Source organism: Flaviflexus equikiangi, from assembly GCF_014069875.1.
GTDB classification, from domain to species: Bacteria; Actinomycetota; Actinomycetes; order Actinomycetales; family Actinomycetaceae; genus Flaviflexus; species Flaviflexus equikiangi.
In genome coordinates, this window is the sequence record NZ_CP059676.1 from 1,488,701 (window position 1) to 1,546,371 (window position 57,671).

50 protein-coding genes and 1 other RNA gene (2 of these 51 running past the window's edge) are annotated in these 57,671 nt (G+C 62.9%); 19 read left to right on the top strand and 32 right to left on the bottom strand.

All coding sequences use genetic code 11. The annotated features are described in order from the left end of the window. Nucleotides 1–19, top strand: partial view of a VOC family protein gene (locus tag H2O75_RS07020; RefSeq protein ID WP_182170123.1) — the 3' end only. Its footprint begins 383 nt before the window's first position; the window shows 19 of its 402 coding nt (coding positions 384–402); its start codon lies beyond the left edge, outside the window; it ends in the stop codon at nt 17–19. 59 nt (nt 20–78) lie between these two features. Here the strand turns inward: H2O75_RS07020 and H2O75_RS07025 are convergent, their stop codons facing one another. Further along, on the bottom strand, nt 79–2,325 hold the full coding sequence (locus tag H2O75_RS07025) for an MMPL family transporter (RefSeq protein WP_259365219.1): 2,247 nt from the start codon (nt 2,323–2,325) through the stop codon (nt 79–81). 81 nt (nt 2,326–2,406) lie between these two features. On the opposite strand from H2O75_RS07025, the gene H2O75_RS07030 reads away from it, so the two are divergent. Genes H2O75_RS07030 through H2O75_RS07055 form a run of 6 tightly spaced genes read left to right on the top strand, consistent with a single transcriptional unit; the run spans nt 2,407 to nt 7,435 of the window. After that, complete coding sequence (locus tag H2O75_RS07030; protein ID WP_182170126.1) at nt 2,407–2,982, top strand: MarR family winged helix-turn-helix transcriptional regulator; 576 nt, start codon at nt 2,407–2,409, stop codon at nt 2,980–2,982. Beyond that, the gene (locus H2O75_RS07035; protein ID WP_220462710.1) at nt 2,975–4,804 is read left to right on the top strand and encodes an AMP-dependent synthetase/ligase; all 1,830 of its coding nucleotides are present in this window, start codon (nt 2,975–2,977) and stop codon (nt 4,802–4,804) included. The genes H2O75_RS07030 and H2O75_RS07035 overlap by 8 nt, the downstream gene beginning before the upstream one ends. Nucleotides 4,805–4,806: 2 nt before the next feature. Beyond that, a complete protein-coding gene (locus H2O75_RS07040; protein ID WP_220462711.1) occupies nt 4,807–5,220 on the top strand; it encodes a DUF2177 family protein in 414 nt (137 codons plus the stop codon). Then, on the top strand, nt 5,217–6,092 hold the full coding sequence (locus H2O75_RS07045; protein WP_182170132.1) for a DUF1295 domain-containing protein: 876 nt from the start codon (nt 5,217–5,219) through the stop codon (nt 6,090–6,092). Before H2O75_RS07040 ends, H2O75_RS07045 begins: the two co-directional genes overlap by 4 nt. A 48-nt stretch (nt 6,093–6,140) precedes the next feature. Further along, the gene (locus tag H2O75_RS07050; protein ID WP_182170135.1) at nt 6,141–6,584 is read left to right on the top strand and encodes a pyrimidine dimer DNA glycosylase/endonuclease V; all 444 of its coding nucleotides are present in this window, start codon (nt 6,141–6,143) and stop codon (nt 6,582–6,584) included. Nucleotides 6,585–6,619: 35 nt separating this feature from the next. Next, the gene (locus tag H2O75_RS07055; RefSeq protein WP_182170138.1) at nt 6,620–7,435 is read left to right on the top strand and encodes a DUF1206 domain-containing protein; all 816 of its coding nucleotides are present in this window, start codon (nt 6,620–6,622) and stop codon (nt 7,433–7,435) included. Nucleotides 7,436–8,006: 571 nt separating this feature from the next. Here H2O75_RS07055 and ssrA read toward each other — a convergent pair. The 6 genes from ssrA to prfB all read right to left on the bottom strand — a co-directional run bounded on the left by ssrA (nt 8,007) and on the right by prfB (nt 13,257). Continuing rightward, nucleotides 8,007–8,376: a transfer-messenger RNA gene (gene ssrA / locus H2O75_RS07060) on the bottom strand. A gap of 73 nt (nt 8,377–8,449) precedes the next feature. Beyond that, nucleotides 8,450–8,965, bottom strand: coding sequence for an SsrA-binding protein SmpB (smpB, locus tag H2O75_RS07065; protein WP_182175047.1), 516 nt, complete (start codon nt 8,963–8,965; stop codon nt 8,450–8,452). A 65-nt stretch (nt 8,966–9,030) separates the two neighbouring features. Further along, nucleotides 9,031–10,431, bottom strand: coding sequence for a peptidoglycan DD-metalloendopeptidase family protein (locus H2O75_RS07070; protein WP_182170141.1), 1,401 nt, complete (start codon nt 10,429–10,431; stop codon nt 9,031–9,033). A 3-nt stretch (nt 10,432–10,434) separates the two neighbouring features. Next, entirely contained in the window at nt 10,435–11,352 is a 918-nt protein-coding gene (gene ftsX, locus H2O75_RS07075; RefSeq protein WP_182170144.1) for a permease-like cell division protein FtsX, read from the bottom strand. Further along, entirely contained in the window at nt 11,349–12,044 is a 696-nt protein-coding gene (gene ftsE / locus H2O75_RS07080; RefSeq protein WP_182170147.1) for a cell division ATP-binding protein FtsE, read from the bottom strand. The genes ftsX and ftsE overlap by 4 nt, the downstream gene beginning before the upstream one ends. 79 nt (nt 12,045–12,123) lie before the next feature. Further along, nucleotides 12,124–13,257, bottom strand: a complete 1,134-nt coding sequence (gene prfB / locus H2O75_RS07085; RefSeq protein WP_182170150.1) for a peptide chain release factor 2 — start codon at nt 13,255–13,257, stop codon at nt 12,124–12,126. A gap of 94 nt (nt 13,258–13,351) precedes the next feature. Between prfB and H2O75_RS07090 the strand changes: the two genes are divergently transcribed. Beyond that, nucleotides 13,352–14,335 (top strand): phosphotransferase, encoded by a 984-nt coding sequence (locus H2O75_RS07090; RefSeq protein ID WP_182170153.1) that lies wholly within the window; start codon nt 13,352–13,354, stop codon nt 14,333–14,335. On the opposite strand, the gene H2O75_RS07095 is transcribed toward H2O75_RS07090, so the two are convergent. Both H2O75_RS07095 and H2O75_RS07100 read right to left on the bottom strand, forming a co-directional pair. Continuing rightward, nucleotides 14,332–17,613: an ATP-dependent helicase gene (locus tag H2O75_RS07095; protein WP_182170157.1), complete on the bottom strand. Its 3,282-nt coding sequence runs from the start codon at nt 17,611–17,613 to the stop codon at nt 14,332–14,334. The two genes, H2O75_RS07090 and H2O75_RS07095, sit on opposite strands and share 4 nt — an antisense overlap. Further along, on the bottom strand, nt 17,610–20,744 hold the full coding sequence (locus H2O75_RS07100; RefSeq protein ID WP_182170160.1) for a UrvD/REP family ATP-dependent DNA helicase: 3,135 nt from the start codon (nt 20,742–20,744) through the stop codon (nt 17,610–17,612). The genes H2O75_RS07095 and H2O75_RS07100 overlap by 4 nt, the downstream gene beginning before the upstream one ends. On the opposite strand from H2O75_RS07100, the gene H2O75_RS07105 reads away from it, so the two are divergent. Further along, nucleotides 20,743–20,967 carry a DUF3107 domain-containing protein gene (locus H2O75_RS07105; RefSeq protein WP_182170163.1) on the top strand — a complete coding sequence of 75 codons (225 nt, stop codon included), beginning with the start codon at nt 20,743–20,745 and terminating at the stop codon, nt 20,965–20,967. The two genes, H2O75_RS07100 and H2O75_RS07105, sit on opposite strands and share 2 nt — an antisense overlap. A 166-nt stretch (nt 20,968–21,133) precedes the next feature. Then, nucleotides 21,134–22,660 carry a DEAD/DEAH box helicase gene (locus H2O75_RS07110; protein WP_182170166.1) on the top strand — a complete coding sequence of 509 codons (1,527 nt, stop codon included), beginning with the start codon at nt 21,134–21,136 and terminating at the stop codon, nt 22,658–22,660. A 64-nt stretch (nt 22,661–22,724) separates the two neighbouring features. Here the strand turns inward: H2O75_RS07110 and H2O75_RS07115 are convergent, their stop codons facing one another. Together H2O75_RS07115 and H2O75_RS07120 are read right to left on the bottom strand one after the other, a co-directional pair. After that, nucleotides 22,725–23,333, bottom strand: a complete 609-nt coding sequence (locus tag H2O75_RS07115) for a MarC family protein (RefSeq protein ID WP_182175050.1) — start codon at nt 23,331–23,333, stop codon at nt 22,725–22,727. A gap of 8 nt (nt 23,334–23,341) precedes the next feature. After that, nucleotides 23,342–24,178, bottom strand: a complete 837-nt coding sequence (locus tag H2O75_RS07120) for a PHP domain-containing protein (protein WP_182170169.1) — start codon at nt 24,176–24,178, stop codon at nt 23,342–23,344. A gap of 75 nt (nt 24,179–24,253) precedes the next feature. Between H2O75_RS07120 and H2O75_RS07125 the strand changes: the two genes are divergently transcribed. The 3 genes from H2O75_RS07125 to H2O75_RS07135 are packed head-to-tail and all read left to right on the top strand — an operon-like array spanning nt 24,254 to nt 27,568. Further along, on the top strand, nt 24,254–25,744 hold the full coding sequence (locus H2O75_RS07125; RefSeq protein ID WP_182170172.1) for an aminopeptidase P family protein: 1,491 nt from the start codon (nt 24,254–24,256) through the stop codon (nt 25,742–25,744). A gap of 2 nt (nt 25,745–25,746) precedes the next feature. After that, a complete protein-coding gene (locus H2O75_RS07130) occupies nt 25,747–27,012 on the top strand; it encodes a magnesium transporter MgtE N-terminal domain-containing protein (RefSeq protein ID WP_182170175.1) in 1,266 nt (421 codons plus the stop codon). After that, a complete protein-coding gene (locus H2O75_RS07135) occupies nt 27,005–27,568 on the top strand; it encodes a DUF1003 domain-containing protein (RefSeq protein WP_182170178.1) in 564 nt (187 codons plus the stop codon). Before H2O75_RS07130 ends, H2O75_RS07135 begins: the two co-directional genes overlap by 8 nt. Here H2O75_RS07135 and H2O75_RS07140 read toward each other — a convergent pair. Next, complete coding sequence (locus H2O75_RS07140) at nt 27,546–29,453, bottom strand: acyltransferase family protein (protein WP_182170181.1); 1,908 nt, start codon at nt 29,451–29,453, stop codon at nt 27,546–27,548. The genes H2O75_RS07135 and H2O75_RS07140 overlap by 23 nt on opposite strands. Nucleotides 29,454–29,593: 140 nt before the next feature. Here H2O75_RS07140 and H2O75_RS07145 point away from each other — a divergent pair, with 140 nt between their 5' ends. Continuing rightward, nucleotides 29,594–30,724 carry an Mrp/NBP35 family ATP-binding protein gene (locus H2O75_RS07145; RefSeq protein ID WP_182170184.1) on the top strand — a complete coding sequence of 377 codons (1,131 nt, stop codon included), beginning with the start codon at nt 29,594–29,596 and terminating at the stop codon, nt 30,722–30,724. 51 nt (nt 30,725–30,775) lie between these two features. Here H2O75_RS07145 and H2O75_RS07150 read toward each other — a convergent pair whose 3' ends face one another. Continuing rightward, nucleotides 30,776–31,177 carry a twin-arginine translocase TatA/TatE family subunit gene (locus H2O75_RS07150; RefSeq protein WP_182170188.1) on the bottom strand — a complete coding sequence of 134 codons (402 nt, stop codon included), beginning with the start codon at nt 31,175–31,177 and terminating at the stop codon, nt 30,776–30,778. A 166-nt stretch (nt 31,178–31,343) separates the two neighbouring features. Here H2O75_RS07150 and H2O75_RS07155 point away from each other — a divergent pair, with 166 nt between their 5' ends. Continuing rightward, nucleotides 31,344–31,979: an O-methyltransferase gene (locus H2O75_RS07155; RefSeq protein ID WP_182170191.1), complete on the top strand. Its 636-nt coding sequence runs from the start codon at nt 31,344–31,346 to the stop codon at nt 31,977–31,979. Between the two features lie 51 nt (nt 31,980–32,030). Here H2O75_RS07155 and H2O75_RS07160 read toward each other — a convergent pair whose 3' ends face one another. From H2O75_RS07160 to H2O75_RS07170, 3 genes are all read right to left on the bottom strand, one after another. Continuing rightward, nucleotides 32,031–32,198, bottom strand: coding sequence for a DUF3117 domain-containing protein (locus tag H2O75_RS07160; protein ID WP_182170194.1), 168 nt, complete (start codon nt 32,196–32,198; stop codon nt 32,031–32,033). A gap of 67 nt (nt 32,199–32,265) precedes the next feature. Beyond that, on the bottom strand, nt 32,266–33,018 hold the full coding sequence (locus H2O75_RS07165) for an LOG family protein (RefSeq protein WP_182170197.1): 753 nt from the start codon (nt 33,016–33,018) through the stop codon (nt 32,266–32,268). A 41-nt stretch (nt 33,019–33,059) separates the two neighbouring features. Continuing rightward, nucleotides 33,060–34,577 (bottom strand): NAD(P)H-quinone dehydrogenase, encoded by a 1,518-nt coding sequence (locus tag H2O75_RS07170; protein WP_259365220.1) that lies wholly within the window; start codon nt 34,575–34,577, stop codon nt 33,060–33,062. An 85-nt stretch (nt 34,578–34,662) separates the two neighbouring features. Between H2O75_RS07170 and H2O75_RS07175 the strand changes: the two genes are divergently transcribed. Next, nucleotides 34,663–35,472, top strand: coding sequence for a purine-nucleoside phosphorylase (locus H2O75_RS07175; RefSeq protein WP_182170200.1), 810 nt, complete (start codon nt 34,663–34,665; stop codon nt 35,470–35,472). Then, on the top strand, nt 35,469–37,142 hold the full coding sequence (locus H2O75_RS07180; protein WP_182170202.1) for a phospho-sugar mutase: 1,674 nt from the start codon (nt 35,469–35,471) through the stop codon (nt 37,140–37,142). Before H2O75_RS07175 ends, H2O75_RS07180 begins: the two co-directional genes overlap by 4 nt. 51 nt (nt 37,143–37,193) lie before the next feature. Here the strand turns inward: H2O75_RS07180 and H2O75_RS07185 are convergent, their stop codons facing one another. The 12 genes from H2O75_RS07185 to glyA all read right to left on the bottom strand — a co-directional run bounded on the left by H2O75_RS07185 (nt 37,194) and on the right by glyA (nt 50,328). Further along, nucleotides 37,194–37,883 (bottom strand): hypothetical protein, encoded by a 690-nt coding sequence (locus tag H2O75_RS07185; protein ID WP_182170205.1) that lies wholly within the window; start codon nt 37,881–37,883, stop codon nt 37,194–37,196. A 2-nt stretch (nt 37,884–37,885) separates the two neighbouring features. Continuing rightward, the gene (locus H2O75_RS07190; protein WP_182170207.1) at nt 37,886–39,166 is read right to left on the bottom strand and encodes a thymidine phosphorylase; all 1,281 of its coding nucleotides are present in this window, start codon (nt 39,164–39,166) and stop codon (nt 37,886–37,888) included. Then, nucleotides 39,159–39,566, bottom strand: a complete 408-nt coding sequence (locus tag H2O75_RS07195; RefSeq protein WP_182170208.1) for a cytidine deaminase — start codon at nt 39,564–39,566, stop codon at nt 39,159–39,161. Before H2O75_RS07195 ends, H2O75_RS07190 begins: the two co-directional genes overlap by 8 nt. Next, the gene (locus H2O75_RS07200) at nt 39,563–40,849 is read right to left on the bottom strand and encodes an ABC transporter permease (protein ID WP_182170210.1); all 1,287 of its coding nucleotides are present in this window, start codon (nt 40,847–40,849) and stop codon (nt 39,563–39,565) included. Before H2O75_RS07200 ends, H2O75_RS07195 begins: the two co-directional genes overlap by 4 nt. Continuing rightward, on the bottom strand, nt 40,846–42,015 hold the full coding sequence (locus H2O75_RS07205) for an ABC transporter permease (RefSeq protein ID WP_182170213.1): 1,170 nt from the start codon (nt 42,013–42,015) through the stop codon (nt 40,846–40,848). Before H2O75_RS07205 ends, H2O75_RS07200 begins: the two co-directional genes overlap by 4 nt. Continuing rightward, on the bottom strand, nt 42,012–43,541 hold the full coding sequence (locus H2O75_RS07210) for an ABC transporter ATP-binding protein (protein ID WP_182170215.1): 1,530 nt from the start codon (nt 43,539–43,541) through the stop codon (nt 42,012–42,014). Before H2O75_RS07210 ends, H2O75_RS07205 begins: the two co-directional genes overlap by 4 nt. 122 nt (nt 43,542–43,663) lie before the next feature. Next, entirely contained in the window at nt 43,664–44,830 is a 1,167-nt protein-coding gene (locus H2O75_RS07215) for a BMP family lipoprotein (protein ID WP_259365221.1), read from the bottom strand. 164 nt (nt 44,831–44,994) lie between these two features. Then, the gene (locus H2O75_RS07220) at nt 44,995–46,068 is read right to left on the bottom strand and encodes a mannose-1-phosphate guanylyltransferase (RefSeq protein WP_182170217.1); all 1,074 of its coding nucleotides are present in this window, start codon (nt 46,066–46,068) and stop codon (nt 44,995–44,997) included. Continuing rightward, a complete protein-coding gene (locus tag H2O75_RS07225) occupies nt 46,065–47,264 on the bottom strand; it encodes a YihY/virulence factor BrkB family protein (protein WP_182170220.1) in 1,200 nt (399 codons plus the stop codon). Before H2O75_RS07225 ends, H2O75_RS07220 begins: the two co-directional genes overlap by 4 nt. Before the next feature lie 130 nt (nt 47,265–47,394). Then, nucleotides 47,395–48,183 (bottom strand): exodeoxyribonuclease III, encoded by a 789-nt coding sequence (locus tag H2O75_RS07230; RefSeq protein WP_182170223.1) that lies wholly within the window; start codon nt 48,181–48,183, stop codon nt 47,395–47,397. Continuing rightward, nucleotides 48,180–49,055: a bifunctional methylenetetrahydrofolate dehydrogenase/methenyltetrahydrofolate cyclohydrolase gene (locus H2O75_RS07235; RefSeq protein WP_182170226.1), complete on the bottom strand. Its 876-nt coding sequence runs from the start codon at nt 49,053–49,055 to the stop codon at nt 48,180–48,182. Before H2O75_RS07235 ends, H2O75_RS07230 begins: the two co-directional genes overlap by 4 nt. Before the next feature lies 1 nt (nt 49,056). Continuing rightward, entirely contained in the window at nt 49,057–50,328 is a 1,272-nt protein-coding gene (glyA, locus tag H2O75_RS07240) for a serine hydroxymethyltransferase (RefSeq protein WP_182170229.1), read from the bottom strand. 118 nt (nt 50,329–50,446) lie between these two features. On the opposite strand from glyA, the gene purU reads away from it, so the two are divergent. Then, nucleotides 50,447–51,289 carry a formyltetrahydrofolate deformylase gene (gene purU / locus H2O75_RS07245; RefSeq protein ID WP_182170232.1) on the top strand — a complete coding sequence of 281 codons (843 nt, stop codon included), beginning with the start codon at nt 50,447–50,449 and terminating at the stop codon, nt 51,287–51,289. Between the two features lie 60 nt (nt 51,290–51,349). Here the strand turns inward: purU and H2O75_RS07250 are convergent, their stop codons facing one another. Then, nucleotides 51,350–52,336 carry a malate dehydrogenase gene (locus H2O75_RS07250; protein ID WP_182170235.1) on the bottom strand — a complete coding sequence of 329 codons (987 nt, stop codon included), beginning with the start codon at nt 52,334–52,336 and terminating at the stop codon, nt 51,350–51,352. 64 nt (nt 52,337–52,400) lie between these two features. Further along, a complete protein-coding gene (gene pgi, locus H2O75_RS07255) occupies nt 52,401–54,074 on the bottom strand; it encodes a glucose-6-phosphate isomerase (protein ID WP_182170238.1) in 1,674 nt (557 codons plus the stop codon). Between the two features lie 353 nt (nt 54,075–54,427). Between pgi and H2O75_RS07260 the strand changes: the two genes are divergently transcribed. Next, entirely contained in the window at nt 54,428–56,671 is a 2,244-nt protein-coding gene (locus H2O75_RS07260; RefSeq protein ID WP_182170241.1) for a 6-phosphofructokinase, read from the top strand. 8 nt (nt 56,672–56,679) lie between these two features. On the opposite strand, the gene H2O75_RS07265 is transcribed toward H2O75_RS07260, so the two are convergent. Together H2O75_RS07265 and H2O75_RS07270 are read right to left on the bottom strand one after the other, a co-directional pair. Beyond that, entirely contained in the window at nt 56,680–57,330 is a 651-nt protein-coding gene (locus H2O75_RS07265; RefSeq protein WP_259365222.1) for a response regulator, read from the bottom strand. Then, nucleotides 57,327–57,671 carry the final stretch of an ATP-binding protein gene (locus H2O75_RS07270; protein WP_182170244.1) on the bottom strand. It continues 798 nt past the right edge of the window, so only the last 345 of its 1,143 coding nucleotides appear in the window; the start codon falls outside the window, past its right edge — the gene reads right to left on this strand; it ends in the stop codon at nt 57,327–57,329. The genes H2O75_RS07265 and H2O75_RS07270 overlap by 4 nt, the downstream gene beginning before the upstream one ends.

The window sequence follows — 57,671 nt, forward strand, 5'->3', positions numbered from 1 at the left end:
GGTCGCAACCAGAGACTAGGCTGCGCACGAGATGCAGGTAGGGGCCCGACCTCACGGTCGGGCCCCTACCTGCTGTCGTCAGCGAGTTCCGACGAGTTCTCGTTCTTCCGCTCCGGCAGCATCCGCGCGCGAGGAATCATCCTTCGCGAGCTTGGACGGCCACCAGATCGCCTTGCCGATGTCGAGGCTGAGTGCCGGCACCAGGAGCGTGCGGACGATAAAGGTATCGAGCAGCACGCCGAAGGCGACGATGAAGGCAAGCTGGAAGAGGAAGAGGATCGGGATGACGGCCAGAGCCGCGAAGGTGGCTGCGAGGACCACACCGGCCGAGGTGATGACTGTTCCGGTGATGGCGAGGCCGCGGACGACCCCTTCGTGGGTGCCGTACTTGATCGTCTCTTCCCGGACGCGGGTCATGAGGAAGATGTTGTAGTCGATGCCGAGTGCGACAAGGAAGACGAAGGAGTAGAGCGGCACCGATGGATCGGCTCCGGGGAAGTCGAGGATGTTGTTGAACACGACGGCGGCCACACCCATGGCTGTGCCGAACGACAGGATGGTCGTGAGGATCAGCAGGATCGGTGCGACGACAGCGCGCAGCAGCATCATGAGGATCAGCAGGATGACGACGAGGATGATCGGGATAATGAGGTTCCTATCCGCAATCGATGTGGTGATCGTGTCGAGGTTCGTGGCTGTGGTGCCGCCGATGAGAGTATCCGGCGCAGCATCGACCATCGTCTCGCGCAGCTCCTCGATCGTCGAGAACGCGTCGGTGGAATCCGCGGGGTCCGTCAGGGTTGCCTGGAGAAGGACACGTCCATCGACGACTGGCGGCTCAGGCGCAGGCGTTCCTGGGGGGCCGACTGCTGTGATGCCATCGGTGGTGATGGGGGCCTGGCCGCTAGGCGCGTCGCTGGCGAAGATGGTGACCGAATCGATTCCGTCGTTCTCGTAGAGAGCTGCCACGACAGCATCGATGTCAGATTCGTTGACGAGAACGGAGGCGGGGCTGCCGGAGCCTGCAGGGAAGTGCTCGGAGAGCTTCTCCTGACCATCGCGGGCCTCGGAGGCCGTGAGGACGAAATCGGTTTGGGCGACACCGTCGGCCTTGAGGGAGAAGGCGCCGAATGCTCCGATGGCGAGAGCCACGGTCGTGAGGATCCAGATGATGCGGGAACGGCGTTCGACGAAGCGGACGGTCCTGCCCCAGACGCCATCGAAGTTGATGTGCTCGTGGCCCTCGGAGCCCTCATCGAACTTCGGTACGCGGGGCCAGAACGCCTTCCGGCCGGCAAGTCCGAGCATCGCGGGGAGCAGTGTCAGTGCCGACAGCATCGCGAAGATGATGCCGACCGAGGCGACAGGTCCGAGGACGCTGTTGGATTCCAGGTTCGACAGGAGAAGGCAGAGCAGGCCGGCGATCACGGTGCCGCCAGAGGCGAGAACGGGCTCGATCGTGCCGCGCCACGCCTTCCGCGTCGCAACCCACTTGTCTTCGTGCTGGAGCAGTTCTTCGCGGTAGCGCGACACGTAGAGGAGAGAGTAGTCGGTCGCGGCGCCGATGACGAGGATGAAGAGGATGCCCTGGGTTTGACCGTTGAGAAGGAAGATATCCCAGTTCGCCAGGTTCCAGATCACGAGGATGGAGGCGCTGAGCGCCAGGAGGCTTGTTGTCAGCACAGCGGCCGGCAGCACGAATGATCGGTAGACGACGAGGAGGATGAGGAGAACAGCAAGGAAGGCGACGCCGAGGAGCAGGCCGTCGATTCCGCCGAAAGCCTCGCTGAGATCCGCTGTCAAGCCCGCGGGGCCCGTCACGAAGGCCGTCAGCGAGTCCGGCAGTTCGTCAGCAAGAGTTGCACGGACCTGCTCGACGCTTTCCGTGATCTCCCCGCTCGAGTCGAGCGGCACGAAGATCTGCACCGCTTCCCCGTCCTCTGAGGGAATGGGGGGAGAGATATCGCCGACACCCTCGAGGCCCGCAACCGCTTCGGTCGCGGATGCGATGGCGTCGAGGTCCGAATCGACGAGGGCTCCGTTGTCGGACACGACGACGACAACTCCGGGGATATCGTCGGAGTCGTAGAAATCTGACACGAGGCCTGCCACTTCTGCGGACTCGGAGTCTTGCGGGAGATAAGCATTCTGATCATTCGAGGAGACTTCTTCGATTCGGCCGAAGAGGGGGCCGCCGAGCCCCGCCATCGTCAACCAGGTGAGGATGATCAGGGCAGGGAGCAGAACTCTCGCCCACCATCGTCCGCCTCGCCCCTCACGGGAGCCCGTTGAGTGTTTCCCACGGGCAGTCTGTTGACTTTTCACCGCGTCACTTCCTTCGAATAGATCACTGAAATATTTAGTTCGCCTGGCATATTGTTCGCCTGGTGTAGTAATATCGTGATCATGGTAGACAGCACCCCGCCTCCAGCGCAAGCCGGAAAAATGGAGATGTACGGAATACGAGAGAACGACCCCTCGGGCGAACTCGTCGACTTCGACGGTCTCACCGATGAGGACATCGCCCAGATCACCCGGCTCATGCGAGCTCTCGGCGAACTGCGGGAGGTGGAACGAGAGGTGAGCGAGGCATCCGCGAAATACATGGAGCTCAACGAGACCGACATGAGGGCCCTGCACTACCTCATGGTGTGCGAGAACCAGAAGGACATTGCCACGCCCAGCAAGATCACGAAGCACCTCAACATCTCTCCCGCATCGACCACGAAGCTGCTGGACAGGCTGGAGATGGCCGAGCACATCACACGCAGCCAACATCCCTCCGACCGCCGCGCGCTCCAGATCAGGGTGAATCCTGCGACTCGGAAGGCAGCCTACGAAACGGTCGGACGCCTTCAGTCACGCCGTTTCTACGCGGCAGCGCACCTTAGCCCCCACGAGCGAGAAATCGTGATCCAATTCCTCCAAGACATGGCTGAAAGAATTGATATGAAGAACGTTGATTGGGCAAAACATGACTGATCATTCATTTGTCGCCGAGGCCTCCACTCCTGCACTTGTCGACATGGCACACCGGAGGAACGTCACCGATCTCCTCGTCGACCGGGTCGCAATCGCCCCCGAGCATCATGCGTTCCGAATCGAGAAACAGGGTGCTCTCGTCGACGTGACGACGCAAGAGTTCTACGATCTCGTGACGGCAACGGCTCGAGGCCTGATCGCGCATGGCGTTCGCGCCGGTGACAGGCTCGCGATCCATGGAGCAACCGGATATCCGTGGGCAGTCGCCGACATGGCGTCGTTCTGGGTCGGTGCTATCGTCATCCCTGTCTTCGACTCGTCCTCCCCGGAGCAGGTCCGGCAGATGATGATCGACGCGGAAGTCCAGTGGGCATTCGCCGACAGCGAGGCGAAGCGGCGCACGATCATCGACAGCGGTCTCGACACGGAACGCCAGGTCACGGCATGGGATCTCAGCGATGATGGCATCGCGGAGGTCGGAGAAGCTGGCGCGAGCATCGACAGCGCGACCGTCGAGGAGCGAAGGCTCTCTGCCGGTCTCGATGACACCGCCACCATGGTCTACACATCCGGCACGGAGGGATCACCGAAGGGCGTTGTCATTACCCACCGCAACCTCATGGGGCAGGTCCTGAACATCGGGGCAGACTATTCGGAGGTCGTCCACGACCGCGGATCGACCCTCATCTTCCTTCCCCTCGCGCACGTTCTCGCCCGCGGTCTTCAGCTCATCTGCATCGCAGCAGGGATGACGATCAGCTACGAGCCCGATCCGAAACAGGCCATAGCCGCACTCAGCGACATTCGCCCCACCTTCCTCGTTGTTGTCCCCCGGATCCTCGAAAAGGTTCGCGAACGGCTTGCCGCGAGGGCCGAGGAGAAGAAGATGGGCTGGCTGTGGCGCGACGCTGAACGAACCGGGATCGCCTGGGGCTCTCATCTCGAACGCCTCCAGCACGAACCCGACGCCGCTCCCCCGCGCATGCTATCCCTCAAGAAGCGTCTCTACGACAAGCTCTTCTACTCGAAGGTTCGGGCGCTCATGGGTGGGAACATCGAGTATCTCCTGTGCGGTGCGGCGCCCCTCAACGCCTCAATCAATCGCCTGTTCCGTGGCATGGGCCTCGAGGTCATCGAAGGCTACGGCCTCACCGAGACAACGGCACCACTGACCGGCAACCGTCCCGGACACAACTACGCCGGCACCGTCGGCCAACCAGGCCCCGGACATACCGTCCGCATCTCACCCGAGGGCGAGATCCTTGCCAGCGGCATCGGCGTCTCCCCCGGCTACTACCGCGACCACCACAACGAGGGTGCTTTCGTCGACGGGTTCCTGAAAACCGGAGACCTTGGCCACCTCGACGACGAAGGCCGACTCACCATCACCGGCCGAATCCGTGACACCGTCGTGACGGCGGGAGGGAAGACGATCGCGCCGCAGGGTTGGCAGGCCAGAGTCGAGGAGAACCCCCTCGTGGCGCACGCCGTCGTCGTGGGAGAGTCCCGCCCCTACCCTGCCGCCCTGATCTTCCTCGACCCGGAGGAGGCGGCGAAGCAGGGAATCTCCTCCCCCGATGAGGCGACTGAGACGTCTCAGGTCACCCGCGAAGATCTCATTGCCCGCATCCTCCCCTCGATCCGTCTCGCCAACCTCAGCGTGTCCGCGCCCGAACAGATCAAGCGCTTCAAGGTGCTCCTGTCAGACCTCAACCCGGGCGGAGACTTCGTCACCCCGACGATGAAGCTTCGGCGCTCGCGCGTCATCCAGGCCCTCTCGAACGTCATCGACGACCTGTACAAGAACGGCTCGAGCGTATGAGAGTGAAAAGGTGGCTGCTCAGCTGGCTGATCGTCATGATCGTGTTCGCAGTCGTCGACATCGCGTGGATCACGATGGTCGTCCTCCCCATGTACGAGGACCAGCTCGGATCCGCCATGTCAGAATCACTCGATCCTGTCGCCGCGCTCGCCTTCTACACGATCTTCACGGCAGGAATCACCCACTACGGCGTGGCTCCAGGATCAGATCGAGGCATGGGGGGACGAGCCGTGCGCGGCGGTCTCTACGGCTTCTTCACCTACTCGACCTATGCCCTCACGCTCAAGGTCATCCTCGACACGTCATGGGCACTCGCATTGTCTGATATTGCATGGGGTGCTGTCGTGTGTGCGCTCACAGCAGCGATCACCTCCCTTATCCTCCGCAACCTCCCTTCAACAACGGAAGCAGAATGAAACAGAATCTCAAGCCGTTGATCGCGATCGCGATCACCATCCTTCTCGGCGCACTCGTCGCCTGGGCCGGCTCCTACAACGGCGCCAACGTGGGCTCGCTCCCGCTCTTCGCGGTCGTCGTCGCCGCCGCCTTCATCATCCAGTGGCTCGTGTACATCCACGCACAGCTGAAGATGACAGAACAGTACTTCGACCTGGTCGGCAGCATGACATATACGTCGATCTCCCTCATCATCCTCCTGACCGTCCCCGATCTCAGCACACGGTCGCTCGTCCTGGGCCTCATGGTCATGCTGTGGGCACTGCGCCTCGGCCCCTTCCTCTATCTCCGTATCAAGAAGGATGGGCGGGACAGCCGTTTCGACGAGATCAAGAAAGTTCCGCTCCGTTTCTTCAACGTGTGGAACATTCAGGGCCTGTGGGTCACCTTCACAGCTTCCGCCGCATGGATTGCGATGACGTCCGCCGCCCAGGTCGATGTCGACTGGCTCTTCTTCGTCGGCGTCGCCCTATGGATCGTCGGCCTCGTCATCGAGGTGACAGCCGATGTCCAGAAGAGAATGTGGCGGAGCAAGCCCGAGAACAAGGGGCGCTTCATCACGACAGGTCTATGGGCCTGGTCGCGCCACCCCAACTATTTCGGTGAGATCACCCTGTGGCTCGGTGTCGCTCTCGTTGCGCTTCCCAACCTGTCCGGCTGGCAGTATGTGGGCCTGCTCTCCCCCGTCTTCGTCACGATCCTCCTCACCAAGGTCAGCGGCATCCCGCTCCTTCAGAAGCAGGGCGAGGAACGCTGGGGCAACGAGCCTGAATACCGCGACTACATCGAGCGCACGTCATTGCTCGTGCCGCTCCCGCCACGCACCAAGTAGTGAACAAGGGGCCGGCTTCGGTCGGCCCCTCCGTCGAAGGAAACATCCATGCGCATATGGTCACTCCACCCCCGCTACCTCGACCGCCAGGGCCTGCTGGCCGGCTGGCGTGAGGGCCTGCTCGCACAGGCAGTCCTTGCCGGACAGACAAAGGGCTACACGAATCATCCTCAGCTCATCCGGTTCCGCGAATCTGTGGACCCGCAGGGAACGATCGGCACCTATCTCGGCTGCATCGCAGACGAGGCCACAGCCCGGCGATACAAGTTCGATGCCACGAAGATCCTCCTCCGTGCAGAACCAGACGTTCGACTGACCGTCACAGAAGGACAGCTCGACTACGAGCGCCTTCACCTCCTGGCAAAAGTGCAGACGCGTCATCCCGACGACGCGGAGAGAATCGCCTCCCTCATGGTGCCTGTCGACCCGCACCCGCTTTTCGAGGTTGTGCCCGGCGATATCGAATCGTGGGAGCGCTTCACAACCAGATAGGGACATGTCGGCGTCCAGCCGTCTAGTCTTGACGCATGGTAAAAGCGAAAAGCCACGTACGCACGGCCGCCGGTCTCGCCCAGAGCAGATGGTTCCAGATCGTGGCACGTGCCGGATATGTCACGACAGGACTCGTCCATGCCATGATCGGCTGGATCTGCCTCCGGCTGGGACTGTGGCGGGACGCCGACCAATCAGCGGATCAATCCGGGGCGCTCGCATCCTTCGCAGAAGCCCCGGCAGGGGCTGCGCTTCTGCTCGCGGGCGCTGTTGCGACTGCGATGCTCGCGGCGGTTCACGTCCTCGCTTCCGTCGGCGATCTCAAGAACGATCTCCCATCGGCAGTGAAGGCGGCAGGCAAGGCCGTCCTCTACGGGGGCCTTGCCGTAACCGCATGGAGCATCGGTTCGGGCCAGTCATCGGACTCAGGAGACACAGCGGAAAGCGCAACAGCCCCCTTGCTCGCCAGCGGGCTGGGTCGCGCCCTCGTCATTCTCGCTGGCGCTGCCATCATCGCTGTCGGCGTCTACCACGTCTATAAGGGCACAACGAGAAAGTTCCGAAACGATCTCTCCCCATCGGGCGATGACAAGATCAGCTCTGTCATCGACATGTCGGGACTCGTCGGTTACGTCGCGAAAGGCCTCGCCCTCGTCGGCGTCGGAGGAATGGTCATGTGGGCCGCCATCAGCGTCGACCCCGACAAGGCCCGGGGGCTCGATGCCGCATTCACGGAGGTGCTATCGTTCCCCGCTGGCGGCTATCTCCTGGCGGGCATGGGAATCGGTTTCGTCCTCTTCGGCGTCTATTCGGTCCTGAGAGCGAAATATCAGCAGATGCCGACATCCTAGAGCCCCGGATCCGGGATCGAGCAGATGGATATGCGAGACGACATGATTGATACAACCATTCCGATGGGCACAGCGATAGCAGAGACTCCCTGTGTAGCACTGGACTCACACGCTGACCCGCTGCGACAACATGTCTCCGCAACCCCTTCGCGAAACGGTGGAGACGCTTGGTTCGATCGAGTCGAGCGGCTGCGAGAGAGTCGCAGAGGTATCAACTGGTTGGTGGCGGCTCCGAGAAGGGTGCCATGCCCACTCAGCGGCTAGAATCCCATGCTGGCCCGCTGCGCCGATGGCTCTGTCCTGATCAACGCCATGGAGGTAGGCCACGCACTTTGGTCGAAGAACCACTCATGGTCAGCCTGCGCCAGTGATGACAGCGCGCACCTTGGAACATGTGCAAGGTGCTTCGTCTGTCTGAACGCAGGACGGGAGAGCGATCTCAGGCCAGGACCGAGACGGTGCCTACCGAGAAACCAGAGAACCCCTCGGGTTACGCGCTTGACTAGGCAAAACACGTAACCCGAGGGGTTCTCGCTGTACTCGTATCTTTGTCTCCAAAGCTGAGTACACATGGTGGAGGCGCCGGGAATTGAACCCGGGTCCAACGATGTTGACCAATGGCTTCTCCGGGTGCAGTCTACCTATCGTAGTTTTCAGCCCCAGCGCTTATACAGACATAACGCTGACAGACATAGCACGCTAAGTGTTCCTCTTACCCCACGTACAAAGGTAAGAGGCAGTGGCTCTTAATACGACGTCAGGTTGCGCAGCAAGAGCTGGCTACGCAGTGACGGATTTCGAGGCTCGCTTAGGCAGCGAGGGCGAAATCGGTGCGCTTAGAGTTGGCACCTATTGGTTTGCACAGAATCGTTAACGAGATGACTGTGCATCCTCGACCCGCTTCACATCAATCGCGACCGTTGTCGAAACCGATCGCCCCCTATTCTGTTATTCAACAGCTCTACCCACGAGGGGTAGACAACTACTATAACCGATGATGGGCGGCTTTTATTCCTAGCGGCCTTTTCGGAAGTCCGACATCGCGCGACGGGCCTCGCGATCGTCCTGCTTGCGACGCAGGGTTTCCCGCTTATCCCACTCCTGCTTGCCCCGGGCGAGAGCGATCTCGACCTTGACACGACCCTTGGTGAAATACAGCTCGAGGGGAACGATCGTATGTCCCTTCTCCCGCGACTTCTGGGACAGCCTGAGGATCTGGTCCCCGTGCAGCAGGAGCTTCCGTTTCCTCGTAGGCGCATGGTTCGTCCACGTACCCGCAACATAGACGGGAATCGTGGCGTTCTGAAGCCACGCTTCGCCGCGCCTATCGATCTCGATCCAGGCTTCCGTGAGAGAAGCCCTTCCCATTCTCAGCGATTTCACCTCGGTGCCCGTCAAGACGAGGCCTGCCTCGTACGTCTCATCGATGAAGTACTCGTGGCGGGCCTTCTTGTTCCGCGCGATGATCTGCTTCGCGTCGGTAAGATCCTTCTTCTTTCGCGCCTGGGATTCGGCGCCTGCTTTGGCCATCATTCCTCCTCAGACACTGGCGAACACACTATTGTAGCGTAACCGCAAGCTGTTGCTCGTGGCCGCTAGTTGCGGCGGGTGAAGCCGGCCTGCGACATCGGGTCGATAACCGACCCGTCCTTCCAGATCTCGAAGTGGACGTGGCAGCCCGTGACCTGGCCGGTCTGACCCGTGTAGCCGATGACCTGGCCCTGGGACACGCTCTGGCCCGGCGACACTGCGAACCCTCCGAGATGGTTGTAGACCGAGACATAGGACGAGCCGTTGATGATGCCGTGGTTGACGAAGACCTGGTTGCCGTGGGTTCCGTTGCCTGCGGCGGGCCGCGTCGCGGTGACGACACCCGCCGCGGTCGCGACCTGGCCTTCGCCGCAGACGGACCGCAGGTCGACTCCGTTGTGCATCCAGTACCCGCCCGTGATCGGATACCACCTCATCCCGAACGGTGAGGTGACATAGACCGGGGCCGGCACTGGAGGCACAAAGGTGGTTCCGGAGGAGGATGGCGGTGACGGTGCTGTCGTGGGCGCATTCGGCGATGGAGCGGGCGCAACGTTCTGCCGCGCCTCTTCCTCGGCTTGAGCACGGCGGTCGTCTTCCGCCTGCTCCCGAGCCAGGCGGGCCGCCTCTTCTGCGCGCCGAGCGTTCTCCGCATCGATCTCTGCGATGCGGGAGGCAGTCGATTCTTGGGCGGCCTCGACATTCGCCATCGATGCCTGGAAGTCTGCACGTCGGTCTTCCAACTCGGCCGCGTACTGGACCTCGTCCTCTTCGAGGCTGGCGAGCGTCGCTGTGCGTGCTTGCGCGTCAGCTTCCTTGGCTTCGAGATCGGCGACGATCGCATCGGCCTCGCGCTGGAGGTCCGCGATATCCTCCTCGACCGCGACCTGGCGGACAAGCCTGTTCTCGTTCATCGCGACCTGTGTCTGGGCTTCCCTGATGAGGGCGGATTCGGTGCGAGCAATCGAATTCGTTGCGGCGAAAACCCCGAGAAAATCGTCTGTGGAGCTGGTCGTGAACCACATGTCGACCTGGCTGCCGACCGTATCGCCACGGTAGGCGGAACGTGCCAGCTCGTTGAGCGAGACTTGGGTGTCCTGCGAGAGTTCGCTGTCGATCCGGATCTCGTCTTCGATCGTGTCGAGTTCGGCGCGCGCAGCATCGAGCTGCCCAGCGATCCGCTGCTGCTCACGTTGGGCCGCCGACAACTCGGACTGGGCGCGAGCCAGTTCGTTCTGGGCAATCGGGATCTCGTTGCGGATCTGCTCGAGGTTGAGATAGGCGGCCTGAAGGTCGACGTCCACTCCTTCGAGGGACGACTGGAGCTCCTCGAGTTTCAGTTCGTTTGTCTGTTGCTGCTCGAGGAGGCGCTCTTTCTCGTCGTCGTCATCGGCGAAAGCCGCCGATCCGGACAGAACGAGAAGAAAGACGCTGGTCGCGGCAGCGATGGCAACACGTAAACTCATCGATCAGACCTTTGTGTAGCGGCGCAGGGCGATATAGGAGGCGAGAGCTGTCACGACAAGCGCTCCACCGACGAGCCAGGGTGCCAGGTTGATGACGTCGCCGGAGTCGATGAGCTTGACGAAGCGGACTGTTTCCTCGGAGGCCGGGTTGTCGAGGAAGTAGCGGACGGCACCGTAGAGGGTACCAACCGAGAGCAGCGAACCCAGGAGTGCGGCGAAGACACCTTCGAGGACGAATGGCGTCTGGATGATGCCGTTCGACGCGCCCACCATCCTCATGATGCCGGTGTCCTTCTGACGGAACATGGCCGACAGTCTCACCATGGTGACGATAAGGAGGAGTGCCGTGAGGATCATGGTGCCCGCGAGAACGGCCGCGATAACGGTGGCGCCGTTCAGGACGGAGAAGATCGATTCGAGTTGTTCCCGCTGGTCGATGACATACTCGACGCCGGGTTGCCCGCGCAGCTCATCGGCGACGATCTGGAACTCTTCCGGGTTGACGAGCTTGACGCGGAACGACACCTGCATACCATCCTCGTCGATTGCGTCAACCCAGGTCGTGCCCTCCATGATTTCGCGGAAGTTCTCGAGAGCGTCGGCCTTCGATTCGATATAGACCTCGTCGACATAGGGCGCCATCGTGTCAGAATTGAGGAACGCCTCGACGGCATCGATCTGGTCTTGGGTTGCCTCGCCGCCCGCGCACTGCGCGGTCGTCGGATTGAGGGGACACATGAATGCTGTGACTTCGACCTTGTCGTACCACTCGTTCTTCATGTTCCCGACCTGCGTCTGGAGAAGTGATGCTGCGCCGAGGAACATGAGTGACACAAAGGTGACGAGAGCGAGCGATGCGACGACGACGCGGTTGGACCGAATGCCCTTGAACGTCTGAGAGAGGATAAAGCCGATTCTCATGCCTGCCCTCCCCTGCCGTAGATGCCGCGCTCCTGGTCGGAGATGATGATGCCGTTGTCGAGCGTGACGACGCGCTTGCGCATCTCGTTGACAATGTCGTAGGCGTGCGTCGCCATCACCACGGTCGTGCCCTTGCGGTTGATCCGATCGAGGAGCGACATGATGCCGCCGGCCGTCTTGCGGTCAAGGTTTCCCGTCGGCTCGTCAGCCAGCAACAGTTTGGGTCGATTCACCATCGCCCGGGCAATGGCCACGCGCTGTAGCTCCCCGCCGGAGAGCTCGTTCATCTTTCGCTTCTCTTTCCCTTCGAGGCCCACCATCTCGAGGGCCTCCGGGACGGCTGACTTGATGTGGTGTCGAGGGCGGCCGATCACCTGCATGGCCAGCGCCACATTGTCGAACACATTCTTATCTTCGAGGAGGCGGAAGTCCTGGAACACGCGGCCCACCTGCCGTCGCAGCTTCGGGGTGCGCCGCGGTGAGAGCTCCGCGAGATTCTTCCCCAGAACATGGATCGTGCCGGAGGTTGCCTGCTCCTCGAGCAGACACAGCCGGAGGAGCGTCGATTTGCCGGAACCGGATGGTCCGACGAGGAAGACGAACTCTCCGCGTTGGATGTCCAGGCTCACGTCATCGAGCGCCGGGTGGGCGCCCTTCTGGTAAATCTTCGTCACGTTCTGAAAAGTAATCATGCGTCGCCATATCCGAGGGACAAGAATCAGACTTCAAGCTACCGTAAGGACTCTCGCCCGCAGCGAGGCACGCCGTTACCTATTCGTCATCTTCTGAGTGTTGGCCGACCCGCCAGCGAATGCCAGCATCGATGAACTCGTCGATCTCGCCGTCGAAAACGTTGTCGGGATTGCCCGACTCGTAGCCGGTGCGGAGATCCTTGACCATCTGGTAGGGGTGGGTCACATAGGACCTCATCTGGTCACCCCACGACGCCTTCACATCGCCCGCAAGTGCCTTCTTCTCGGCGGCTTCCTCCTCCTGACGGAGGACGAGCAGGCGCGCCTGGAGGACGCGCAGCGCGGCTGCGCGGTTCTGGATCTGCGATTTCTCGTTCTGCATGGAGACGACGATCCCGGTGGGGAGGTGCGTCATGCGAACAGCGGAGTCGGTCGTGTTGACTGACTGCCCGCCGGGGCCAGATGACCGGAAGACGTCCACCTTGATATCGGCTTCGGGGATGTCGATGTGGTCGGTGTGCTCCGTCACGGGGATCACTTCGACTGCCGCGAAAGACGTTTGGCGTCGGCCCTGATTATCGAAGGGCGAAATGCGGACGAGCCGGTGGGTGCCCGCCTCGACCGACAGTGTGCCGTACGCGTAGGGAGCGTTGATCTCGAGCGTTGCGGACTTGATGCCGGCCTCTTCCGCGTAGGACGTGTCGAGGATCTTGACGGGATAACCATGTCGCTCCGCCCACCTGGAGTACATGCGGAGGAGCATTTCGGCGAAGTCTGCGGCATCGACGCCACCGGCTCCAGCCCTGATGGTGATCACGGCCTCGCGGGAATCGTACTCGCCCGACAGGAGGGTCTTGATCTCAAGGTCGTCGAGGTCCTTGTGGATCTTCTTGAGGTCACGATCGACCTCTGCATACAGCTCAGCACCGCTTGCCTCGTCGACGAGGGCTTCCTCTTCCGCCATCTCCACCATCGTCGAGAGATCCTCGATGCGCGCCCCCATCGCTTCCAGACGGTTGAGCTCCGCCTGGGCGTGGGAAAGCTTGGATGTGACGGACTGTGCCTTGTCCTGGTCATCCCACAGGTCAGGTGCGGAGGATTGCTCGGTGAGTTCGGCGATCCTGGCTCTCAGCCCATCAGGGTTCGTGACGAGCCGGATCTGCTCGTACGTCGAGCGCAGGTCAGCGATTTCGGAGGAATAGTCAGTAGCCACGTCCTCCAGGCTACGGCAAAATGCTCGTGTCGGCGTAGCCACACTCACGGAGTGTGATCTGGCAGGTACTCACGCTTTCGCATAAGTTGATCATGTGACCCACACTGCCCTATACCTCGCGGCCATTGCCGTCTCCGCACTGGAGGATGTCGAGATCGTTGCGACACGCCCCCCGTTCGAGACCACTCCCGACTTTCTCACCGGGGGCGTTCTCGATTCCCAGGGGCGCCATTGGGTCGTGAAGTATCCTCGCCACCAGCTGGCAGGCACGTCGCTCGAAGCGGAGGCTTCCCTCGCGGACGGCCTTATCTCCGCAGTCGACCAGGGCAGGCTTCCCTTCGACGTCGTCCGACCCAAAGCATTCACGACCGTCAAGGACGGCGGGCGAGCAATGGTCTTCCGCGAACCGTACGGGAAGAGCATGGCTCTCGACACGCTGACGAAAGCGGGAGCACAGTCCATTGGCCGCGCCCTTGGCTCCCTCCACGAACTCGATCCGCAGGTGTATGTCGCGGGAGGGGTACCTGTCTATGACTCGGAGGGTCTGCGCCGCCGCCTCCAGACAGAGCTCGAAGATGTTGCCCTGACGAGGATGGCCCCGAGCAGTCTCCTGGGCCGCTGGGATGAGTGGATTGCCGACGATTCGTTGTGGCAGATCAAGACGGTCCCTGTCCATGGGGACATGGATGAGGACAATGTCCTCTGGGCAAACGGCCAGGTCAGCGCAATCACGTCCTTCGGGGATGCCCACGTCGGTGACCCGGCGGAGGACTTCGTCTGGCTGTCGAACTCGCTCGACGACGACCTGTTCGACGTCGTGACAGAGTCCTATGCGATGACACGCGGCCAAGGCGGAGACGCACACCTCCTCGAACGGGTCCTCCTCCATTCAGAGTTCGCCCTCGCGCGGTGGCTGCTCCACGGAACCCGGATCAGCTCTGACGAGATCATTGCGGATGCTCGGGCGATGCTCATCGAACTCGACGAGACAATCGCCGCGGACCCCGATGATTTCACGGGACCCCGATGGCAGATGGATGTGACGGAGACGGTGCGCTCCGCCACATCCCCCGACTAAACCGTCAACACCTCCTCCAGGAGCGCGGCGACGCGCGCCTCAAGCTCGGCCACTTCCATAGAGGGAACATCGTGGATGCGTTTCGCGGGATCCTTCTCGCCGAGATAAGCGAACGAGGCTCGAATATGCGACGGATCTGTACCCGTCACCTTCGACCATGCGTAGCGGTAGAGATGGAGCTGCAGTTCTCGCGCCTCGAGATCTTTATCGCCAGGCCGGCGGCCGGTCTTCCAGTCGACAATCCGAACCCGCTTCTCGCCCGACGCCGGGTCGATGCCGTCCTCGAAGACGGCATCGATGGTGCCGCGAAGCGGCATGCCCGCAATGGTGACGTCGACAGGTGACTCGATCGCGACCGGACGCACGCCGTCCCGCACGAAGTCGAGACCCTCGAACGCTTCGATCAGTGGCACGACGGCGGGATCAGTGAGATCCAGCCCTAGAACCTGTTCGACATCTCCCGATACGTCGAGCAGATCGCCCGCGCGAGGAGCCGAATACTGGAGTGCGATGTACTCGTGGACCTGCTGGCCGAGCCGGGCTGCCAATGCCGGCTCTGTCGGGATCGGGCGACGCAGATTCTTCCGGTATTCCGACGCGTCGTTCGCCATGGCGACGACTCCGTTTGCCGTCACGTGTCCGATCTCGAGCGTATTCGCCTCCTCGACATTCAACAGGGCTATGAGATCGGCGAGAGAGTCGCGCAGCCAAGCCGACCGTTCCTGTGCTGCCCGTGTTGCGTCGTCGATCGTCAGCGGCTGCGCCGCTGCGACGCGATCGGCCGCGTTCCTCATCGCCGGAGTTGCACCTCGGTTCGCATCGGCCAGCCAATGAGCACTGACCACAGCTTCCTCGTCTTGGCCGTGGACCTCGGGGAACTGCGTGAGGCTGACGCCCCGCACCGGAACCTCAAGCTTGTCGAGGAGCCGAGAAGGTCCCTTCGTCACCTCTTTGCCCTGACGGAAACCTTCGACCTCCTTTGCTCCGCGAGCTGCGTCCAGATACCAGTAGCCAGCGAGAAGCAGTCGGGAACGCGGCCTCGTCATGGCAACATACGCGAGCCGGCGGACTTCGCGGTTCTCGTGATCGGCCATCTCCTCCAAGTCCCATGTGTTGAAGGACGTCTTGAGGTCTTCCTTGTCGAGGGCGGCCTTCCACCGCCACTCGGGAAGGGATGCGGCGTCGGCGCGCAGCCACAGGGGGATCTTGCCGGCTACGGCGATCCAGGGGTCTCGTGGCACTGACGTCAGCAGGTCGAATCCTCCCCTTCGCATGTCGGGGATGGCGACGTAGTCCCATTCAAGGCCTTTCGCGCCATGGATCGTCATGATCGTCACGCTGTGCGGGTCCTCGAGTTCGTCATCTGTCACGTCTCCGGACTGGAGCGCAAGATCAGCGAGCGGCATGTCCCCACCGTCGGAACCGCGTTCGTACTCTTCGACCATGTCGAGCCAGGTGAGGAAGGCTTCGATCGTCGCTCCCTCGACAGCATCCGAATACCCCGCAGCCATGCGCTGCAAGATCGAGAGGCTGGCGCGGCCGATACCGCCGCGAACCGACCGCGATGCAACCTCTGTCTCGAGGCCTGTGATGCGGATGGCGAGACCGATGAGGTCTTCTAGCCGCGAATAGCGTGCGTCAGTCAACACTTTGATCCACGCAGCCAGCGTCGCTATCCGCGTCCGTCCCGTCGGCGAGAGGTTCGCGCGGTCCGCGCGGGCGAGCACTTCAACGATACTGATGTCGCTGCCGAGCTCTCGGGACGTCGAGCGACGCAATGTGTTGAGCGCCTCGATGTCGGCTGGTGCGATGTTGAGATAGGCGACAGGCCGGAGAAGCTCGTCGCCTCGTGCCGGATTGACCACTGCCCGCAGCAGGCCCCGCACTGTTCTCACCTCGGGTTGTGTGATGGCGGACTGGTTGCCGTGCTCGATGAAAGGGATATCGAGAGCCGCGAGAGCATCCGCCATGGGCTTGAAGGACTGCCGAGCTCTGCACAGGACGGCGATCGAGGGTCCCCTCCCGCCGTTCTCGGCGGCGTGGTCAGCACGGAATCGTGCGATGTCCTCGGCGATCGTGCGATACGAGTCCTCTTTGAGCACGTCGAAGGAGATATCGACCTGTCCACCGCTTTTCGTGAAGGCTTCGAGCGGTGGGACAGTGAGACCGATGGCCTTGGAATGGTCACGGAGCGGTTCCGCGACAGCGTTGGCCACGGCAAGGATTTCGCCCTTGTTCCGGAATGCCATTGACAGTGAATACTCCGCTACCGGCTTGTCTGGGCGTCGGAAGTTCGTTTTGAAAGCCGTGAGAGCATCCGCAGAAGCGCCCCGCCATCCGTAGATCGCCTGGTTCGGGTCTCCAACCGCGGTGACATCCTGGCCGCGGAAGAGCTCCGCAAGGAAGCGGGCCTGGTTGACTGAGGTGTCTTGGTATTCGTCGAGGAGAACAAGACGATGCTGACGCCTGAACTCGTCGATGAGCTGGGGACGCGCCAAGAGCACGCGGTGCGCAACCGACACCTGATCGGCGAACTCGGTCAGCCTGTTGACCCGCTTGTACTCAAGGTAGGCGTCGACCATATCGAGCACCATGAGCCGCGTCTCGTGGACGTCAATGTGTTTGAAGAGCCGCCCTGCAGCGTTCTTCTTCAGATCGCGGTAGTGAAGACTCTCGAGATGATCGTCGAACTCTGCCATCGCTTCGCGCACCTGATCTGTCGTCAGCTGATTGTCGAGGATCTCAGCAGACAGGGAGAGTACCTGTTTCACCAGCGTCGACAGCGCACCGTTGACCTGTGTCTGTGGGCCGTTCCATGCTCGTACAAGATCGTTGACGATCTGGAATCGTTCCGCGTCGGTGATGAGGCGCGATGATGGATCGACCCCGACGAGGAGCCCATGTTCGCTCGCGATCGAGGAGGCAAAAGAGTTGTAGGTTGACACGCGTGGCCGGGAGAGGATCGCGGTCTCCTCATCCAAGGCTGTGGTTCCCAAGCGGGCTGCTTTCCGAAGCATGGCGGCAATGCGGAAGCTCAACTCGTTGGCGGCCTTCTTCGTGAACGTCAACCCGAGAGCCTCGCCTGGTGCAACGTGGCCTGCGGCCACGTGATAGACGACGCGCAGCGCCATCGTCTTCGTCTTTCCAGCCCCTGCACCGGCGATGACAAGTGCAGGCTCACCACCTCCCATAATGACTTTGAGCTGGTCCGGCGTGGGCGCGAAGCCGTCGAGCTGCTTGAGGAATGCGGATGCTCCGTCTGGCGTGTCGAGGTTCATGAGAACAACGCTCCTTCTTCGTAGAGTGGGCACACAGTCTTCACCCGGCATTTTTGGCAATTCTTGTTGGCTCGTGCCTCGAGGTCGTGGCCGCTGAGGTCGTCCTTGACCTGCCGGAGGAGGCTAGCCACGGCCTCCCTGTCCGCGTCCGTCAGCGGACCCTGTTCCCTGATGGTCGGGCCGCCTTTCGCCAGAGCCTTCCCTGTGTATACGAGCCGCGCACCAGCCGTCGGAAGGCCCGACGACCTCTCGTAGGCCCATTGATAAACTTTGAGCTGCGGATTAGCCTCTGCATCGGCCTTCGACGCAATGCTTGATCCCGTCTTGAAGTCGACGATGATGGGGCCTTCCGCGCCGTGCTCGATCCTGTCGATGCGGCCGCTGACGGTGAATGCGTCAGTTTCCACGAGAACCTTCTGCTCCACATCGGCCGGCGGGCTCGCTGACAGGTAGGTTGCGAGAGTCTCCACCATCGCAAGAGCCTTCTGCCGTGCCATGACACGCTCCAGCCCCTCCTCCATCGTCTCCGCAAGTGCCGGCCAACGCTCCTCGAATGCGGCCATGAGCTCATCGCGTCTGCCCTGCGGAAAGTCCTCCGCGAGACCGTGGATGAGATTTCCGACATCGAGGTGCCGAGTGTCGTCCGTGTCGCTGAAACCGCGCGAGTCCACGAACCACTTGAGAGGGCACTGCAATACATTTTCGGCGGCCGAGGGAGAGAGGCGCAGATTCGAGCTCCACGACGCATCGGTACTGGGCGGGAGGATCGGAACCCACGTGTCTGGGTCGACGCCCGTAATTTTCTGGCCAGTCCATGTGGGAAGCGAGGCAAGGAGCGTGGCCGCCGCGTCCTGGTCCTCTTCGTTCACACCCAGTTCCGGGTCAGACAGGACGGAGCGCAGCCTTCCCACGACTCCGGGCACCGACATGGAGAGCTCGCTCGATTCGACTCTCTCGATCTGCTGCTCTGGCACCATGAGATCGATGAAGCGAGAGTGTGAGGTCTCTTCGGAATCGACCGAAGTGACGACAACCGCGCGCGTTGCCCTCCCGAGTGCCGACACGAACATGCGCAGCTCGTCGTCGAGCACGGACCTGATGCCCGACACTCCATCCGTCAGCCTGTCGAGATAGAGCTCTGCAAGTTTCCCCGCACCGAACAGACCATCTCTCATTCTCAGGTTCGGCCACACATCATCGTTGGTATCGGCAATGATGACGAGCTCAAACTCCTGTCCCACTGCCATCGCCGGGGTCAGCAGGTGGACGCCATGCTCCATCCCCATCCGCGCGATCGAGTCTTCCGCGATCTCCTGAGCATCGAGTTCGTGGACAAGTTCCATGGAGGACGTGCGACCATCTCGGTCCACCATCCGCTGAGCAACCCGGAACATACGCATCACCGCGTCGAGCATGGCGTTGGCCGCCCGGCCTGCCGGCCCTCCCGCCAGGGCAAGGTCGCGCCACTCCTCGGCCCGGCCCGCTGCCTGCCACGCCGTCCACAACACGGCCTCCGCATTATCGCCCCTCGCGACAGCCTCTGCCGTCTTCGACAGGATCCGTGACAGGGCGCGCAGGGGGGCGGCCCATGCCTGCGCAGGGCAGTCGGAGAGGAGTGCACGAACCGGATGGTCAGCTTCATGATCGACGGACCATTGGGTCATGCGCCGCCTAACGTCCCTCATCTGGACCGGTTCGAGCCCGACGAGTGGAGATGCGAGAACGGAGAGGAGCACACCGTCGTCGAGCTCATACCCATGTGCTTCGCGCAGCACGTCCATGAGCGCTCGAACGACCGGATAGAAACGCAGCGGTCGATCGCGTGCCGCCGGACGCACGTGGACGCAGGCCTCGACAAGAACGCGTTCCACATCCGTGTGGGCGCTGCGCGATCGGGTGATAATGGCGACGTCATCGTAGGGCAGGCCACGTCTCACGTGTTCGTGGCGAATGATCCTCGCGATCCCGGAAAGCTGCTGGTCCGAGGACGGGAATGACCTGACGACAAGGCTATCGGCCACCTCACCGGGCTCAGGACGCCGATGGGAACCGAGTCCAGCCACACCGATACGCGAGGTCAGAATGTCTTGCGCCTTCGCCAGGTTCTCACCGCCGCGATGCCGCTCGCTGAGCGTCGCAACCTGCGCCCGGAGCCCCAGGCCGGGGCGGTCTCCCCGCGCTAGTCCTGGGAGATGTGCGATACCGCCGCGAAAACCTTCGACAGCGGTATCGGGATCTGCCGTCAGGATGAGATTCGTTCCCGAATCGTGCACGGCTGTGAGCAGACCGGCCGCCGCCAGGGTCGCATTCTGGTAGTCGTCGACGAGGATCCAATCCCAGCGCGGCATCTCCCCATTCCATGACTCCGGGGTTCTCAGCAGCCGGGCCGCCTGATGGACGAGCCGGGCATGGTCGAAACGATCGGCTCCGCCTCCGCCCGGCGCGGTCGCATCCTCGAGCGCAAGAGAGCTCTCGTACAGGCCTAGCAGGCGACCCGCGGCCACCCACATGCCTTCCTGCATCTCCTCCCCCAAAAGCTGCAATTCGGGCCCGTGCAGGCCGAGCTCAGCGGCGCGCGTCATCAAGTCTCGAAGCTCTGCGCGGAAACCTGGCAGTTCCACCACCTCTGACGTGATCTCGTCCGGCCATCCCACCGTGTCGCCGAGTTCCATGAGGAGCTCGGAGATGATCGCATCCTGCGTTGGGCCGGTGATGAGTTCCGGGGTCTGCCGCTCACGGTCCGCGGCGTAGGCCTGAAGGATCGTAAACGCCCAGGCCTGCACCGTCCGGACTGCCACATTCTGCGGTAGCTGGCCGAACTCGACGGTCAGACGTGTCCGAAGCATGTCGGCAGCACGCCTGCCGGCCGCCAGGACGACAAGAGACTCCCCCGCCGCCATGAGGCGCGTCGCGGCCTCTTGCAGCACCGTTGTCTTGCCCGTGCCGGAGGCCCCTGCGATGACTGTTGCCGATGAGGTGAGCGCGAGCTCCAATGCGCGACGCTGCGACTCGTCCAAGGAGATGTCCATGCCGACACGATACGTGAGAGCAATGGCGAAAACTCCCAGCTTTTCGGCTGGTGACGAATCGACACCAGCCTTCGTGCCGGAGTTTCGTACCATGGTGGTCATGGAACTTCATATCGGTATTCAGAACATTGCCCGCGAACTCACCTACGACGTCGACAAGACACCGGATGAGATCGAGCAGGCACTCGCCTCCGCGATCGCCGACAACGGGATCTTCTCCGTCGAGGACACGAAGGGGCGCCGCGCATTCATTCCCGTCACGACCCTGGCATATGTTTCGCTCGGCGAAGATGAGCCGCGTCGCGTCGGTTTTGGTCACGCGTAACACACATGCCGCTAGTCCAGCACGCGTGGACTAGAATGGTCGACGAAGGTTGACCGGTCGTGCCGTTGACATCATCAATTCCTGCCGGATCCCCGGCACAGCTTCTCTACGATCGGCTACCAGCGCATGAAAGCGCTCTCCAATCGTTCAAAAGCAAAGGTTTCGCATGACTTCAACCAGTGGAAAAATTGATACCGGCCAGGCGGCCGTCCCCGCGCTCAATGAGCCCGCGGCCGACATCGACGCGTCTGTCGATGAGCTTGATCTTGAGCAGAAGTCCTTCGCGGACTTCGGTGTCAGCCAGCCGATCGTCGATGCGCTGAACGCGAAGGGCATCACCTATCCGTTCCCGATTCAGGCCCTGACACTCCCGATCGCGCTCACGCGTCAGGACATCATCGGCCAGGCCAAGACCGGCACCGGCAAGACTCTCGGCTTCGGAATCCCCATGATCGAAGCGGTCGTGGGCCCGAAGGACGAGGGATTCGACGCCCTTGCCAAGCCCGGGGCACCTCAGGCGCTCGCCATCGCCCCGACGCGCGAGCTTGCCGTCCAGGTTGCGGGCGACCTTGTCGCCGCTGCCGCGAATCGCAACATCCGCATTGTCGAGGTGTACGGCGGACGGGCCTATGAGCCCCAGGTTGATGCTCTCAAGCGCGGCGCCGAGATCGTCGTCGGCACGCCGGGACGCCTCATCGACCTTCTCAAGCAGAAGGTCCTCGACCTTTCCCAGGTCAAGACACTCGTCTTGGACGAGGCGGATGAGATGCTGGATCTCGGCTTCCTCGAGGATGTGGAGACGATCATGTCCGCGACTCCTCCAACCAGGCACACGATGCTGTTCTCGGCTACGATGCCGGGCGCCGTCGTGGCCATGGCACGGAGATTCATGTCCCGCCCCACGCATATTCGTGCACAGGATCCGACGGATGATCATCAGACTGTGAAGGAGACGACTCAGGTCGTCTACCGGGCCCACCAGCTCAACAAGATCGAGGTCCTTGCCCGCATTCTCCAGGCGAAGGATCGCGATCTCGCGATCGTGTTCACGCGGACCAAGCGTCAGGCGGCTCGGGTTGCCGAGGAACTGGAGGAGCGCGGATTCGCGACGGGCTCCCTGCACGGCGATCTCGGCCAGGGAGCCCGTGAACGCGCCCTGCGGGCCTTCCGCTCAGGCAAGGTTGATGTTCTCGTCGCAACCGATGTGGCGGCACGCGGCATCGACGTCGACAACGTCACGCACGTCATCAACTACCAGTGCCCCGAAGATGACAAGACCTACGTCCACAGGATCGGCCGCACGGGCCGCGCCGGGCACAAGGGAACCGCGGTCACCTTCGTCGACTGGGAGGACACTCCCCGCTGGTCCGTCATCAACAATGCCCTGAACCTCGGCAGCCCCGAACCCGTGGAGACCTACCACACGTCGGAGCACCTCTTCGCCGATCTCGATATCGATCCGAAGGTGACCGGACGTCTGCCGCGAGCGCAGCGCACGCGTGCGGGACTCGAGGCGGAAGAAGTTGAGGACCTGGGTGAGACGGGCGGGAAGAACTCGCGCCGCGGGACCGGCCGTGGCGGCAGCGGCCGCGGCGGAAATAGTCGCGACCGCCACGAGTCCAATGCGGCTCCCGCACGCCGTCAGCGTCAACGCCGCCGCACCAAGAACGGCGAACAGCAAGACAAGAGCTAGAAGGTGAAGTGTGGAGGGGACGGATCAATGATCCGTCCCCTCCACCGTCTCTGCCCGAGCGGTGCTATATCTGCTCGATCACTCCGAGGATTCCGTTCACCATGAGCTGGGTGGCAATCGCTGCGAGGAGCATGCCGGAGAGTTTCGTCAGGAGGGTGGTGCCGCCCTCTCCGAGGAAACGGTGGATGACGACGGAGAAGCGCAGCGCGGACCAGGACACGATGTGCACGGCGATGAATGCGGCGATGACGGCGGTGATGAGGGAGAACTCGGATCCGGCTTCGCCGACGGACAGCATGAAGGCCACAATGGTACCGGGGCCCGCGATAAGGGGCGTCCCAATCGGCACGAGGGCGACGTTCGTCTTGCCCGCGGGCTTACCCGGATCGCTTTCTTCACCCGTCAGGAGTTGAAGCGCCACGAGGAGGAGAAGAAGTCCGCCGGATATCTGCATCGCCTGGACGGAAATGTGCAGGAAGCCGAGAATGTAGGTACCGAACAGTCCGAAGGTTGCGAGAACGGAGGCTGATACGGCGTTCGCCTGCCATGCCGCGCGGGCACGCTCCTTCGGTGTCATCTTCGAGGTCAGCCCGAGGAAGATGGGAACGTTTCCAGCGGGGTCCATGATGACGAAGAGTGTGAAAAACGTTGACGCGAACAGCGTGAGATCCATGATGTTGTTCACGGATAGATGACCTCCATTGTTGCCTTGTGGGCAATTCTCTCGAGCATGTTCGGGGAGGTGGTGTTCTCACCGAGGCGGTTGACCTTGCCGGAGCCATGGTAGTCGCTGGATCCTGTTTGGACGAGCCGGTGCTCTGTCACAATGTCGGCAAGCAGACGCCGATCGGGCATCGGGTTGTCGCGATGATCGACCTCGAGACCATCGATGCCCAGCTCCACGCCGGTCATGATGGCTTCCCACGAGTGCGCTGCGCCGCGGTTCGAGGCGCGCGGATGAGCCCACACGGCGACGCCTCCAGCATTGTGGACGAGGTCGATCGCCTCCCCGAGGCCGGGCGCCCAATAGGGACGGTAGTACGGCGATGAGGCCGATAGGAATTCAGAGAAAGCCTCGTCACGGCTTGAGACGGCGCCGCGTGCGACGAGAGCATCGGCGACATGCGGGCGACCAAGGGTTGCGCCCTCCCCCGCCACTGCCATGACTTCGTCCCACGTGACGAGGCCGTCTCTCGCCATTGCCGCAACCATGCTCTCAAGACGGTCGACTCGAGCCCGGCGCAGCCTTTCGCAGTGCTCGCGGATGCCCTGCTCGGGGTCGACGAGATAGCCGAGCAGATGGACTGAGCGACCATGGTGACGGGCACTGATCTCGATACCGCGAACGAGGGCAACACCCGTCGTCTGGACGGCTGCTGTCGCCTCGGCATAGCCGGCTACGGTGTCATGGTCGGTCAGGCCGATGACGGTCACCCCGCGCGATGCTGCTTCCGTCATGAGCTCGGCCGGGCTCTGGGTCCCGTCGGAATGGAGGGAATGGGTATGGAGATCGATCACTGATCAAGGCTATGGGTTTTCGCGAGGATTTGGCACCGAATCGAATGCGCCGTCGGGGAGTGACAGAATAGGGCCATGAGCAATCAGACTGAAGATCGCGGTTCAAACCGTTCCCAAAGGCCCGACAATCGGGAGTTCCGTACATTCATCGGCGAGGATTGGGGCGAGCGCCCGCCCGGTCCCGCCCGTTCGGAAGTGGCTGACTTCACGCAGTCGCGCCGCCACAAGCTCGGTGCGCAGTTCCCCGGCCAGCGCCTCGTCATTCCCGCGGGCGAGCTGCGCGTCCGCTCCAATGACACCGACTACCGCTTCCGGGCCCACTCAGCCTTCGCACATCTCACCGGCCTCGGCGGCGAGCTGGAGCCCAACGCGGTGCTCGTCCTCCACCCGGTCGAGGGTGAGCAGACCCACGAGGCCGTCCTCTACTTCCATCCGCGCACTCCGCGCACCTCGGAAGAGTTCTGGGCCGATTCCCGCTACGGCGAGTTCTGGGTCGGTGCGCGGCCCTCCCTCGAGGAGATGTCGACCATGACTGGCATCCGCACCGATCACATCGAGAACCTTCCGGACGCTCTTGCGAAGGATCTCGGCCAGGTCCACATCGCCGCGATCACCGAGGCCGACACGAAGATCGATGCCCAGATCCGCGAACTGCGCCAGCGGGAGAATCTGACGGAGGGCCAGGTACTCGACGAGAAGCTGCGCGAAGCCACGAGCGAGCTCCGTCTGCGCAAGGATGCATGGGAGATCGCTGAGATCCAGAAAGCAGTCGACATCACGGCGCAGGGTTTCGAGGACATGATCGCGGCACTGCCGCGCGCCGTCGAGCACTGGCGCGGCGAGCGGGTCCTCGAAGGCGCTTTCGCGGCACGTGCCAGGGAGGAGGGGAACGGTCTCGGCTATGACACGATCGCGGCTGCCGGCAACCACGCCAACACCCTGCACTGGATCGTCAACGACGGTCAGGTGAAAGACGGAGAACTGGTTCTCATCGATGCCGGCGCAGAGGTCGACTCGCTCTATACGGCAGACATCACCCGCACGCTCCCGGTGAACGGCACGTTCTCCCCCGAGCAGGCGACCGTCTACAACGCCGTCCTCGAGGCCTGCGAGGCCTCGCTTGCTAAGGCGAACGAGCCCAGAGCGAAGTTCCGTGAACTCCACGAGGCTGCGATGGTCGTGATCGCACGCTACCTTGAGGAATGGGGATGTCTCCCCGGCACTGCGGAAGAATCTCTCGCCCCGGACGGCCAGTATCATCGCCGCTGGATGCCGCACGGCACCTCCCATCATCTCGGCCTCGATGTTCACGACTGCGCCCAGGCGCGCCGCGACATGTATCTTGATGCCGTGCTCGAACCCGGTATGGTCTTCACGATCGAGCCCGGCCTGTACTTCCGTGAGGACGATGAGAAGATCCCGGCGTGGCTCCGCGGTATCGGTGTCCGGATCGAGGACGATATCCTCGTGACGGAAGATGGGGCACGCCGCCTCTCCGAGTCGATCCCCCGCACGATCCCCGCTGTCGAGGAGTGGATGAAAGCCGCGACGCACCGAAGGAGCTAGATATGCAGTCCCGTACCCGCGTGTTCGTCGGTCGGCTCGCCGGCACCGGCGTCTTCGACCCGATCGGCGACCGGGTCGGGAAGGTCCACGACGTCGTCGTCCTGTTCAGGCTCGTCGGACCGCCGCTCGCCGTAGGTCTCGTCATCGAGGTGACCGGGAAGAAGCGTGTCTTCCTGCCGCTGTCCCGCGTCACTTCGATCGCCAACGGCCAGGTCATCACGACGGGTCTCGTCAACATCAGGCGATTCTCCCAACGATCGACAGAGACGCTCGTCATCAGCGAGATACTCGACCGGCGCGTCACCTTCAAGGATGGTTCTGGCGGCGCGACCGTCATCGACCTGTCGATCGAGGAGTATCGCCGGGCCGACTGGCGTATCCGGGACGTCTACGTGCGTGCCGACAAGAATGGTCCGCATTCGGGTGAAACGATGATCGTCCCCGTCGGCGAGCTGACGGGCCTGGCTACCGGGAAGGAAGGGCAGGCGGCTACTGCCCTCCTGGCCCGAATCGCCCACCTCAAGCCCGCCGACGTGGCTGACGTCATTCGTGAGCTGCCGGGAGATCGTCGGCTTGCGGTGGCGATGGCGCTGAACGATGAGCGGCTCGCCGACGTGTTATCCGAGCTGAGCGACGATGAACAGGTCGCGATCATGTCGGATCTCGATCTTGATCGTGCCGCAGATGTTCTCGACGTCATGCAGCCGGATGATGCCGCGGACCTCGTGGCTGAGCTGCCCGCCGGGCAGGCGGCGCTCCTTCTCGAACGCATGGATCCTGAGGAAGCGGAGGACGTGCGCCGGCTCTTGGCGTACGACGAGAGAACGGCCGGTGGTCTCATGACGACCGAGCCCATCGTCCTCGGCCCCGACGCCACGGTCGCCCATGCTCTAGCATCAGCTCGCCGCACTGACGTGACGCCCGCTTTGGCTGCCACCATCTTTGTCACCCGCCCGCCGCTCGAGACGCCGACGGGCCGTTATCTCGGGGTCGTGCACCTGCAGCGTGCGTTGAGGGAGCCGCCTTCGACCCTGTTGGGGCAGATCATCGACACCGATATCGAGCCCCTTGAGCCGGAGGCGAGCATGGGCTCCGTTGCCCGGCGCCTCGCAACCTACAACCTGACGGCACTGCCGGTCGTCGACGAATCTCGGCTTCTCTTGGGTGCTGTCTCGATCGATGACGTGCTCGACCATCTGCTGCCCGATGATTGGCGGACCACCGATGATGACGAATCTGACATGAGAGTGGAGCGTGGACATGGCTGATCATTTCAGCGAACCGCTGGAGGGCCGCGAGCGGCGCCTGCGCCGGTTCCGGGCGAGCAAGAACTCCGACCGTGTCGGTCAGATCTCTGAGGGAATCGCCCGTTTCACGGGCACACCGCAGTTCCTCATCTACCTGTCGATCTTCGTCGTGCTGTGGCTGGGCTGGAACTCGTTCGCGCCAGAGAATCTGCGTTTCGATAGTGCGGCACTGGGCTTCACCGCCCTCACCCTCATGCTGTCCCTCCAAGCCTCCTATTCCGCTCCCCTCATCCTCTTGGCCCAGAACAGGCAGGACGATCGTGACAGGGTGGCGAACGAGCAGGACCGGCAGCGTGCGGAGCGCAACCTGTCCGATACCGAGTATCTGACGAGAGAGATTGCGGGCCTGAGGATGACGCTCGGGGACATGGCGACCCGTGACTTCGTTCGTTCCGAGCTGCGGGACATGATCGATGAGCTTGACCGGGAAAGGACCGATCGCCTGCGGGAGCGGGAGGAGCGGATCGCACAGCTGCAGGCCGAGATCGAGCAGCTCAGGGCGTCAGAGTCGTCCTGATCGTCTCGGCGTAGATCTTCGCGCCCTCCCGGCCCGGATGAACGGCATCGCCCGCGAGGAGGTCGGTGTGGTCCGCGATCGCCGTGTACCAGTCGGCGACGAGGACCCTGTCCGGATGGCGTTGCGCAGCCGATGCGATCGCGCGATTCGAATCGGGGATCCAGGAGGCTCGCGGTGGGCCGAAAGCGGTCACGAACACGACCTTGCGCTCTGGCCCAACCGCGTCGAGCACGGCGTCAACATTCCCATCAGAGATCGCTCCGTTCGTGGCCAGGGAGACGACCACAAAATTGCCGAGAGTGCCATTGGCCGCGTGTTGGGCGATGATCGTGGGTGCAGCCTGGATGCTCCGGGATTCCGCCGCGTCGATCACGACACCTGGCATGGCCTCAGACAGAGAGTACTGGGACGCGAGAACAATAGAGTCCCCGATGATGGTGACCTCGTCCCAGGTCGCGGGACCGACGAAGGCGGGTGTGGGCTCCGGGGTCGGCTCCGGCGCCTCGGGAGTGGGCGGCGTCGTCGATTGGGCGCCCCCTCCGGGAATCGGCGATATGGTCTCCGGGTTCGCGTCAGGAGTGCCCTCGGGCGCATGGATGTCAGGGTCCGCTTTCCCTCCATCCTCGACAGCCTGCTGAGCGGACGACACGGCCGGGGCGGTGATGATCGCCGCACCGGCGAGAGACAGAACGAGCAGCGGGGCCGTCACGCTCGCGATCGCGCCAGCCGGGTTGAGACGAGAGATGCGGTCACGGATGCTCGCAAGCCACGGGCGTAGCCCCATCCTGCGAATCGGGTCCTCGATGTACGTGAAGGACAGGTGGGCGGCAATCACCGACAGTACAGCGACCGCCGCGGCGACGATCATCGGGTCCAGGAGCGGAAGACGATAGTAGAAGATGACGAAAAGCGGCCAATGCCATAGATAGATTCCGTAGCTTCGGACACCGATCCAGCTCAGAATTCTGCTCCCGAGCACCGCCCTCAGAGCTGAAGATTCAGCGGACTGCACATCGGGCAGCAGTGCGCGGATGACGAGGACGGTGAGTGCGCTGGCCGCCACCATCGCCCACGGGTACATGGCGAGGGAGTCGGGGATGGTCATGCCCGCCGCCATGATGGCGAGGATTCCCACCCATCCGGCTCTACCCCATTGAGCGGAACGGGGGCTCGCGGCGAGCTCGTGTCGACCCACAACGGTTCGCGACATGGCGAAGGCAAGGCATGCACCGAACATGAGGCCCCACAGATGCGTGTCCGTCCCCATGTAGGACCGTGTGACATCCTCTCCGAGGAGAACGATGTGGAGGGCGATGGAACCCGTCGCGATTGCCAACGATACGGCGATGCGCCACCGGGTTCGGCGGCGGAGGAGAAGGACGACGATGATGGGCCAGAAGAGATAGAACTGCTGCTCGACTGCGAGAGACCACATGTTTGTGAAGAGGAGCGGGCTTGCCTGCTCGAAGTACGATGAGCCGCTCGCGATCTCGACCCAGTTGTAGGTCGCGGTCAGCGACCCCAGCACCTGCCGCCCGAGGGCGACACGGGCGTCTGCGCCCGCGAACACTGCGAGAGCGGATGCTCCGATCGTGGCGACGAACACCGCTGGGAACAGCCTGCGGAAGCGCCTGCGCCAAAAATCTGCGAGGCGAGGCCCCCCATGATTCGCGGAGGACACGATGAGGAGGCTCGTGATGAGGAATCCGGATAGGACGAAGAAGATATCGACACCGATATAGCCGATCCCCGCCCATCCCGGTATCAGGTGGAAGACAAGAACGAGGCCTGTCGCGATAGCTCGAAGTCCGTCGAGACCGACGATGCGCCGCATCGAGATGCGAACCGTGGAGTTTACCCTGTCCGGGGCTGACATATTATTCATGACGCTCGTTCCGAGACCTCCTCCCTAGCCACCGATCAATGGTAAGTCAGTGGTGCCTGTGGACGCTCGTCAAACGTGATGCTTCCTACTGGTGACCTTCATCCTGGAATACTCACGGCGCTATCACTAGAATAAAGAACATGACAGTACCCAGCGAGGAAGCCGTACGGGAAGCTCTCAGCACCGTTCTCGATCCTGAAATCCGCCGTCCAATCACCGACCTCGACATGGTTCGCAGCGTCGATATCGCCGACGGCAGCGTGACCGTCGGCATTGACCTGACCACGCAGGGGTGCCCCCTCCGCGACACCATCTCGACCGACATCGAGAACGCCGTCGCGAAAGTCGAAGGGACAACAGCCGTCTCCGTGGCCTTCGGTGTCATGACCGAAGAGCAGCGGAAGAACCTCCAGACGAAGCTTCGCGGCGGAGTCCCCGAGGCCGTGATCCCCTTCTCCCAGCCCGGATCCCTCACCCGCGTCTACGCGATCACCTCCGGCAAGGGCGGTGTCGGCAAGTCGTCCATGACCGCGAACCTCGCGGTTGCCATGGCGAAATCGGGTCTGCGTGTCGGCATCGTCGACGCTGACATCTACGGTCACTCGATTCCCGCGATGCTGGGCGTCACACAGCCGCCGACCCGGGTTGAAGACATGATCATGCCTCCCGTTGCCCAGGGCGTGAAGGTGATCTCCATCGGCATGTTCACCGACGGCAACACCCCGGTGGTGTGGCGTGGGCCGATGATGCACAGGGCCCTTCAGCAGTTCCTCGCGGACGTCTACTGGGGCGACCTGGATGCGCTGCTCCTCGATCTGCCGCCCGGCACCGGCGATGTGGCGATCTCTGTCGCACAGCTCCTGCCGAATTCGGAGATCGTCGTCGTCACGACCCCGCAGCAGGCTGCGGCTCAGGTGGCCGAGCGCGCGGGTGCGATGGCAGCCCAGACGAACCAGAAGGTTATCGGCGTCATCGAGAACATGTCGTACCTCGAGCTTCCGGACGGGACGAAGATGGATCTCTTCGGCACCGGCGGCGGCGAGCAGGTCGCCTCCGAGCTCACACGAATCCTCGGCTACGAGATCCCCGTCCTCGCAGAGATTCCTCTCGAGCAGGATCTTCGCGAGAAGGGTGACAACGGTACTCCGATTGCCGGAACAGACTCAGAGTCCCCTGCAGCGGTTGCCCTTCGCACGATTGCCGATCGGCTCTCTCATCGGGCACGCGGCCTTGCAGGCCGATCTCTCGGCCTGAGTCCGATCAACAACTAAAGCCTCTGCCCCCGACATGTCGGGGGCAGAGCTGTCTGTAGATGGGTCCGATCAGGTCGCCTCATCATCGAACGGCACGGTTTCGCGACGCTGCTCCGCCGGTGCGGACGCGGCTGTCTCTGAGAGGGACGGTGCGGACGCGGCTGCGGCCGGTGTCGTCCGTGGGGTTGAGACTGGACGAGAGGTGCGGGAAGGCACGCGTGCCGGCGGGTCATCCTTGAGCGCGTCGCGCACGATCCTGCGCGGATCGTATTGACGCGGGTCGAGGTTCTTCAACTCGTCGAAGTCGGGGCCCAGTTCTTCCTGGACGCGAGCCTTCGCTCCCGTCGCGATAGCTTTGACTTCGCGGATGAGTCTGCCGAGCTGGGATGCGAGCTCGGGTAGCTTATCGGGCCCAACGATGAGGATGAGGATGAGCGCGATAACGATGACCTCAGTCGAGTTGATTCCCATGCCAGCTATCTTAGCGTGCCGGTTCGGGCCGAGCATGGTACGGAGGGACCAGCCGCCGGGCGTCGTACGCCACATGCGCCGCCACGTCATTGTGACAGGGGACCTGCCGAGGCACATGGAGGCCGCTTTTTCCGCGTACCATTGACGGGAAAGAAGGAGTACCGATATGTCGAGTGACAAGACACTGTCCTGGGCCTTTGCCGAGGAGCAAATGGTCGAAAACGATCTCGTGGCGCAGGCACGGTCGACAGCCGAAGACCTTGGAATATCGGCCGTCTCACCCGCGACAGGCTCTCTCCTTCGAATACTGTCCTCCGTGTCGGGTGCGCGCACCGCCGTCGAAGTGGGAACAGGGACGGGCGTATCGGGCCTCTACCTGCTCCAGGGCAGCGACAGCCTGACACTCACAACGATTGATGTCGAGGCGGAAGCACAGCGTGCCGCTCGCGAGGTCTTCGCTCGTGCCGGGATTCGAGCTTCCCGGACGCGTCTCATCAAGGGACGATCAGCCGATATTCTTCCGCGCCTCGCGGACCACTCCTATGATCTTGTCCTGATCGACGGGGATCCCGAGGAAGCTCCGGGGGATGCGGAGGAGGCTCTGCGGATCCTCCGCCCAGGTGGTCTCCTCATCGTCGCCCGGGCGCTCCTCGACGGGAAAGTAGCCGATCCGGCCAGGCGCGAGCCTGAGACTGTCGCTATCCGCGGCCTCGTCAAGGACGTCCTCGAACAGAGTCCGCTATGCGCGCTCGTGCCCATCGGTTCGGGGCTTCTCCTCGCACAGGCGACTCAGACGCCGTGACCTGACTGTGCCCGGCGAAAGTGCCGGGCACATGACTTCCATAGCTGACTTCTAGCTGACGACCGCGTGAAGCGCGGCTCCCAGCTCTGTTGCCTCCTCGGCGTTCAACTCGATGACGAGTCGGCCACCACCATCGACCGGGATCCTCATGATGATTCCGCGGCCTTCCTTCGCCACTTCAATCGGTCCATCGCCCGAACGGGGTTTCTGAGCTGCCATGGTATATCTCCTTAACTGAAGGTCACCAATAGTTTACGCGAAACTGTGACACGGCGGGAGAAGTAGGTCACGTTCCGTTGGCGTGGCGGGCTTCAGCGATGGCGTGGAGGCCCTTCTCGAGCGCCTCCATCACTTCGTCGACCGTATCGACGACGGTGACGAGGTTCTCGTCGCCGGGTGAGATCATGCCCTCGGCGAGCTGGGTGTTGACCATCCAATCGAGAAGACCCTGCCAATAGTCGCGTCCGACGAGGATGACGGGGAAGGATTCGACCTTGGATGTTTGGACGAGCGTCAGGGCTTCGAACAGCTCATCCAGCGTGCCATATCCTCCGGGGAGGACGATGAAGCCGAGAGAGTACTTGACGAACATCGTCTTCCGGATGAAGAAGTAGCGGAAGTGAATACCGAGATCGACATAGTCGTTCATGCCCTGCTCGAACGGAAGCTCGATGCCGAGGCCGACAGAGATCCCGCCCGCCTCGGAGGCACCCTTGTTCGCCGCCTCCATGACGCCCGGTCCCCCGCCGGTGATGACAGCGAACTCGGCTTCGACCAGTCGGGCGGCGATGTCCCGAGCAAGTTCGTAGTGCGGGCTGCCCGGCTTTGTGCGTGCCGAGCCGAAGACCGATATTGCGGGACCGAGATCGGCCAGGGCGCCGAAGCCTTCGACGAACTCCGCCTGGATCCGCATGACACGCCAAGGATCGGCATGGAGCCAGTCCGAGTCCTGGTCGGGCGCGAGCAGGCGAGCATCCGTCGTCTTCTCCGGTATCTGATGGCCCCGCAAAAGCACTGGACCGCGGCGATAGGATCTCATCGTTCCTCCCTTTCCTTCGGCGTCCACTCTATCCGCGTTCCCTACGGCCGCCGCTCAAGCGCCCGGCGAATTTGCTCCGAGTGAACAGAGGTGCGCAACTGACGCGCTGCTTCCGTGATCGAGCCGGAGAGGGAGGGATAGACGGTGAACACGGATGCCATCTCGTCCGCCGTCATCCTGCTCGAAACTGCGAGCGCAATGGGGAGGATGAACTCAGACGCCCCCGGCGCCACGACAACACCGCCGATGATGACGCGGTTGGCGCTATCGGCGATGAGCTTGACGAAGCCCTCCGTCATCCCCTGCATCTTCGCACGCGGATTGCGAGTCAGCGGGACGACCGTGACGACGGCGTCGAGCCCCTCGTCGACCTCCTGCTGGGACACTCCCACGCTGGCGATCTCCGGTGCTGTGAAAATGTTCGAGGCCACGCCCGCCAGGTCGAGCGGCTCGACATAGTCGCCGAGTGCATGGTTCATCGCTATTCTGCCCTGCATGGCGGCCACCGAGGCGAGGGGAAGGGAGCCCGTGACATCGCCGGCTGCGTACACCCGGAAAGCTGTCGTCCGGGATACCTTGTCGACCATGATGTGGCCGGATTCTTTGAGTGACACGCCCGCTTCCTGCAGGCCGAGATGCGACGTGTTGGGAGTTGAGCCGACCGCCATGAGGCAGTGGGATGCCTCGATCTCGCTGCCATCGTCCAGGGTGACGATCACTCCGTCCTCGACGCGGCGGGCCGCCATGGCGCGCCGGCGCGAGACGATCGTCATGCCGCGCCGAGCGAAGACGCTCTCGATCACTGCCGCACCATCGGCGTCCTCGTTGGGCAGGACACGGTCACGGGAGGACACGAGAGACACGGGGACGCCGAGCGCATTGTAGGCTCCGGCGAACTCCGCACCTGTGACGCCGGACCCGACGACGACGAGATGGCGGGGCAGCTCGCCGAGACCATACATCTGTGTCCAGTTGAGGATCCTCTCCCCGTCAGGCTTCGCATCGGGCAGCTCTCTCGGTGTTGCGCCGGTTGCGATGAGGATGATCTCCGCCTCGAGGTCTCGGACTGTGCCGTCCGCAAGCTCGGCGCGGACGAATCGCGTCCCATCAGCTCCCAGCGCGGACGAGATCGCCGCGCGCCCCGCAAGAACATCAACTCCTTCGGTGATGAGCCTGTTCTTGATGTCGGCGGACTGATGGGCCGCAAGGTCCCTGATTCGTGCGTTGATCGCCGAGAAGGAGGCACGGAACGGTTCCCCCGTGGCGACGATGCCGAGCTGGTCGGCGGACTCAACCGAATGCAGCCACTCTGCCGATGCGATGAGGGTCTTGGACGGGACGACGTCCGTGAGAACCGCGCTCCCCCCGACGCCCTTGTCTTCGACGAGCGTGACGCGGGCTCCGAGTTGTACGGCCGTCAGGGCCGCCTCGTAGCCTCCCGGCCCCCCGCCGATGATGACGACCCGTGATCCTTCGCGCACTCGTGAAGCTCCGGGCAGAGCCGCCTTCGGCGCCCCCGATGCTGTTGGTCCTGTCGGTGTTACCTTCGCTGTGTCCACCCAAGCATTATGTCAATGAAAGGGAATATCGGGGCATGATTCGATTTTTGCGGAGAAAAGTGGGCGAAGAATGTACCGTGGATTCATGACAACTGATCCATATGAACTTGCCTCGGAGGCGGCCGACGCGATCCGTCGCGCCTCCGGTATCGACACTATCGACATTGCCCTCGTGTTGGGCTCCGGGTGGCGCGATGCTGAGGAACAGCTTGGGGAAGCCGTCGTCAGCATACCCGCGGGCGACGTTCCCGGTTTCTCGGTCTCCGGAGTCGCGGGCCACGGCGGCACGCTGACGATCAGGGCGCTGCGCTCCGGAGGGCACGCCCTCATTCTCGGAGCCAGAACCCACCTCTACGAGGGCCGAGGGGTCGACCCTGTCGCCCACGGAGTGCGCACCGCGGCGAAACTCGGCGCAACCACTCTGATCCTGACCAATGGCTGCGGCTCGACCGTCCCCGAGTGGGGCCCCGGCACGGCCGTCCTGCTGCGTGACCACATCAACCTGACCGGCACGTCCCCGATTCGGGGCGCGAACTTCGTCGACCTGACCGATGCGTACAGTCCCCGCCTGCGCGACCTGGCCCGCACGATCGACCCGGACCTGCCCGAGGGCGTCTATGCCCAGTTCCCCGGCCCTCATTACGAAACCCCCGCCGAAGTGAAGATGGCGCGCCTTCTCGGTGCCGATCTCGTCGGCATGTCGACCGCTCTGGAGACGATCGCCGCACGCGAAGCAGGTCTTGAAGTGCTCGGCATTTCCCTCGTCACCAACCAGGCCGCAGGCTTCGCGCCCGCTCCCCTCTCACATGCTGAGGTCCTCCAGGCCGGTGCAGAGGCGGCGCCCCGTCTCGCGAAGCTCCTCTCCGACATCGTCAACGAAGTGAAGGCATCATGATCGATATCGATTCGTGGATCGAACACGACCCCGACGAAGTTACCCGCCAGGAACTGATCGCACTGAAGCAGAAGGCCGAGGGCGGGGACGCCGACGCCCAGGCAGAGATCGCTGATCGTTTCTCGGGTCCGCTCGAGTTCGGCACGGCCGGGCTACGCGGCGCGATGGGAGGGGGCCCGTTCCGGATGAACAGGGCGGTCGTCCGCAAGGCCGCCGCCGGGCTCGTCGAATTCCTCCAAGACAAGGTGGGCCGTGACGCGCTGATCGTCATCGGTTACGACGCTCGTCACAACTCGCGAGACTTCGCTCTCGACACGGCTGCCGTCGCGACAGCTGCGGGCGCCCGCGCCCTTATCTACCCCCGGTACCTGCCGACCCCTCTGCTCGCCTGGGCGGTCCGCTACCTCGATGCTGACGCTGGCGTCATGGTCACCGCATCCCACAATCCGCCGAAGGACAACGGATACAAGGTTTATCTCGGCGGCCGTGTCGTTGACGAGGACGGTCGCGGCGTGCAGATCGTGCCGCCTCACGATTCCGAGATCGCGGAGAAGATCGCGGCAACGCCGCCTGCCGATGAGATTCCGGTCGCCTCGACCGGGTGGAGCCTGATCGACGAGTCAGTCGTCGAGGCCTACCTGGAGCGCACCAGGTCGCTGATTCCTCCCGAGCATTCGTCAGATATCAAGATCGTCCACACGTCGATGCACGGCGTGGGCGGAGAGACGATGATGAAAGTTCTCAAAGACGCCGGCTTCACCAACGTTCACGAGGTCGAGGAACAGGCACAGCCCGATCCCGACTTCCCCACCGTCAGCTTCCCCAACCCGGAAGAGCCGGGTGCGCTCGATCTGGCGATTGAGAAGGCGAAGAAGGTTGGCGCGGACCTCGTGATCGCGAACGATCCCGATGCTGATCGCTGCTCGATCGCTATTCCGACCAGCACGGGCTGGCGTCAGCTCAACGGTGACGAGATCGGTTCCGTTCTCGGTGAGCAGATCGCCAAGATCGGTGCGATCACCGGCGGCACCTTCGCGTCCTCCGTCGTCTCCTCGCGCCTCCTCAAGGAGATCGCGGGCCGTCACGGCATCGCCCACGCCACCACCCTCACCGGCTTCAAGTGGATCGCTCGGGCCCCGCAGATCATCTTCGGCTACGAGGAGGCCATCGGCTTCTGTGTCGACCCGGAAGGGGTGAAGGACAAGGACGGTATCACTGCCGGGCTTCTCTTCGCCTACATCGCGGCCCAGTTGAAGACTCGTGGGCAGACCGTCGAGGACCAACTGGATCACCTCGCGCAAACCCACGGCGTGTACTTGACCGCTCCCGTCACGATCAGGGTGAGCGATCTGTCGCTCATGCCGGCGACAATGGCTCACCTCCGTGCGCACTCCCCCGAGACTCTCGCGGGTTCGGCCGTGACAAGCGTGTCGGATCTTTCTGAGGGCACACCGGACCTGCCACCGACGGATGCGATCATTCTTCTCAACGAACTCGGTGATCGCGCCGTCGTCCGCCCCTCCGGCACCGAACCGAAGGTCAAGTGCTACCTCGAGGTTATCGAGCCCGTCGCGACGACGGTGCAGGCAGCCCGCGAGGCCGCCTCGAAGAGGATGTCGCAGCTTCAGAAGGACATGTCGGCGGCGCTTGCTCTGCCGTCAGATAGCTGAATGAGGATATGAGAATGGGGGCGCGGTCGAGACCGCGCCCCCATTCCTTCGTCAGTGCTTCTTCGGACGGGGCAGGATGGCCCAGACGATGTGGGTCCAGCCTCCGAGGGCCGGATGAGGGCCGGTACGTGCGAATAGGTCCGTCAGGGGGACTTCATGGAGCAGTCCGGAGGATGGCTCGTAGATGAGCAGGGAGGCTTCTGACACCGGCTCGGCTGGAGGGACGGCCAGGACGACGTGCCGCGGCACTGCCCGGGACAGGCCCTCTCTCAGGTTCCCACCCGTATAGAGCGGGACGGGGATTCCGCGTCTGTTCGCGTGCCATACGGCGTTGAGGATTGCCCGACCATGCTCTGACGCATCATCGACTGCTCGAGCCTCATAGTCGACGCCAGGGTAGCGTGCTTCGCGGGCGAGAGACCAGGGCGGGCTCCCGTATGCGCGCGGCCACGAAAGGGGCCCGAGAGCACCGCGGCAGACGTCGGCGTGAATCTCTCTCTGGTAGGAGTCGATCATTCCCGGATTCGCGTCGAGTTCGGCTGCGAGAGTCTCATCGCCTGATGCTCGAAGCATGAGAAGGACGGCGGCCCCGCAGGTTGTGCCGTCGACCTGAGTGACGCGAGTCCCTCCGAGAGTGACAGGTACCGGGTCGCGTGGTGTGGGGGCCGCACCTGTCACGGGCCTCGATGTGAGGGGGCGCTGCCATGCGGCAACGATCCGTCCCAGGTGCAGCCCCGACATGACTATCCGATGCGATCGAGCAGCACTGATTCGCGGGTGGGTGCGACCGTGCTGATCGTGATCCCGCCTTCGAGTGCTTCACGTGCGCGCTCGAAACGGTAGTCGTCGTCAGTGTGCAGGGTGAGGATCGGCTCGCCGGCCTTCACCTGCTCACCGAGATGTGCGTGGATGGTGATTCCCGCGCCTGCTTGGACGGGGTCTTCCTTGCGTGCGCGGCCAGCGCCGAGACGCCAGGAGGCGACACCAACCTTCAGGGCATCCATTTCCGACACGACGCCATCGGTCTCTGCCACGACGGTCTCGGTGTGCTTCGCGGCCGGCATCGGAGCGTCGGGATCGCCGTCCTGTGCACGGATCATGTCCCGCCAGCAGTCCATGGCCTTGCCGTTGGCAAGGTTCTCTGCCGGGTCCACATCGACTCCTGCGGCGAGGAGCATCTCCCGTGCGAGAGCGACCGTGAGTTCGACGACGTCTGCGGGACCGCCGCCGGCGAGCACCTCGACGGACTCTTCGACCTCGAGTCCGTTGCCGATCTTGCGACCGAGGGGAACCGACATGTCAGTCAGAAGAGCCACGGTGGCTGTACCAGCGTTCTTGCCGATACGGACCATGGTCTCGGCGAGTTCGCGGGCCTGGTCGATGTCCTTCATGAAGGCGCCCGACCCGACCTTGACGTCGAGAACGAGTGACCCTGTGCCTTCCGCGATCTTCTTCGACATGATCGAGGAGGCGATGAGGGGGATCGCCTCGACCGTGGAGGTGATGTCGCGCAGGGCGTACAGCTTCTTGTCTGCGGGGGCGAGGCCGCTTCCAGCCGCGCAGATCACGGCGCCGACAGTCTCGAGCTGATGCATGATCTCCTCATTGCTGAGGTTCGCCCGCCATCCCGGAATCGCCTCGAGCTTGTCAAGAGTTCCGCCCGTGTGGCCGAGACCCCTGCCAGAGAGCTGGGGTACGGCGACGCCGAAGGAGGCGACGAGAGGAGCAAGCGGGAGCGTGATCTTGTCTCCCACTCCCCCAGTCGAATGCTTGTCCGCAGTGGGCCTCGAAAGGGACGAGAAGTCCATCGTCTCGCCCGAGTTGATCATGGCCTGCGTCCATGTCGAGATCTCGTCCTGGTTCATGCCGTTGAGGAAGATCGCCATCGCCAAAGCAGACATCTGCTCCTCGGCAACCACACCGCGAGTGTAGGCGTCGATCACCCAGTCGATCTGCTCGGTGGACAGGACCTGGCGGTCCCTCTTCGTCCGGATAATATCGACGGCGTCAAAACGTTCAGACATCTTTTTTCCTATCTACACGGCTCAGGTCTTCCGGTCCGAACCCGTACGGGAGGACCTCGGAGAAGGGCATGACGCCCGCTGGCATCTCAATCTCCATATCCGGCCCGCCATGCTCCCACAGGAGCTGTCGGCATCGGCCACAGGGCACGGTCAGCTCCCCGTTGCCGTTCACGCAGAGGAAGGCGACAAGCTTCCCTCCTCCTGAACGGACGAGGTCCGAGATCATGCCGCATTCGGCGCAGAGTGTGACGCCGTAGCCGGCGTTCTCGACGTTGCATCCAGAGAAGATGCGTCCGTCTTCGGAGAGGCCTGCTGCACCAACGGGGAACCCCGAGTAGGGCACGTAGGCCATGGTCATTGCTTCTATCGCTGCATCGCGCAGCTCATTCCAGTTGATCATGATTTGATGTACGGGATATTCTCCGCGGCAGGTGCGCGGGACTTGCCGACGAAGCCAGCGACCGCGAGGATCGTGACGACGTACGGGATCATGGCGAGCAGGTTCGGGTTGATCGGGTTCGTGGCGACGAGGGGCAGGAAGTCGACGATTGCGGATGCGAAGCCGAACATGAGCGCCGCTCCCATCGCACCGACAGGATGCCACTTGCCGAGGATCATGGCCGCGAGGGCGATGTATCCGTTACCCGCGGAGATGTTCTCCGTGAACACGGCGTTGGAGCCGATGGTGAAGGCCGCGCCGCCCAGGCCCGCGAGTGCGGATCCGAGCATGGTGTTGAGGAAACGCGTCCGGTTGACGTTGATGCCGACCGTGTCGGCGGCCTTCGGGTGTTCGCCGACCGAGCGCAGGCGCAGGCCCCAGCGCGACCTGAAGAGCATGATCGTCAGGGCGATGATGAGGAAGTAGAGGATGTACATGAGGATCGTGTGGCGGAAGAAGACCGGCCCGATAAAGGGGATCTTCGACAGGCCCGGGATCTCGTAGACGGGCAGGCTGTAGGCGATCGAGTTCCAGGACGGGTTGTTCTTGACAACCGTGCCGAGGAGGAACGACGTGATGCCGAGACAGAGCACGTTGAGCACAACACCGACGATGATCTGGTCGACCGCATAGCGCACCGAGAAGAATGCCAGCAGGGTACCGATGAGGGCACCGGCAATCGGCGCACCGATGAGCCCGATCCACGGGTTGCCGAAAGCGGAGGCGAAGACAACACCGGAGAAGGCGCCAACGAGGAGCTGGCCCTCGATCGCAATGTTGACGACGCCCACGCGCTCACAGACGACACCGGCGAGGGAGCCGTAGATGAGAGGCGTTGCGGCGGTCAGCGTCGCGGAGAACAGGAACGCCAGGGTGATGAACCTGCCCGAGCCTCCGCCCTGGAAGGTGAGGAAGGACAGGATGAGCGGCATGAGGACGATGAGTCCCAGCCACAGCGGCTGGGTGTGCCGCTTGATCGCCCTGAAGTACGAGAAGGCTGTTGCACCGGCAACGACGATGGCGAGGATCCAGCACGCCTGGTCCGCATAGACGAGCAGGTTGTTGCCGTCCCGTGTCGGACGGATGTCCTTCCACACGAACTCTGCGATGCCGTCGGCGTTGAGAGCGAAATAGATAGCGAGAAGCGTTGCCAGGCTGTAGATAACCGGGAGCTTCCACGAGATCGGGGCGAGGACTTCGTCCTCGGGAGCTACGACCTCTTCACGTTCGACGACGGTGGTCACTTTGCCTCCTGATGAAGAGTGATGTACTCGCGGTAGCCGACGCCGTCAGGCTTCGGGAAACGGAACATCCAGCGGATCAGCGGCGGGGCCGCGATGAGCAGCACGATAACGGACTGGAGAATGAGGATCATGTCGACGGGGACACCCGCGCCCTGCATGAGGGGCGAGCCGGCGGAGAACGCGCCGAACAGGAGGCCTGCGCCGAAGATCCCGATGGGCCGGTTGCGGCCGAGGAGTGCCACGGTGATGGCATCGAAGCCGATGCTTCCCATGGCGCCCTGCGTGAGGCTGCCGAACGTTCCGAGGATCTGGTTCGCACCCGCGAGGCCGCACAGGCCCGCAGAGATCATCATCGTCAAGGTGATGACCTTCGAGGTGGACATGCCAGCGGTCTCGGAGGCGTGCGCATTCGCGCCGACGGCTCGCAGTTCGAAGCCGAACTTCGACCGCTCCAGGAGCCACCAGACGAACACGGTCGCGATGATCGCGAGAATGATGCCCGCATGGAGATCGAACGGGCTGGGCAGGAGCTCGGGAAGGCGCGCTTCGGAAGCGACGGGCTGAGACTTCGGCTGGTTGTTGCCCGCACCGAGGAAGACTTCCTTGCCGAGAACATACAGAAGGAGGAATCCGGCGATCGAGTTGAGCATGATCGTCACGATCACCTCATTCGCGCCTGTCTTCGCCTTGAGGAAACCGGCGATGCCGCCCCACAGGCCGCCGACGATGGCGGCGCCGATGAGGGCGACGAGCAGGTGGGCGAAGTAGGGCAGGTTCAGGGTGAAGCCCAGGTAGGTCGCTGCGATAGCGCCAAGGATCATCTGTCCCTGTCCACCGATGTTGAACAGGCCCGCACGGAAGCCGAGACCGAGACCGAGACCACCGAGAATCAGCGGAGCGGCGTTCTTGAACGTTTCCGTCAGCGGCTTGATCTGCTGCTGCCACGTGTCGCGATCAGGGTTGAAGATCGCGCCCTTGAAGAGACGCCAATACGTGTCGAGGATCGACGCATCCGCGATCCAGATGAAGAATGCGCCGACGATAAAGGCGATGACGACCGCGACAAGCGAGATGATCCAGTTGGAGCGCGTGGCGACGTGCAGCGCTGCCTTCGCCTTGAGCGAGAGCGGGGCTGACCCGCGTTCGGTGTCAGTTGTCGTGCTCATCGGTCCTCCTTCTGCATGGCTTCCTCCATGGGTACTCCAGCCATCATCAGTCCGAGAACTGAGTTGGGTGTGTGTGCGGGAACGATGCCGACGATGCGGCCTCGATACATGACCGCGATGCGGTCGGACAGTGACTGGATCTCATCCAGTTCGGAGGAGACGAGGATGACGGCAGTGCCGGTGTCCCGCTCCTGGACGATGCGGTTGTGAATGAACTCGATCGAGCCGACGTCGACGCCGCGCGTCGGCTGGCTGGCGACCAGCATTTTCAGCTTCCGGGACATCTCCCGGGCCACGATCACCTTCTGCTGGTTGCCGCCCGACAGTGTCGTGATCGGGTTCGTGACATCGGTGAGTCGAATATCGAACTCATCGCGCAGCTTCTCCGCGTTCTCCTGGATCGCGCGCAGCTTGAGCGACGGACCTCGGGAGAACTTCTCCGACCTGTACTGGTTGAGGACGAGGTTCTCGGCGACCGAGAACGGCTGCACCATCCCGTCGCGCATGCGATCCTCGGGGACGAAGCCAAGACCCTGATCGACGCGATCTCGAACCGAGTGCTTGACGATCGACTCCCCATCGAGCTTGATATCGCCCAGGGTGGGGTGCTTGAGGCCGAGCAGGAGCTCAGTGAGTTCTGTTTGACCGTTGCCCTGGACTCCGGCGATTCCGAGGATCTCCCCGGCCTGCACGTCGAGGTTGACATGGTCGAGGACCGTGACGCGGTCCTCGTTCACGTAGGAGAGATCCTGGATCGAGACGACGACAGGTGCTGGCTTCGGCTCTTCCTTGTCGACCTTGAGCATGACAGAGCGGCCCACCATGAGCGTGGCGAGCTCCTCCTCGGATGAATCCGGGGTGGCCTCGCCGACGACCTTGCCGCGCCGGATGACAGTGATCTTGTCCGCAACGGCGCGGACTTCGCGAAGCTTGTGGGTGATGAAGACGATCGAGGTTCCCGCGGCCGCGAGTTCCTTCATGATCGCCATCAGCTCATCTGTCTCGGCGGGCGTGAGCACGGCGGTGGGCTCGTCGAGGATGAGGACCTCGGCCTTGCGCGACAGTGCTTTGACGATCTCGACGCGCTGCTGCGCGCCGACTGGCAGATCATCGATCTTCGCTTTCGGATCAAGATCGAAACCGAAGCGCTTGGAGACGTCTTCGACGATCCTGTTCGCTTCCTTCATATTGATCATCCCCAGCGCGGGATGAGTCGGCTCATAGCCGAGTGCGACGGATTCGGCGACGGTGAAGACTGGCACGAGCATGAAATGCTGGTGGACCATGCCGATGCCGGCGGCCACAGCATCGCCCGGACCGTTAAACGTCACGGGCTTGCCATCAAGTCGAATTTCACCCTCGTCTGGGTCGTACAGCCCATACAAGACATTCATAAGTGTTGATTTGCCAGCGCCATTCTCTCCGAGAAGAGCATGGATCTGGCCCGGTTCGACCTCGAGGTCGATGTGATCATTGGCGATCAGGGATCCGAACTTCTTTGTTATCCCGACAAGCTCAAGCTTCACCTTGGCTGCTGCCTTTCTATCTCTACCATTTCTCCACCACATCGATGTGGCGTGAAATGAGATAGGTAGGCGGGCCCAGAACCATGCTCGGCATGGTCCCGGGCCCGCCCTCCCGTCAGTGGTTACGGAGCGTTGGGGGTCTCGATAACGAGCTCACCCGAAATGATCTGCTCGCGCAGTGCGTCAACCTCGGCAACGAGTTCCGCAGGAACATCGGCCTCGAAGTCGTGGAACGGAGCGATGTCGACGCCGCCGTTTTCGAGCGTGCCGATGTAGGGCTCGCTGGAGAACTCACCGGTCGCAACATCGGCGATCGTGTCGAGCACGGAAACGTCGATGTCCTTGAGGACGGAGGTGAGGATGATGGACGAGAACTCAGAAGCGGACTCGTACCAGTCGGAGTCAACACCGATGATCCAGACGTCGCCTGCGCTCTGAGCGGCGGCGGCGGCACCGAGGCCGACCGGGCCGGCTACCGGCATGATGATGTCTGCACCCTGGTTGATGAAGCCGTTGGCGAGCTGCTGGCCCTGGGCCTGATCGTCGAAGGAGTTGGAGAAGGAGCCGGTCTGGGCATCCTTGTCCCAGCCGAGGACCTCAACATCGGCACCGTTGGCCTCGTTGTAGGCCATGACGCCGTCGTAGAAGCCGTCCATGAAGATCTGGACGGACGGAATCGGGAGGCCGCCGAAGGTGGCGACGACGCCGGTCTCGGTCATGCCACCGGCAACGTAGCCGGCGAGGAACGCTGCCTCAGCGGTGTTGAAGAGCAGGGGACGAGCGTTGTCGGACTCGGTGGTGAATCCCGAGTCGACGAGAGCGAACGACACGTCGGGGTTCTCGAGAGCCGCACTACCGGTTGCTTCTTCGAGGAGGAAGCCAACACCGATGACGAGGTCACAGCCCTCGGCAACCATGGCGTTGACGTTCGGGCCGAAGTCGCCATCCGAGGAGGACTCTGCGGTCTGGGCGTTGACACCCATGAGTTCAACTGCCTCCTGGAGGCCGTTGAATGCGGATTCGTTGAAGGACTTGTCGTCCCAGCCGCCGGCGTCGGAGACGAGGCAGGCGGTGTAGTCAGAAGCATCGATCGAGGCGTAGTCGCGGCCAGCAGGCTCCTCGGAATCGTCACCCTCATCGGTGGTGTCTTCCTCGGTGGGCTCTTCAGACTCGGTCGCCTCTGGCGTCGTGACGTCCTCGGTGGCCTCATTGTCGGCGTCGTCCGCACAGGCGGAGAGAACGAGAGCAGTGGCACCCAACAGTGCCATGAATGACGTGGATTTCTTCACGTGTACTCCTACATTTAAGCCCGTGCCGGGTCGGCACGGATTTCTCAATTAGCTTAGCCGTTAATCAGGTGTTTACGTGCACTGTTTGGGTGCCCAGAGAATTAAAGTTTCATAACGGTTCGCAATAACATATTAGCTCGAATGACATAGGTCTCGTCCAAAACCTACCGAAGATGCTGAATATCTCCCGGCAGAGCCGATACGACGCCCCCGAGACCAGATGAAGCCTCCTTTCTTGTTAGAAGAATCACATCTCCAGTATCGACCACGACGGCTCCGGGGATACCGTGGATGACGATCGGCCTGTCGTGGACGTAGACGACCGAGTCCGGCGCGTCGCTGAGGACGATGGACTGGGCGGTTCCTCCGGCGGAGATTCCGCCGGACGGATCATCGAGATGCTCCGACAATGCCAGGTAGCCACCGATATCGGACCAGCCCATGGAGGCGGGTACCGTCGCGACCCCGCCTTCCGCGGCAAGCGGCTCTGCGATGACACGGTCGATCACACTGTCCTTCAGTCCGTCCCAGAGTCCCAGGGCGCTGTCTCTGCCGGGGCCGTCCCACGAGCGGGCGATAGCGCGCAGATCGGAGGCGAGATCCGGCTCGAAACGTGCCAAAGCATCGAGGAGGACACGAGTCTTGGCGATAAACATGCCCGCGTTCCACAGGTACTCCCCCGATTCCACGTATCTGGACGCGGTCTCGAGGTCGGGCTTCTCCATGAACTCGCTCACGCTGGACACGCCGTCCACCTCGGTGGCGGCTCCCTGGTGGATATAGCCGAATCCAGTATCGGGCGAGGTGGGGGTGATGCCGATGGTGACGACGAGATCTCGCTCCGCGGCGGCAATCGCACGGCGGACCGCCTCGCCGAATGCGTTCGTGTCTGAGATGAGATGGTCAGCGGCGAAGGATCCAACAATCGCATCTCCCCCATATCGCTGTTCGACGATCGCTGCCACGAGGCCGATCGCCGGCATCGTCCCTCGAGGTGCCGGCTCGACGACGAGCGACCTTTCATCCAGGTCGAGCTGGTCGGCAACCGCGGCCGCATGGGCGGCGCCGGTGACGACGATGAGATCATCGGCGAGGCCAGCGAGACGATCAGCCGTGGCCTGGATGAGAGTCCTGCCCGCCCCCGTCATGTCGATAAGAAACTTCGGGTGGGAGCGCCGCGACAGCGGCCACAGACGCGTGCCGGCACCTCCCGCGGGAACGATGGCGACGAACGTCATGACGCATCCTCTTCCTGATCAATCCGGTATCTCATCTTTTCTCGATCGAGCTCGAGTTCCATTTCCTTGATCCTTTCCAGCCGTGCCCGGCCCTCCGCAGTGTCCCACTCCGGCAGGTCATGCTTCTGCCTGGAGGAGAACTCGGGATCGTTCGTGAGGTCGGGGACGATCACGCCCGTGAATGGTTCGTATGCCCACGACGTCGTCTCCGGTACAGAGAGCGTCACATAGTTCGGGGTGCTGTGCGCGTGAATCGCCTCAGGAACGGTGATCTTCGGGGGCGCGGGCGGGTTCGCCGTGAATGCGGCTGCGATGAGGACGATGCGGGAGACGAAGTTGACCCACAGGAGGAGCGTTGCGACCGCAACAAAAGGCGCCAGGACAGGATTATCGGAGACCGATCCGATGACGGATGTGCCGAGGAACCGAACGACCGATGTTCCGAGCGCACCGAGTGAAGCACCGAGGATGAGATCCCTGCGCGGGGGTCGGGCGCCCGCCGTGTACCGGAACAGGAGGGCGATGACGACGAAGTCGACAAGGAAGGCGACCGCGAGAGACGTGATCCTCAGGAACCATTGCCCGATCGCACCGTCGACGCCGAGGAACTCGAGCACCATGTCGCCGAGTGCGCCCGCCGCGGACGTGAGGACGGAGCTGACCAGGACGCCGATCGCCAAGCCGAGGAATGCGACAAGATCGCGCGCCTTGAGAACGATGAACGTTTCGGGAAGCCGGACGATGCCGAACATGGCACGGAGCGACATCTTGAGCGCATTCATGACCGACAGCGCCGTCCACAGCAGCAGACCGGCGGCGATGATAGAAGCAGGGTTGAGGGCCGTGTCGAGGATCAACGATTCGGGCCTGATAAGGCCGCTCGGGTCGTCGGCCGTCTTGAGGATGCCGGGCATGGCCTCGTTGACGCCGTCGAATACCGTCTTTCTCAGGGTCTCGTTTCGGCCGAGGAAGGCCATGAATGCCGTGATCGCTATCGTGAGGGCGGCCGCGATCGAGAAGATTCCCGAGTAGGCGATACCGCCGGACAGCATGGCGCCTTTAGCTGAGCCGTAGCGCTGGAACGCGCGCACGATCCGCAGGTTCATGACCTTGTGAACCAAAGGCTCCTGCTGAATCGTCACGGCCTGGGTTGAGGGGACGGTGCTCGGAGCGTCGTAAAATATCTCATCTGCCACGCGCCCTAGCCTAGCCAACGTCGATCGTTTCGGGTGACTCGGGAGCAAAGTTCGTCCACAACAGTAGCTGACGACGCGGTCGGGGGCGTATCGCCAGGAGGCTCAAGCCACGACACGCCCCCGTCGCGTCCTAGGACAGGTCGTAGTCGATGGTGAGCGGGGCGTGGTCCGACCATCGCGATGCATAGTCGGCGGCACGGCCGACGCTTGCCGACACAGCTGTCGCCGCGAGGGCACGACTCGCCATCTGGTAGTCGATCCGCCACCCGGCATCGTTGTCGAATGCCTTGCCGCGCTGCGACCACCAGGTGTAGGGACCCTGGATGTCGCCCACGAGTGCACGGTGAACGTCCACGTAGGTGGAGAACCACTGCGTCAGGTAGGCGATCTCGCGGTCGAGAACACCAGAGGTCTTGTTGTGGTTCGGTTTGAAGTTCTTGATATCGGCGGGGCTTCGAACAATGTTGAAGTCCCCCGCCATCAAAAACTCGCCCTCGATGTCGGCCAGGCGGGATGTCACCATGTCGAGGTGACGGTATTTCGCCGCCATCTTCTCCGCGTCGGTTGCGACGCCCGAATGAAGGTAGGCGGAGATGACGGTGAGTGCCGTGCCGTCGACAGTGATGTCTGCTTCCACCCACCGTCCCGAGTCGACATCCGTATCCCCGTCGAGTCCGAGCCGGGCGGCCGTGACGTCGATATGGGGACGCACGGCGATGGCAACGCCCGCGCGCCCCTTGAGGCGCGAGGACTGTTGGATGACATTCCACTCCCCTGGCAGGAGGTCGGCGACCAGGTCCTCTGGCGCCCGCACTTCCTGAAGCAGCAGAACATCAGGATTGTTCTCCGTCACCCATTCCTGCATGCCCTTGCGGACGGCGGCGCGAATACCGTTGACGTTGACAGTCGTTACCCTCACAGCGTCCTCTCCGCCATCGTGACAACATTCTCGAGGAGCATCGCTCTCGTCATGGGGCCGACCCCGCCCGGGTTGGGCGACAGCCAGGAGGCAACCTCGGCTACCTCGGGTGCCACATCGCCGACGATCCGGCCCTTGCCCGTGCTGTCGACGACGCGAGACACGCCCACGTCGAGGACGATCGCTCCCGGTTTGACCCACGAAGCCTGGACAAGGCCCGGGGATCCTGCCGCCGCGACGACAACATCGGCTGCAGCCACCTTCTCCGCCATGCCCACCGTTCCGGTGTGCATGAGGGTGACGGTCGCGTTGATGTCGCGCCGTGTCATGAGCAAGCCGATCGATCGCCCGACGGTGGTGCCCCTGCCGATCACGGCAACATCTTTGCCGTTGAGATCGAGGCCGTGCCGCGACAGCAGCTCGAGCACCGCCGTCGGTGTGCATGGCAGCGGGGATGTGATGGGTTCGCTGACGCGCAGGGCGAGCCTGCCCAGGTTGGTGGGATGAAGACCATCCGCATCCTTGCCCGGATCGACGGCCTCGAGGATCGCGTTCGTGTCGACACCGCGGGGAAGCGGCAGCTGAACGATATAACCCGTGCACGCATCGTCGTCGTTCAGGCGCCGAATCGCGGCAAGAATCTCCTCCTCGCTCGCATCCCCCGGCAGGTCTTCCCTGATGGAGACGATGCCGACCTCTTCGCAGTCCCGGTGTTTACCGGCCACATACTTCTGGGAACCCGGATCGTCTCCGACGAGAACGGTTCCGAGACCGGGGATGATGCCGCGCGCCGCCAGTTCCGACACTCGGTGCGCCAGTTCGGCCTTGATCGTGGCGGCCGTAGCCTTGCCGTCAAGTACTCGTGCGGTCACGTCAGTTGAGCCCCTCGTAGAGCGGGAAGCGGTCTGTGAGAGCGCCAACGCGAGCAGAGAGAGCAGCAATGTCGGCGGAGTGCCCTGCAACGAGCGTCTCCGCGATGATGTCGGCGACCTCTTCGAACTCGTTCCGGCCGAAACCGCGCGTGGCAAGCGCGGGTGTACCGATGCGGAGGCCGGATGTCACGCGCGGCGGGCGCGGATCGAACGGCACGGCGTTGCGGTTGACCGTGATGCCGACGGAGTGGAGGAGGTCTTCAGCGGCCTGTCCGTCGAGCGGGCAGTCACGCAGGTCGACGAGGACGAGGTGAACATCGGTTCCGCCCGAGACGAGGCTGATGCCAGCATCGGCGACATCTTTCTCGAGGAGACGGTCCGCGAGGATGCGGGCGCCTTCGAGCGTGCGCTCCTGGCGCTCCTTGAACTCTTCCGACTGCGCGATCTTCATCGCGACGGCCTTGGCCGCGATGACGTGCATGAGGGGGCCGCCCTGCTGTCCCGGGAACACGGCCGAGTTCAGCTTCTTCGCGAGCTCGTCGGTCTTGGCCAGGATCATGCCGGATCGTGGGCCGCCGATCGTCTTGTGGATCGTGGTCGTCACGACGTCCGCGTACGGGAGCGGGCTGGGATGGAGGCCCGCGGCGACGAGGCCTGCGAAGTGCGCCATGTCGACCCACAGGTAGGCGCCCACTTCGTCAGCGATGTCGCGGAAAGCCTGGAAGTCGAGATGACGGGGGTAGGCGGACCAGCCGGCGACGATCATCTTCGGCTTCTCCTCGAGTGCGACAGCCCGCACCTCCGCCATGTCGATGACGCCGGTCTCCTTGTCCACCCCGTAGGAGACGATGCGATAGTTCTTGCCGGAGAAGTTGATCTTCATGCCGTGCGTGAGGTGTCCGCCGTGGGCGAGTTCGAGTCCCATGACCGTGTCGCCGGGTGAGACGAGTGCGTGGTAGATGGCGGCGTTCGCCTGGGCCCCCGAGTGCGGCTGGACGTTGACGTAGTCGCAGTCGAAGACGGCCTTGGCGCGTTCGATGGCAAGGTTCTCGGCCACGTCAACGTGTTCGCAACCGCCGTAGTACCGTCGGCCGGGATAACCTTCCGCGTACTTGTTGGTGAGGACCGAACCCTGCGCTTCGAGGACGGCGCGCGGAACGAAGTTCTCGGACGCGATCATTTCGAGCGTGTCGCGCTGACGGCCGAGTTCGTTCTCGAGTACGGCAGCGATTTCCGGGTCGACCTCTGCGATCGAACTGTTGAGCAGATCCATATTTCCTCCACGTGGGGCTGGCCAGTTGACACCATCGTATATGCCCGGTCGGCATAGTCACTGTCCATGCTTCGAATCATCCACCGTCTGGAAGGCATAACGGTCTAGCCTTACCATCATGCCTTCAATTGTGCTCTCACTCTCTTGCCCTGACCGTCCCGGCATCGTCCACGGAATGACCGGCCTTCTCGTTGCTCACGGGGGGAACATCACGGAGTCCCAGCAGTATGGGGATCCTGACACCGGACGGTTCTTCCTGCGCATCGAAGCCGATATTCCGGGAGACATCGGGGCCCTGCAGGGCCCTGTCGACGAGCTGGCGCGCCAGTTCGATGGCCACATCGATCTGACAGAGGCCAACCGTCCCATCAAGACCGTCATCATGGGGTCCACGACATCCCACTGCCTCACCGATCTGCTGTATCTGCAGCGGATGGGCCGCCTGCCGATCGAGGTGACCCGTGTCGTGTCGAACCATGACAGGCTGCGTCCGATCGCCGACTTCTACGGCGCCCCCTACACCCACATCCCCTTTTCGAAGGACCGGCGGGCGGAGGCAGAGGCGGAGCTCATGGGGATCGTCGAGGACACTGGTGCGGAGCTGATCGTCCTGGCTCGCTACATGCAGGTGCTCTCACCCGAGCTGTGCCATCGCATGGCGGGATCGATCATCAACATCCATCATTCGTTCCTGCCGTCCTTCAAGGGCGCACGCCCCTATCAGCAGGCTCATGACCGTGGAGTCAAGATCATCGGCGCCACCGCTCACTACGTGAGTGAGGATCTCGACGAGGGGCCGATCATCGAGCAGGACGTGGAGAGAGTCTCCCACGCGCTGTCAGCGGCCGATCTTCAGGCGATCGGCGAGAATGTCGAACGGCGTGTTCTCGCTCGGGCCGTCAAATGGCATGCGGAAGGCCGCGTGCTCCGCAACGGGGAGCGGACAGTCGTCTTCCCCTGATTCCCGACATAAAGAGTGTGCCCGGCGCGAGCCGGGCACACTGTCGTTTCAGGATCGTTTTTAGAGGATGCCGAGTTCCTTGACTGCGTCGATCTCTTCCTGAGCGGCCTTGATGTTGTGGTCGATGCCGGCCCGGGTCGATTCCGAGATCTCAAGATCGGACACGATCTGCCATTCGCCTCCGACGGAGATCGTCGGGAAGCCGAAGATGAGGCCCTCGGGAACGCCGTACTCGCCGTGTGAGGCGACGCCGGCCGTGGTCCATGAGCCCTCAGCGGTTCCATTGACCCAGTCGTAGACGTGGTCGATGGCAGCGGATGCTGCCGAGGCGGCGGACGATGCTCCACGTGCCTCGATGATCGCGGCGCCGCGCTTGGCAACGGTCGGAACGAAGTAGGACGAGAGCCACTCGGCGTCGAGCTGGTCGATGGCGGGCTTGCCTGAGAGGGTTGCGTAGGAGACGTCCGGGTACTGGTCTGCGGAGTGGTTGCCCCACACGACGACCTTCTCGATCTCGGAGATCGGGGTGCCCGTCTTTTCCTTGAGCTGGCTCATGGCACGGTTGTGGTCGAGCCTCATCATCGCGTTGAAGCGGTCGGCCGGAACGTCGGGGGCCGATGCGGCAGCGATATAGGCGTTCGTGTTGGCGGGGTTGCCGACAACGAGGACCTTGACATCGTCAGCGGCATGGTCGTTGATGGCCTTGCCCTGGGGGCCGAAGATCCCGCCGTTTGCTGCGAGGAGATCAGCGCGTTCCATGCCCTTCGTGCGGGGGCGGGCGCCGACGAGGAGGCCGACATTCGTGCCTTCGAAGGCCTGGTTGACGTCATCGTAGATGTTGACGGATTCCAGAAGCGGGAATGCGGAGTCGTTGAGCTCCATCGCCGTTCCCTCAGCGGCCTTGACAGCCTGGGGGATCTCCAACAGGTTGAGTCGCACCGGGACGTCCGGTCCGAGCAGGGCACCGGAAGCGATGCGGAAAAGCAGCGCATAGCCAATATTGCCGGCGGCGCCGGTCACGGTAACGGTAACTGGAGACTTAGCCATCTGATACAACTCCTATGTCGAAATGGACCCTTGTTCGGGCAGCCATGACCAGTCTACTGACTGTCTAGGCTTCGTGGACGGGTCTTGCGTCCCGATGACGGTGGTAATAGGCGATGAGTGCACGCGTGGACGGATCCTGGCCAGCAAGCGACTCATCGTCTCCTGCGATCGCGGGCGCGAGTTCGTTCGCCATCTGCTTGCCGAGCTCAACGCCCCACTGGTCGAACGAGTCGACCCCCCAGACGACGCCCTGGACGAAGGTGACGTGCTCATAGAGTGCGATGAGCTGGCCGAGAACGGATGGGCTCAGGTAGGGCGCCATGATGGAGGAGGTGGGCTTGTTGCCGGTGAAGACCCGAGCCGGAACGATCGCTTCGTCGGTTCCCTCTGCGCGTACCTCGTCCGCCGTCTTGCCGAAGGCAAGCGCCTTCGTCTGTGCGAAGAAGTTCCCGAGGAAGAGCTCGTGCTGATCCTGACCCTCGGTCTCGAAGGGGTAAGTGGGATTTGCAAACGCAATGAAGTCGGCCGGGATGAGCTGGGTGCCCTGGTGCAGGAGCTGGTAGAACGCATGCTGTCCGTTCGTACCCGGTTCGCCCCAGAAGACCTCTCCCGTGCCGGTCGTGACCGGGCTGCCGTCCCAGCGCACGGATTTGCCGTTCGATTCCATCGTCAGCTGTTGCAGGTAGGCGGCGAAGCGGTGAAGGTATTGCGAATAGGGCAGGACCGCGTGGGAGGTGGCCCCCATGTGGTTGGTGTAGAACACGTTGAGGAGTCCCATGAGCAGGGGAACATTCTCGTGCGCTGGCGCGGTGGCGAAATGTTCGTCCATGGCGCGATGTCCCGCCAGGAAGTCGGCGAAATTGTCCGGGCCGATCGCGATCGCGAGGCTCGTGCCGACAGCGGAGCAGACAGAGTAGCGCCCGCCCACCCAGGACCAGAAGCCGAACGCGTTATCGGGGTCGATCCCGAAGTCCGCAACCTTGTCCAGAGCCGTCGAGACCGCGACGAAATGCTTCGCGACCGCGTCCTCTCCCCCGCCGCCGGGAAGATTATCGAGCAGCCACGCCCGCGCCACCTTCGCGTTCGTCAGAGTCTCCAGCGTCGTGAAGGTTTTCGATACGACGATGAACAGCGTTGTCTCAGGATTGAGGCCAGCCAGTTTCTCCCCAGCATCCGTCGGGTCGATGTTCGACACGAATCGGACCTCCAAGTCTTCCTGGAGGTAGGGCTTGAGCGCCTCGTAGGCCATGACCGGGCCGAGGTCCGAGCCTCCGATGCCGATGTTGACGATCGTCTCGATCGGTTTGCCGGTGACACCGACCCATTCACCCGAACGCACCTTGGCCGCGAACTCGTACATCCGGTCGAGGACCTCGTGCACGTTCTCGACAACGTTCTCGCCATCGACCACGATCTCGCTTCCGCGCGGTGCACGGAGCGCCGTGTGCAGCACGGCACGATCCTCGGTCACGTTGATCCGTTCACCGCTCAGCATCGCATCCCTGCGTTCCTCCACTCTCGTCTCGCGGGCGAGTTCGAGAAGAGCGGCCATGATGTCCTCGGTGAGGAAGGTCTTCGACAGGTCGACATGCAGGTCACCCGCGACGAAAGAGAACGTCTCTGCCCTGTGCGGGTCCTCCGCGAACCAGGTGCGGAAGTCCGGCGAGAAGCTCTGTGCGATCTCTGTCAGCGTCGTCCAGGCGCGGGTACTCGTCGGGTCGATGGGAGATACGGGCATGGCTGTCCTTCTTCGAAGCGGGTGGCGTGACTCAATTCTCACACACGCGGGCGAATGCTGGGCGTCCCAGCACTGACTGAGACGATTCTCTGCCCGGTGGGTCTGCCAGGCAACCGCGTCCCGCCGGGGAGGACCCGGGACCGATCGATACCGCGAGATCATGTCGACGGGAAACCGCTGGGGAGACGCGGGACCGCGTGGTGCGCGTCAAAGGTGCATGTCGAAGCACAACCTTTCTCATTCCCGCGTTTTGTCCACTATTGGCACACGTGAACGACCGGAATCGGGTCCGGGAGAGGCGTCCTTCCGATCGAGATGTCGATGAACGGAGAACGATCAGCGACAATAGAGATATGGAATCAGTGAAGATTGGCGTTTTGACTTCGGGTGGAGACGCCCAGGGGATGAATGCTATTGTCCGTGCCGTTGTCCGCACCGCTCTCCACGAAGGAGCCCGGCCGTTCGCGATCCGTGAGGGCTGGAAGGGCGCCGTCGAGGGCGGCGATCTGATCCAAGAGATGTCATGGAGCGATGTCTCCGACATTCTGCACCGCGGCGGGACCATCATCGGCACGGCCCGTTCCGACCGTTTCCGCGAGCGCGAGGGCATGCGCGAGGCCGTGAAGAATCTTGTCTCTCTCGGTATCGACCGCCTCATCTCTATCGGCGGTGACGGCACGCTGACGGGCACGGACGAACTGAGGGCAGAGTGGCCATCGCTCCTGGCCGAGCTCGTGGAAATGGGCGAGATCGAGCAGGACACCGCAGACCGGCACCCCCTCCTCCATATTGCAGGCGTGGTCGGTTCGATCGACAACGACCTCGTCGGAACTGATATGACGGTGGGTGCGGATTCCGCGCTCCACCGCATCATCGATGCGATTGACGCGATCTCGTCGACTGCGGAGTCTCACCGGCGCTCGTTCGTCATCGAGGTGATGGGCCGCCACTGCGGGTATCTCGCTCTCATGAGTGCGATTGCCGGCGGCTGTGACTACGTCTTCGTTCCGGAGCGGCCCCCGGCAGACGGCTGGGAGACTGACATGTGTCGCGTTCTCAAGGAAGGTCGGGACGCCGGCCGGCGCGATTCGATCATCATCGTCGCGGAGGGCGCCACTGACCGGAACGGCGTGGCGATTACGTCCGAGCGGGTGAAGGCCGTCCTTGAGGAGGGTCTCGGAGAGAGCGCACGCGTCACGATGCTGGGCCACGTTCAGCGCGGCGGATCGCCCTCGGCCTATGACCGGTGGATGCCGACGCTGCTCGGCTATTCGGCTGCTCTTGAGCTGTTGCAGAGCGACGGGGATCCGGTCATCATCGGCACTCGCCGCAACAGGCTCGTCCGCCTGCCCCTCATGTCGTCTGTTGAGAATACGCGTGCGGTCAAGAAGTACACGGCAGCCGGGGATTTCGAGGCTGCTGTTGCCGCCCGCGGATCGTCCTATACGGAAATGCTCGACGTGTTCACGACTCTGGCGTCTCCCGTGCCGACGAAGAAGAACGGCGGCCCCCGCGGGCGTATCGCCATCGTCCACGTCGGCGGACTCGCACCGGGCATGAATGTTGCGGCCAGGGCGGCCGTCCGCTTCGGCATCGATCGCGGGTACGAGATGGTCGGCATCGAGGGCGGCCTTCCGGGGCTCGTCCACGGAGATCTCGTGCCGCTCTCGTGGTCCGATGTGGAAGCCTGGTCCGGGTTGGGAGGTGCACAGCTCGGCACGCGTCGGACGATCCCGTCCGTCGACGAGTTCTATGACATGGGGCGCGTCCTCGAGGACAACCGCATCGATGGCCTGCTCATCATCGGCGGGCTCAAGGGCTATGAGGCTGCGGAGCGGATGAGGGAGGAGCGCCAGCGCTTCTCGGCCTTCCGTATCCCGATCATGTGCGTGCCTGCCTCGATCGATAACAATCTGCCGGCCTCGGAGCTGTCGATCGGCACGGACACTGCCCTCAACACGAATGTCGAGGTTCTCAACAGGATCAAGCAGTCCGCTTCAGCGTCGCGCAGGTGCTTCGTCAGTGAGACGATGGGCCGCAACTGCGGCTACCTCGCACTCATGTCAGGCATTGCCTCCGGCGCGGAACAGATCTATCTCTCGGAAACGGGGATCACGCTCAACCAGTTGGCGAAAGATACGGATGTCATGGTGGACGCGTTCAAGAACGGACGCAGTCTCTACCTTGTCGTCCGCAACGAGTATGCATCTGAGAACTACACGACCGATTTCCTTGCCCGCATCTTCGAAGAGGAGGGCGGCGGCCTGTTCGATGTCCGCCAGGCGGTGATCGGACATCAGCAGCAGGGTGGGAACCCGTCGCCGTTCGACCGGCTGCTTGCGGTGCGTCTCGTCAACGCGGCGATGAGGACTCTCGACGAGACGATGTCGAACGGCAGGGATGACTGCTCCTACGTGGGCATGGCGAAGGGAAGCATCGAGTGCCATCCGCTCTCCCATCTGGAAGAGCACTGGGATCCGGCGACTCGCCTGCCCTACAACCAGTGGTGGCTCGGACTGCAGGACGTTGCCTACATCGTGTCCAACCCGCACCATCACGGCCCAGCCCACGTCCTCCCCATCCTCGAGGATGTGTGAGGGGGCGGCTACACGATCCGTCGTGCGGCCGCCCACCTGGCCAGCTCGTGGCGGTTGGACAGCTGAAGCTTCCGCAAGACCGCGGAGACGTGCGTCTCGACCGTCTTGATTGAGATGTAGAGCTCGCTGGCGACCTCTTTGTAGGCCATGCCACGCGCGATAAGACGCATGACCTCCTGTTCGCGTGCCGTCAACCGATCCAGTTCGTCGTCATGGTCGGCCACATCGCCAGCGCCCGCACCGAAGGCATCGAGCACGAAACCCGCCAGGCGGGCCGAGAACGCCGCATCCCCATCATCCACGCGCCGCAGAGCATCAGCCAATCTCTCCCCGGTGACGTCTTTGGTGACATAGCCTCGAGCTCCTGCACGTACGACGGCGACAACATCACGGGCGGCGTCCGAGACGGAGATCGCGAGAAACTTGGTGCCTGGGTAGAGGTCGGCGCATGCGCGAACAACCTCCGCTCCCCCGCCGCCATTCCCGCCCGGCATGTGCACGTCGAGCAGGACGACGTCGGGCTGAAGGCGCCGTATGGTGGCAATGGCGGAGTCGACATCGTGCGCTTGGCCGACGATGTCGAAGCCGCCGACGCGGGTCAGTTCCCCGACCATTCCGGCTCGTGCTAAAGGATGATCGTCGACGATGATGATTCTCAATGGTGACCTCGTGGCATTCTGATGTGGACTTCGGTTCCGGGATGTCGTGCTGTCACGGCCGCTTCTCCCCCGTGGCGCACTACCCTCCCGAGGATGGATTCACGGACCCCGTGACGGTCGTCGGGGATCTCTGCGATGTCGAAGCCCGCACCATGGTCGCGGACGTACACATCGGTGGCGGCGGCAGTGAACTCCGTATAGACGGATACCGGCTCCGCACCGTGGCGGATCGCGTTGACGATTGCTTCGCGGCTGGCCGCCAGCAGGGCCCGGCTATGCTCATCTCGGTCACCTTCCCCCACGGACACGAACTCAACGGCTGTTCCGTACAGATCCTCAAG

What these genes read in the sequence shown, in the direction of transcription:
- H2O75_RS07030 (WP_182170126.1), top strand. Translation starts at nt 2,407, where the DNA reads ATGGTAGACAGCACCCCGCCTCCAGCGCAAGCCGGAAAAATGGAGATG.
- H2O75_RS07035 (WP_220462710.1), top strand. Translation starts at nt 2,975, where the DNA reads ATGACTGATCATTCATTTGTCGCCGAGGCCTCCACTCCTGCACTTGTC.
- H2O75_RS07045 (WP_182170132.1), top strand. Translation starts at nt 5,217, where the DNA reads ATGAAACAGAATCTCAAGCCGTTGATCGCGATCGCGATCACCATCCTT.
- H2O75_RS07050 (WP_182170135.1), top strand. Translation starts at nt 6,141, where the DNA reads ATGCGCATATGGTCACTCCACCCCCGCTACCTCGACCGCCAGGGCCTG.
- H2O75_RS07055 (WP_182170138.1), top strand. Translation starts at nt 6,620, where the DNA reads ATGGTAAAAGCGAAAAGCCACGTACGCACGGCCGCCGGTCTCGCCCAG.
- smpB (WP_182175047.1), bottom strand. Translation starts at nt 8,965, where the DNA reads ATGGCCAAAGCAGGCGCCGAATCCCAGGCGCGAAAGAAGAAGGATCTT.
- H2O75_RS07070 (WP_182170141.1), bottom strand. Translation starts at nt 10,431, where the DNA reads ATGAGTTTACGTGTTGCCATCGCTGCCGCGACCAGCGTCTTTCTTCTC.
- ftsX (WP_182170144.1), bottom strand. Translation starts at nt 11,352, where the DNA reads ATGAGAATCGGCTTTATCCTCTCTCAGACGTTCAAGGGCATTCGGTCC.
- ftsE (WP_182170147.1), bottom strand. Translation starts at nt 12,044, where the DNA reads ATGATTACTTTTCAGAACGTGACGAAGATTTACCAGAAGGGCGCCCAC.
- H2O75_RS07095 (WP_182170157.1), bottom strand. Translation starts at nt 17,613, where the DNA reads ATGAACCTCGACACGCCAGACGGAGCATCCGCATTCCTCAAGCAGCTC.
- H2O75_RS07105 (WP_182170163.1), top strand. Translation starts at nt 20,743, where the DNA reads ATGGAACTTCATATCGGTATTCAGAACATTGCCCGCGAACTCACCTAC.
- H2O75_RS07100 (WP_182170160.1), bottom strand. Translation starts at nt 20,744, where the DNA reads ATGACCACCATGGTACGAAACTCCGGCACGAAGGCTGGTGTCGATTCG.
- H2O75_RS07110 (WP_182170166.1), top strand. Translation starts at nt 21,134, where the DNA reads ATGACTTCAACCAGTGGAAAAATTGATACCGGCCAGGCGGCCGTCCCC.
- H2O75_RS07115 (WP_182175050.1), bottom strand. Translation starts at nt 23,333, where the DNA reads ATGGATCTCACGCTGTTCGCGTCAACGTTTTTCACACTCTTCGTCATC.
- H2O75_RS07125 (WP_182170172.1), top strand. Translation starts at nt 24,254, where the DNA reads ATGAGCAATCAGACTGAAGATCGCGGTTCAAACCGTTCCCAAAGGCCC.
- H2O75_RS07130 (WP_182170175.1), top strand. Translation starts at nt 25,747, where the DNA reads ATGCAGTCCCGTACCCGCGTGTTCGTCGGTCGGCTCGCCGGCACCGGC.
- H2O75_RS07135 (WP_182170178.1), top strand. Translation starts at nt 27,005, where the DNA reads ATGGCTGATCATTTCAGCGAACCGCTGGAGGGCCGCGAGCGGCGCCTG.
- H2O75_RS07140 (WP_182170181.1), bottom strand. Translation starts at nt 29,453, where the DNA reads ATGAATAATATGTCAGCCCCGGACAGGGTAAACTCCACGGTTCGCATC.
- H2O75_RS07145 (WP_182170184.1), top strand. Translation starts at nt 29,594, where the DNA reads ATGACAGTACCCAGCGAGGAAGCCGTACGGGAAGCTCTCAGCACCGTT.
- H2O75_RS07150 (WP_182170188.1), bottom strand. Translation starts at nt 31,177, where the DNA reads ATGGGAATCAACTCGACTGAGGTCATCGTTATCGCGCTCATCCTCATC.
- H2O75_RS07155 (WP_182170191.1), top strand. Translation starts at nt 31,344, where the DNA reads ATGTCGAGTGACAAGACACTGTCCTGGGCCTTTGCCGAGGAGCAAATG.
- H2O75_RS07160 (WP_182170194.1), bottom strand. Translation starts at nt 32,198, where the DNA reads ATGGCAGCTCAGAAACCCCGTTCGGGCGATGGACCGATTGAAGTGGCG.
- H2O75_RS07165 (WP_182170197.1), bottom strand. Translation starts at nt 33,018, where the DNA reads ATGAGATCCTATCGCCGCGGTCCAGTGCTTTTGCGGGGCCATCAGATA.
- H2O75_RS07175 (WP_182170200.1), top strand. Translation starts at nt 34,663, where the DNA reads ATGACAACTGATCCATATGAACTTGCCTCGGAGGCGGCCGACGCGATC.
- H2O75_RS07180 (WP_182170202.1), top strand. Translation starts at nt 35,469, where the DNA reads ATGATCGATATCGATTCGTGGATCGAACACGACCCCGACGAAGTTACC.
- H2O75_RS07185 (WP_182170205.1), bottom strand. Translation starts at nt 37,883, where the DNA reads ATGTCGGGGCTGCACCTGGGACGGATCGTTGCCGCATGGCAGCGCCCC.
- H2O75_RS07190 (WP_182170207.1), bottom strand. Translation starts at nt 39,166, where the DNA reads ATGTCTGAACGTTTTGACGCCGTCGATATTATCCGGACGAAGAGGGAC.
- H2O75_RS07195 (WP_182170208.1), bottom strand. Translation starts at nt 39,566, where the DNA reads ATGATCAACTGGAATGAGCTGCGCGATGCAGCGATAGAAGCAATGACC.
- H2O75_RS07205 (WP_182170213.1), bottom strand. Translation starts at nt 42,015, where the DNA reads ATGAGCACGACAACTGACACCGAACGCGGGTCAGCCCCGCTCTCGCTC.
- H2O75_RS07220 (WP_182170217.1), bottom strand. Translation starts at nt 46,068, where the DNA reads ATGACGTTCGTCGCCATCGTTCCCGCGGGAGGTGCCGGCACGCGTCTG.
- glyA (WP_182170229.1), bottom strand. Translation starts at nt 50,328, where the DNA reads ATGGATCTGCTCAACAGTTCGATCGCAGAGGTCGACCCGGAAATCGCT.
- purU (WP_182170232.1), top strand. Translation starts at nt 50,447, where the DNA reads ATGCCTTCAATTGTGCTCTCACTCTCTTGCCCTGACCGTCCCGGCATC.
- H2O75_RS07250 (WP_182170235.1), bottom strand. Translation starts at nt 52,336, where the DNA reads ATGGCTAAGTCTCCAGTTACCGTTACCGTGACCGGCGCCGCCGGCAAT.
- pgi (WP_182170238.1), bottom strand. Translation starts at nt 54,074, where the DNA reads ATGCCCGTATCTCCCATCGACCCGACGAGTACCCGCGCCTGGACGACG.
- H2O75_RS07260 (WP_182170241.1), top strand. Translation starts at nt 54,428, where the DNA reads ATGGAATCAGTGAAGATTGGCGTTTTGACTTCGGGTGGAGACGCCCAG.